Annotated in this window: 45 protein-coding genes and 1 pseudogene (1 of these 46 running past the window's edge); 30 read left to right on the top strand and 16 right to left on the bottom strand. The window is 71.2% G+C overall.

What is annotated here, in order from left to right; genetic code table 11:
- The 12 genes and pseudogenes from H488_RS28445 to H488_RS28395 form a co-directional block, all read left to right on the top strand.
- Positions 1-399: the final stretch of a lantibiotic dehydratase C-terminal domain-containing protein gene (locus tag H488_RS28445; protein WP_017833577.1), read on the top strand. It extends 540 nt beyond the left edge of the window; only the last 399 of its 939 coding nucleotides appear in the window; the start codon falls outside the window, past its left edge; the stop codon is at positions 397-399.
- 35 nt (positions 400-434) lie between these two features.
- Positions 435-1463 (top strand): lantibiotic dehydratase C-terminal domain-containing protein, encoded by a 1029-nt coding sequence (locus H488_RS28440; protein WP_190274510.1) that lies wholly within the window; start codon positions 435-437, stop codon positions 1461-1463.
- A gap of 559 nt (positions 1464-2022) precedes the next feature.
- A complete protein-coding gene (locus H488_RS37460) occupies positions 2023-2871 on the top strand; it encodes a SagB/ThcOx family dehydrogenase (protein WP_190274509.1) in 849 nt (282 codons plus the stop codon).
- Positions 2868-4544: a hypothetical protein gene (locus tag H488_RS28430; RefSeq protein ID WP_017833574.1), complete on the top strand. Its 1677-nt coding sequence runs from the start codon at positions 2868-2870 to the stop codon at positions 4542-4544. The genes H488_RS37460 and H488_RS28430 overlap by 4 nt, the downstream gene beginning before the upstream one ends.
- Before the next feature lie 3 nt (positions 4545-4547).
- Positions 4548-6452, top strand: coding sequence for a TOMM precursor leader peptide-binding protein (locus H488_RS28425; protein WP_081615771.1), 1905 nt, complete (start codon positions 4548-4550; stop codon positions 6450-6452).
- A gap of 445 nt (positions 6453-6897) precedes the next feature.
- Entirely contained in the window at positions 6898-8670 is a 1773-nt protein-coding gene (locus H488_RS28420; RefSeq protein ID WP_172604319.1) for an ABC transporter ATP-binding protein, read from the top strand.
- Positions 8671-9008: 338 nt separating this feature from the next.
- Positions 9009-9101: pseudogene (locus H488_RS37155) on the top strand (IS5/IS1182 family transposase); the annotation flags it as partial.
- Between the two features lie 212 nt (positions 9102-9313).
- Positions 9314-10099: a VOC family protein gene (locus tag H488_RS28415; protein ID WP_017833571.1), complete on the top strand. Its 786-nt coding sequence runs from the start codon at positions 9314-9316 to the stop codon at positions 10097-10099.
- A 134-nt stretch (positions 10100-10233) separates the two neighbouring features.
- Positions 10234-11940 (top strand): carbon starvation CstA family protein, encoded by a 1707-nt coding sequence (locus H488_RS28410; protein WP_017833570.1) that lies wholly within the window; start codon positions 10234-10236, stop codon positions 11938-11940.
- A 4-nt stretch (positions 11941-11944) separates the two neighbouring features.
- On the top strand, positions 11945-12220 hold the full coding sequence (locus tag H488_RS28405) for a cory-CC-star protein (RefSeq protein WP_017833569.1): 276 nt from the start codon (positions 11945-11947) through the stop codon (positions 12218-12220).
- On the top strand, positions 12211-13236 hold the full coding sequence (locus H488_RS28400) for an ArsA family ATPase (protein WP_017833568.1): 1026 nt from the start codon (positions 12211-12213) through the stop codon (positions 13234-13236). The genes H488_RS28405 and H488_RS28400 overlap by 10 nt, the downstream gene beginning before the upstream one ends.
- 13 nt (positions 13237-13249) lie before the next feature.
- A complete protein-coding gene (locus H488_RS28395; protein ID WP_017833567.1) occupies positions 13250-14812 on the top strand; it encodes a molybdopterin-dependent oxidoreductase in 1563 nt (520 codons plus the stop codon).
- A gap of 38 nt (positions 14813-14850) precedes the next feature.
- Here H488_RS28395 and H488_RS28390 read toward each other — a convergent pair whose 3' ends face one another.
- Together H488_RS28390 and H488_RS28385 are read right to left on the bottom strand one after the other, a co-directional pair.
- A complete protein-coding gene (locus H488_RS28390) occupies positions 14851-15915 on the bottom strand; it encodes a LacI family DNA-binding transcriptional regulator (RefSeq protein WP_232035203.1) in 1065 nt (354 codons plus the stop codon).
- Positions 15876-17603, bottom strand: a complete 1728-nt coding sequence (locus H488_RS28385) for a glycoside hydrolase family 13 protein (RefSeq protein ID WP_017833565.1) — start codon at positions 17601-17603, stop codon at positions 15876-15878. Before H488_RS28385 ends, H488_RS28390 begins: the two co-directional genes overlap by 40 nt.
- A 235-nt stretch (positions 17604-17838) precedes the next feature.
- Between H488_RS28385 and H488_RS28380 the strand changes: the two genes are divergently transcribed.
- From H488_RS28380 to H488_RS28365, 4 genes are all read left to right on the top strand, one after another.
- A complete protein-coding gene (locus H488_RS28380) occupies positions 17839-19068 on the top strand; it encodes a sugar ABC transporter substrate-binding protein (protein ID WP_017833564.1) in 1230 nt (409 codons plus the stop codon).
- Positions 19068-20699 (top strand): ABC transporter permease subunit, encoded by a 1632-nt coding sequence (locus H488_RS28375; protein ID WP_017833563.1) that lies wholly within the window; start codon positions 19068-19070, stop codon positions 20697-20699. Before H488_RS28380 ends, H488_RS28375 begins: the two co-directional genes overlap by 1 nt.
- 1 nt (position 20700) lies before the next feature.
- The gene (locus H488_RS28370; protein ID WP_017833562.1) at positions 20701-21723 is read left to right on the top strand and encodes a sugar ABC transporter permease; all 1023 of its coding nucleotides are present in this window, start codon (positions 20701-20703) and stop codon (positions 21721-21723) included.
- Between the two features lie 104 nt (positions 21724-21827).
- A complete protein-coding gene (locus tag H488_RS28365; protein ID WP_017833561.1) occupies positions 21828-22844 on the top strand; it encodes a magnesium and cobalt transport protein CorA in 1017 nt (338 codons plus the stop codon).
- Between the two features lie 67 nt (positions 22845-22911).
- On the opposite strand, the gene H488_RS28360 is transcribed toward H488_RS28365, so the two are convergent.
- Complete coding sequence (locus H488_RS28360; protein ID WP_017833560.1) at positions 22912-23721, bottom strand: ABC transporter permease; 810 nt, start codon at positions 23719-23721, stop codon at positions 22912-22914.
- On the bottom strand, positions 23718-24605 hold the full coding sequence (locus H488_RS28355; protein WP_441295101.1) for an ATP-binding cassette domain-containing protein: 888 nt from the start codon (positions 24603-24605) through the stop codon (positions 23718-23720). Before H488_RS28355 ends, H488_RS28360 begins: the two co-directional genes overlap by 4 nt.
- A gap of 155 nt (positions 24606-24760) precedes the next feature.
- On the opposite strand from H488_RS28355, the gene H488_RS28350 reads away from it, so the two are divergent.
- From H488_RS28350 to H488_RS28330, 5 genes are all read left to right on the top strand, one after another.
- On the top strand, positions 24761-25777 hold the full coding sequence (locus H488_RS28350; protein ID WP_017833558.1) for a helix-turn-helix transcriptional regulator: 1017 nt from the start codon (positions 24761-24763) through the stop codon (positions 25775-25777).
- 10 nt (positions 25778-25787) lie between these two features.
- A complete protein-coding gene (locus H488_RS28345) occupies positions 25788-27101 on the top strand; it encodes an MFS transporter (RefSeq protein ID WP_051063779.1) in 1314 nt (437 codons plus the stop codon).
- Positions 27102-27462: 361 nt separating this feature from the next.
- Positions 27463-29097 carry an ATP-binding cassette domain-containing protein gene (locus H488_RS28340; protein WP_017833556.1) on the top strand — a complete coding sequence of 545 codons (1635 nt, stop codon included), beginning with the start codon at positions 27463-27465 and terminating at the stop codon, positions 29095-29097.
- Positions 29098-29291: 194 nt separating this feature from the next.
- Positions 29292-29987 carry a hypothetical protein gene (locus H488_RS36100; protein WP_017833555.1) on the top strand — a complete coding sequence of 232 codons (696 nt, stop codon included), beginning with the start codon at positions 29292-29294 and terminating at the stop codon, positions 29985-29987.
- Between the two features lie 197 nt (positions 29988-30184).
- Entirely contained in the window at positions 30185-31300 is a 1116-nt protein-coding gene (locus tag H488_RS28330) for an NAD(P)-dependent alcohol dehydrogenase (protein ID WP_017833554.1), read from the top strand.
- 49 nt (positions 31301-31349) lie between these two features.
- Here the strand turns inward: H488_RS28330 and H488_RS28325 are convergent, their stop codons facing one another.
- Positions 31350-32024 (bottom strand): SDR family NAD(P)-dependent oxidoreductase, encoded by a 675-nt coding sequence (locus H488_RS28325; protein ID WP_017833553.1) that lies wholly within the window; start codon positions 32022-32024, stop codon positions 31350-31352.
- A 520-nt stretch (positions 32025-32544) separates the two neighbouring features.
- Here H488_RS28325 and H488_RS28320 point away from each other — a divergent pair.
- Positions 32545-33105 (top strand): hypothetical protein, encoded by a 561-nt coding sequence (locus tag H488_RS28320; protein ID WP_017833552.1) that lies wholly within the window; start codon positions 32545-32547, stop codon positions 33103-33105.
- Positions 33106-33172: 67 nt separating this feature from the next.
- Here H488_RS28320 and H488_RS28315 read toward each other — a convergent pair whose 3' ends face one another.
- From H488_RS28315 to H488_RS28300, 4 genes are all read right to left on the bottom strand, one after another.
- The gene (locus H488_RS28315) at positions 33173-34018 is read right to left on the bottom strand and encodes an IclR family transcriptional regulator (protein ID WP_017833551.1); all 846 of its coding nucleotides are present in this window, start codon (positions 34016-34018) and stop codon (positions 33173-33175) included.
- A 136-nt stretch (positions 34019-34154) separates the two neighbouring features.
- Positions 34155-36104: a BCCT family transporter gene (locus H488_RS28310; RefSeq protein WP_017833550.1), complete on the bottom strand. Its 1950-nt coding sequence runs from the start codon at positions 36102-36104 to the stop codon at positions 34155-34157.
- The gene (locus H488_RS28305) at positions 36094-37293 is read right to left on the bottom strand and encodes an aromatic ring-hydroxylating oxygenase subunit alpha (protein WP_017833549.1); all 1200 of its coding nucleotides are present in this window, start codon (positions 37291-37293) and stop codon (positions 36094-36096) included. Before H488_RS28305 ends, H488_RS28310 begins: the two co-directional genes overlap by 11 nt.
- 77 nt (positions 37294-37370) lie before the next feature.
- Complete coding sequence (locus H488_RS28300; protein ID WP_017833548.1) at positions 37371-38561, bottom strand: NAD(P)/FAD-dependent oxidoreductase; 1191 nt, start codon at positions 38559-38561, stop codon at positions 37371-37373.
- A 351-nt stretch (positions 38562-38912) separates the two neighbouring features.
- On the opposite strand from H488_RS28300, the gene H488_RS28295 reads away from it, so the two are divergent.
- From H488_RS28295 to H488_RS28280, 4 genes are all read left to right on the top strand, one after another.
- Positions 38913-39275, top strand: a complete 363-nt coding sequence (locus tag H488_RS28295; RefSeq protein WP_017833547.1) for a bifunctional 3-phenylpropionate/cinnamic acid dioxygenase ferredoxin subunit — start codon at positions 38913-38915, stop codon at positions 39273-39275.
- A 48-nt stretch (positions 39276-39323) separates the two neighbouring features.
- Entirely contained in the window at positions 39324-41792 is a 2469-nt protein-coding gene (locus H488_RS28290; protein ID WP_017833546.1) for a GcvT family protein, read from the top strand.
- A gap of 133 nt (positions 41793-41925) precedes the next feature.
- Entirely contained in the window at positions 41926-43089 is a 1164-nt protein-coding gene (locus tag H488_RS28285) for an S-(hydroxymethyl)mycothiol dehydrogenase (protein ID WP_017833545.1), read from the top strand.
- A complete protein-coding gene (locus tag H488_RS28280; protein WP_017833544.1) occupies positions 43086-43766 on the top strand; it encodes an MBL fold metallo-hydrolase in 681 nt (226 codons plus the stop codon). The genes H488_RS28285 and H488_RS28280 overlap by 4 nt, the downstream gene beginning before the upstream one ends.
- 112 nt (positions 43767-43878) lie before the next feature.
- Here the strand turns inward: H488_RS28280 and purU are convergent, their stop codons facing one another.
- From purU to glyA, 7 genes are read right to left on the bottom strand one after another with little or no spacing between them, the layout of a single operon-like run.
- On the bottom strand, positions 43879-44766 hold the full coding sequence (gene purU / locus H488_RS28275) for a formyltetrahydrofolate deformylase (protein WP_031283052.1): 888 nt from the start codon (positions 44764-44766) through the stop codon (positions 43879-43881).
- Between the two features lie 7 nt (positions 44767-44773).
- Positions 44774-46177 carry an L-serine ammonia-lyase gene (locus H488_RS28270; RefSeq protein WP_017833542.1) on the bottom strand — a complete coding sequence of 468 codons (1404 nt, stop codon included), beginning with the start codon at positions 46175-46177 and terminating at the stop codon, positions 44774-44776.
- Positions 46177-46854: a sarcosine oxidase subunit gamma gene (locus H488_RS28265; RefSeq protein ID WP_017833541.1), complete on the bottom strand. Its 678-nt coding sequence runs from the start codon at positions 46852-46854 to the stop codon at positions 46177-46179. Before H488_RS28265 ends, H488_RS28270 begins: the two co-directional genes overlap by 1 nt.
- Positions 46847-49762: a sarcosine oxidase subunit alpha family protein gene (locus H488_RS28260; protein WP_017833540.1), complete on the bottom strand. Its 2916-nt coding sequence runs from the start codon at positions 49760-49762 to the stop codon at positions 46847-46849. The genes H488_RS28265 and H488_RS28260 overlap by 8 nt, the downstream gene beginning before the upstream one ends.
- A complete protein-coding gene (locus H488_RS28255; RefSeq protein ID WP_017833539.1) occupies positions 49759-50046 on the bottom strand; it encodes a sarcosine oxidase subunit delta in 288 nt (95 codons plus the stop codon). Before H488_RS28255 ends, H488_RS28260 begins: the two co-directional genes overlap by 4 nt.
- Positions 50047-50060: 14 nt before the next feature.
- On the bottom strand, positions 50061-51278 hold the full coding sequence (locus tag H488_RS28250) for a sarcosine oxidase subunit beta family protein (RefSeq protein WP_017833538.1): 1218 nt from the start codon (positions 51276-51278) through the stop codon (positions 50061-50063).
- Entirely contained in the window at positions 51278-52588 is a 1311-nt protein-coding gene (gene glyA / locus H488_RS28245; protein ID WP_017833537.1) for a serine hydroxymethyltransferase, read from the bottom strand. Before glyA ends, H488_RS28250 begins: the two co-directional genes overlap by 1 nt.
- 151 nt (positions 52589-52739) lie before the next feature.
- Between glyA and H488_RS28240 the strand changes: the two genes are divergently transcribed.
- The 4 genes from H488_RS28240 (at position 52740) to H488_RS28225 (ending at position 57580) form a co-directional block, all read left to right on the top strand.
- Complete coding sequence (locus H488_RS28240) at positions 52740-53399, top strand: GntR family transcriptional regulator (RefSeq protein WP_017833536.1); 660 nt, start codon at positions 52740-52742, stop codon at positions 53397-53399.
- A gap of 272 nt (positions 53400-53671) precedes the next feature.
- Positions 53672-54931, top strand: a complete 1260-nt coding sequence (locus tag H488_RS28235; protein ID WP_017833535.1) for a M24 family metallopeptidase — start codon at positions 53672-53674, stop codon at positions 54929-54931.
- 119 nt (positions 54932-55050) lie between these two features.
- Positions 55051-55827 carry a creatininase gene (locus H488_RS28230; protein WP_017833534.1) on the top strand — a complete coding sequence of 259 codons (777 nt, stop codon included), beginning with the start codon at positions 55051-55053 and terminating at the stop codon, positions 55825-55827.
- A 7-nt stretch (positions 55828-55834) separates the two neighbouring features.
- The gene (locus tag H488_RS28225) at positions 55835-57580 is read left to right on the top strand and encodes a BCCT family transporter (RefSeq protein ID WP_017833533.1); all 1746 of its coding nucleotides are present in this window, start codon (positions 55835-55837) and stop codon (positions 57578-57580) included.
- The last annotated feature ends 91 nt before the right edge of the window (positions 57581-57671 follow it).

Here is a 57671-nt window from a genome sequence, read left to right as displayed (position 1 = left end):
CTCGCGACTTTGCTGGTGCTCACCGGGTGGGCGCGCGATGACATCGGCCCCACCATGCAGTCCCGCGCGGACCTGCTCGACCGCTGGAGCAGCGCCACGGCCCTGGACCGGCGGCCCCCCGCTATCGTGCGCCCGGATCTGATGGACAGGCTATTCCAGCGTGCCCGGACCGGTCAGGACCCCTGGTCTCGCCAGTGGTCGGCTTCCCTCGACGAGCTGCACCGGGCCAGCTCTGCAGCCGGAGTCCCCGCCGCGCGGTGGCGCAACGGGGCCGACATCTGCCACCACTTGCTGTGTAACCGTCTGGGTCTGACCCTGGAGCAGGAGCTGACCGTGCGCCGTAGCGCCTGGGCGGTCATGGACGCGGCCGCGACGGCCGGGGCAGGTATCAGCTCATGACATGGCCCACGGACCCGTGGTGGGAGCTTTACCTCATGCGCTGGGACGCCGATTACGCCCACGTCGTCGACGCGGTGGTGCGACCCCTGGCCCAGGACGGGCCCCTGCGTGACACCAAGTTCTTCCTGGACACCGATTGGTGGCGGGGCCCGCACGTGTCCGTCTGCTTCAACGCCTCACCTCAGGACAAGGACGCACTACTCGCTCGCGGATTGGTGCCCAGCACCCAGAAGTTGTTGACGGCGCTTGCCCCGGGCCGGCCCGTGAACCCCGACCACCACCAGGACCTGCACGAACGACTGGGTCGCTATGAACGTCGCCCGGCTCCGCTGTTCCCGTGGCTAACCGACGGCACAGTGGGGCTGCGTCCCCTGCTCCCGCGGGAACACGACGCGGTGGACAAGGACATGGAGCACGCCGTACGTGCTTGCCACCTGGCCTTGAAAGACCTCGAGTGCGAGCTCTTCCACTCACTGGCCACCGGACAGTTGCGGGTGCACACCTATGCGCTGGACCTGCTCACTGCCGTCGCCGCCACTTTCACCGACTCCGACCTGCGAGCCACCTACCCTTCTTTCGCTTCGCACTCCGAGGCGTACTTGGGCTCAGAGGCGCCCGAGGGCACCCGCACCCGCTGGGATCAGGCCTACCAACAACACCGGGAGAGCGTGTGCGAGCGGGTGCGCACCATCGACCACGCAGCGGCCACGTCGTCGTTGCCAGCGCCCATCGCGATCACCGTGGAGATCCTCCGCTCGGTCATTGATGCCACGGACCCTCTGGCGCTGTTCGGAGGTAGCGCGCTGCCGGGCCCGGCGCCTACCTGGCAGCATTCCGACTTCCACCGTGACCTTGGGCGCAACCAGCAGTGGCAGAGCAGCGTACGGCACAATGCCTGGTTCGCCCGCTACCGGCTCGTGCTCAACTTCGCCTATTTGCACCTCACCAAGCTGGGCCTCAGCCCTCACCACCGGTTCTACACCTGTTATCTGCTCACCCAAGCAGCCCAGGACCTGACCGGAACCACCGCAGCCGACATTCTGAAAGGCGTTGCCCGTGCCTGATCTCGCCGCTCGCCCCGCCCCGCCGACGACTAGGCGTCACACCGACTCCTGGGTGCGCTTGGCCCTGACACCAGGCGTCTACCTGGCCAATGGCGCCCAGGGAGCTGCTCTCATCCGGTGGCCCCGGAGCATCACCCTCGCGGGGTGCAACGATGCCACCGTCGAGGTTCTGAAAGAGCTCCAGCACCCGGAGGGCATCGGGATCGACGCGGACGTCCTCATCGGTGAGATCCCGGCCTCGGGCCCCCGGGAGAGCCTCCTCCTCCAACTGATGAATGACGGCTGGCTGGTGCTCTCCGTGCACGGGGAGAACGGGACCCTATTCGCCGTCCACCCCCGCCGCCGACCCCCAGCATGGCCGGACTTCCCAGAAGCTGAGTATGGACTGTCCCGGCACACGGTCCTAGCCCCCGCCGGGTCCGCCTGGTCCCTGGAAGCTCCGCATTCCTGGTGTGACCTGAGGTTCCCGGACCTGGACACGGTGCACCGCTGCACCGCTGCGCCGGCGCAGCCGACGACGGCACTTGCTCGCAGGGTCCTCGCCTGGTGCGGTGTCCTGGTGGATCCGCAGCAGGAGGCCGACCAGCTCAAGCACCGGCAGTGGGCTACCCACGAACTGTGGTTCCACGAACGCTCCCGACGTTACGGCCGTGAGCGCAGCTTCGGTGGAACATTCTGGGCCCGTGGAACCTTTCCTCCGCCGCCGTTGCGCGCCCCAACCTCCAATATGGCCACCGAGCTGTTCGAGGCGGTGGACCCCCGGGTACTGCGCTCCCAGTCGATGAGCCTGCACGAAGTAATGGAGAACCGCCGTTCCCTTCGGCGTCACAACGACTCCACCCCTTTGACTCGTGCGCAACTAGGTGAATTCCTCTATCGCACAGCACGACTGCGCCTGGCGCAGGAGGTCGACGGGGTGGAGTACGGCAGCAAACCGTATCCGTCGGGGGGATCGGTGTATGAGACGGAGATCTACTTGCTCGTGCGCCACGTCAGTGGCCTGGCAGCCGGACTGTGGCGCTACGATGCGCAGCACCACGGCTTGGCCCCCGTGCGGGAAGGTCTGCGGGATCAGCACGTGGCGGCGTTGCTGCAGGAGGCCACGCACTCCTCCACGGTGGAATCCCCTCCTCAGGTGACGGTGCTCATGGCCCCGGCCTTCGGGCGGATTCTGTGGAAATACGAGCAGATGGGCTACGCCGTGATGCTCAAACACGTCGGGGTGCTGATGCAAACCATGTATCTGGTGGCCACTGACATGGGCCTGGCCGCGTGTGCGATTGGCAGCGGCGACAGCGACCTGTTCGCCCAGGCCACGGGGCTGGATCCTTTGGAATGCACGACGGTCGGGGAATTCCTCCTCGGTACAGCTCACCCGGCGGAAATGTTCCAGGAGCGGCCCGCATGAGCGCCGCAGGCCTCGTCTGGTCTCAGACAGCCGTCGTGACCACCCATGGTTGGGGTGTGCTGATCCACAGTGAGTGCGGGGCGCAGCAGGTGCGGGGCAACGGGTTGCAGCAACCGGTGGAGTGGTTACGTGCCCAGCTAGCCGAACCGACCCCGATGGAGCAGCTACTGGCTCCTCTGCCCCCAGCCCGCAGGGCGCCGGTGGAGCGGCTGGTCCAGGCCCTCACAGACCGTGGGGCGATCACGACGTTCCCCGAGGAACCTTCCCTGGACAAGCCCGCCAGCGTTGAGCTTGTTGTGGGTGCCCATGACTTCTCCCGCGCCGCGGCCCATGAACTGGGCACGCTGTGGCAATCAAGCGATATCGCCTACCAGTGCCGTGACACCGCGGCGGAATCGGCATTGCCTATTCTGGACGGAACCGTGCAGGCGGATGGACCTGCCGGGCAGGTGACGGGTTTCCGGCTGATGTTGTGGGATGGGCAGCTGTGGTTGGGGCGGTTCGCCGGCTCGGAACAGGAACGAATGACGGCTGCGGAAGAAATGACCTTTCACCTGCTCCGTAGCGCCCCAAAGAGCGACACCGGAGAAGCTGCGGTACGGGAACATCCGTGGTTTCCCTGGCTGGCCCAAGAAGTAGTGCAGACCCACCTGCGCGGGGCCGAGGGGGTCACGGAGTGCGTGCGGCTGAGCGTCACCCCGTTCGCGAAGCACCGGCACCGGCTCATCCACGAGCAGCATGTCCCTTCTGCCGCCGCTATTACAGCATCCGCTACAGCCTTGGTCGAGGCACCCGCGCAAGACCCCACGGACCCCCTGATCGTTTCCCGCCGGTGCGCAGGGCTAGTGGACGGTGTGCTCAGCCCGGTGGCCCCCCCGGAGGAATCGGAGTTGCAACAGTTGCCTCTGCAGCTATCACGGTGCCAGGTGCGCCTTGCCACCGGGGTGCTCGAGACCGTGCTGGGTCACGGCTGGACCCTGGAACAAGCGCGGGGCCGAGCCGTGGCAGCTGCACTCATGACCCATGGCGTGTCCCGCTTGGACCCGCTCGTGCACATGCATCCGCTATTCGCCCCTACCGGGCACGACACCGGTGCCCAATCCGCTGTTGTCCTGCCCCGCGAGCAGATCGAGCGCGCGCTGGCGGAGGCTAACGCTGCCGTGTCTCTGGGCGCCACCGCCGACCACGGCGCCGAGGTGGCCGCGACCCGGCTGGCCGCCCACCTAGAGATGGCCCGCGGGCAGCGTGGGATGCTGTCCGTAGACTTCCCCCGCACGGCGCAGGGCGCTGATCTACTGGCGATCCATCAACCGTGCGAGGAACTGCTGGTAGCGGTGGGACTGCCGTTCTGGTTGGTCGCGGTTCAAGTAGCCCCGGGAGCAGTGGTGATGGGCGTGTCGGCAGCCCATGAGGAAGAAGCAGTGCACGAGGCCATCCGCCAGGCCCTCCTGCACCACCAGTCCCGGACGGCCGGCAACGAGGCTGCCGCACCCCGGCTCTACCGGAGGCCACCGCAAGCGGTCTACGCGCCGGCTACCCAACCCCCGGACACCTTGCAAAAGACTCTGCAGGAACATGGCACGGTCCTGACGGTGCCGTTATCCAACGGTCCGTCCTTCGACGCCGCCCTACCGCACAAAACCCTCGTCGTTCTCGTCCCCGGAGGTGCCTAGATTATGACCGTCGTCCTGCCTGCGCTACGGAGCTGGTCCGAGCATTGCCACACCACCGCTCAGCATCTCAACGACCTGTGGGACCTTCAAGAGGCGAGTACACGGTGGCAACTGACGGTTCACACCACCGGAACGCCCAGCCAGGACTGGACCCCTGCGCCCAACCCCGAAATCACAGTCCTATTGCGCCCCGGAGCCGCGCTCGTCGTAGCATGCGCCCCGCAGCACACGGGCTGTCCCATGTGTCTCATCACCCGCCACCAACTGGCCACACCAAACCTCCCGGAAATCCTCGAGGCCGAAGACCAATGGACCTCCCAGGACCCGACTGTCACCGGACTGGCGGACCCGGCAATGCTCGCCCGGACAATCATGGCCGTAGCGCGCCGGCTCACCGAACAACCCCAGTGCTCACCTCGACGCACCATGGTCCGGGTCGATGCCCACAGTTTGGGCCTGGCCTCGCACCAATACCTACCCGACCCGTTGTGCCAATCCTGTGGGCGGTTGCCCGCCGACAGCGCTGAGGCGGCCACCCTCACCTTGGAACACCGAGCCAAGCCGCGCCCCGACGTCTACCGCTATGAGCATCCTGCCCAGCGCTTGGAGGAGTTGAAGGATCTCTACGTGGACGAGTTCTGCGGCCTTCTCCACTCCCTCCAGCGTGACACCCAAGGTGGGCTGGCAGTGGCTGGGGCGTTGATGAAGCTGCGTCGCCACGAATGGATCGAACCCGGCTTCGGCCGCAGCCGTAACTACGAAACCAGCGAGGCCACCGCGATTCTGGAAGCCTTGGAACGCTACGGTGGGGTCCAGCCTGGCGGGAAACAGACGGTGGTGAAAGCCTCCCTGGCGCAACTGGGCGAGGACGCCGTGGATCCGCGCCGATTCGGCTTCCACCCACAAAGCACCTACCTCGACGAAAGCAATTCCTATCGGGACTTCGAACCCACCGACGAGCACCGCTGGGTGTGGGCATATTCCTTCACCCAGCAGCGACCGCTGCTAGTGCTGGAATCCCAGGCCTACTACTACGTCGCCCATGACATCGATACGGCTCCCTTCGTGTTCGAAGTCTCCAACGGGTGCGCGCTCGGTTCGGCACTCGAGGAGGCGATCTTCCATGGGCTGCTGGAGGTCGCCGAACGCGACGCGTTCCTGATGACCTGGTATCGGCGCCTGGCTCTGCCCCAGTTGCGCCCCGAGACCGCCCAACACCCAGAGGTGCAGGCGCAACTAACTCTCATCGAGCGCGAAACCGGCTACGAAATCCGCCTCTACGACCAGACCATGGAAAATGGCATTCCCTCAGTCTGGGCCACTGCCCTCCATCCAGATCCGAACGCGACCGACGCTCCCGCGCAGGTGTGCGCCGCCGGCGCGCACCCCTCCTTGGAGCAGGCCGCGCTCAATGCCCTCAGCGAGATCGGTCCTTTCCTCAACGACTTCATCACCCGGTATCCCACTCTGGCCGCTCGGTCCGAACAGATGGTGGATGATCCCGATCTGGTGCGGACTATGGAGGACCACTCCACCCTCTACGGTTCCCCCCGTATGCGCCGCCATCTGCAGTTTCTCGAACAGGGACCCTCGATTTCCTTCGCCGAGGCCCAAGGAAATTCACAACAGTTCACCCATGAGTCCATGGCCGATGACGTCTTCGAAATGGTCCAGCGCTTCCGCCGCGAGGGACAAGACGTGCTGGTGGTCGACCAGACCACCGACGAACACCGCGCCGGTGGACTGTTCTGCGTCAAGATTCTAGTGACCGGTAGTCTCACCATGACCTTTGGCCATCATCTACGGCGCACTGAGGGTATTTCCAGGCTGGCCACCGTGCCGGAAAGACTAGGGCTGCGATCGATGATCCCGGAGGCGGACACAACCCTGCCCCACCCCTTCCCTTGAGCCAGAAAGACATCGATATGCGCTTCGTAGTCATGGCCGAGTGGGACCTGGCCCGTCACCACACCACTATGGAAGATTTGCGGGCCTGGGCCCATGGACCTGGCGCTACCGCCTATCGCGGTTTGCCCGGTGTGTTCCTGAAATCCTGGTACTCCAACCCCCAAGAAGGCATCTGGGGAGCGGTCTACCTTGTGGAAGACCCCCAGGCACTGAACCCCGACCGGTTACCCCGCACCGTCGGAGACCACACAGGACCCATTGGCACTCCTCCGGACCGGGTCCGCTGGAACATCATGGAAGATACCGTCCTAGGCGGGTCAGCTCTAACCACTGCCCTGGGACACGACCCCACACACGCGGAGGCGCATCAAGCCCCCCTGCCTACAGCGGACGGGCCACGATGACTAAGGAGCGAGCACCGGAGGCCATCATGACCACACACCCCATGGACGACCACATCAACACCGGCACTCATCCTGCCTCGCATGGCCCGCCGCGGGCGCCGAAGGGAGCCTTCGGTGATTTTTTACGGGTCATTAAGTCACATCGGTCCAGCCTTATCGTGGTCGCCGTTCTTTCTATCGCTGCCACTGTTTTTGGCGTAGCCCAACCACTCATGATGCAACGGATGATCGACGCCGCCGGTCAAGGGGATGCCACTAGGTGGGTGTGGTGGCTCGTGGGCGTCACCGTTGCTGAGGCTCTTCTGCGAGGGGCGCAATCCTTCCTCCTGCAACGCACGGGCGAGGCCTTCATTGGAGGATTACGCCACTCACTCATCGCCCGAGTACTCACTCTCCCGATGCGCAGTTACACCACCACACCTAAAGGTGAGTGGATCAGCCGGCTCGGCTCCGACACCGGACAAGTGCGCAGCATTGTCACTTCTGGACTATTCGAACTAATTTCCGCCGTTCTCATGTTTGGTGCCGCAATTGTGCTCATGGTCGCACTTGACCCTCTGCTGTTTGCCCTCACCCTCACAGGGGTTCTTCTCGGTGCCATGGGCATCACCATCATGGGCGCACGCATGCGACGCACCAGCGAAATCACTCAGGCCGAAGTCGCGAATATGACCTCCGCCGCCGACCGCGCCTTGAGCTCTGTCACCCTGGTTAGAGCCAGCTCAGCTACACAGGACCAAATCGCTAAAGTCACCGACTACGCCCAGCGAGCCCAAGCTTCTGGGGTGAGGATGGCCCGCATCCAAGCCTGGGTGCAACCCATCATGTCTTTATGCATCCAAGGCGCTTTTCTCGTCGTTCTTGCCGTTGGTGGGCTCCGCGTAGCCGACGGGGCCATGACCGTTGGCGAGCTCCTGGCCTTCATCATGTACCTCTTCCTGCTTGTTATGCCCGTGACCCAAGCAATGGGGGCCTACACGCAGATCCAACTCGGCCTCGCCTCCTACGACCGAATCCGCCAGGTACTGGCCACTGACGGCGAACGCACTGGCGGCACCCAATACGTCCACCAGATCGCGAATTCCCGCGGCGCTGCAGTCATTCTGAACGGCGTCCATTTCCGCTATGACGACCAAACGGTCCTCCAAGATGTCACCTTCGCAGTGCCCACCGGTTCGACAACGGCCATCGTCGGACCTTCCGGATCCGGAAAATCCACGGTGCTCTCCATGCTCGAAGGATTTATCGAACCCGATGGCGGAACTGTCCACTGCCTCGGGCATGACTTACGTGAAGTTAATTTGGACACTTACCGACGAGCAGTCGCCTACGTCGAGCAAGGCGCTCCTGCTATGGGGGGCACCCTGGCGGATAACCTTCGGATCGTCAAACCAGACGCTACCGAACACGACATGCGCCAGGCGCTCGTAGCTGTGGGCCTAGAGGATTTAACACTGCGCCAGGACGCCGGTTTGAACATGGAGCTGGGTGACAACGGGTCGGTGCTCTCAGGTGGTGAGCGCCAGCGATTGGCTTGGGCTCGAGTGTTGCTCCAGGATCCTGAGCTGTTGCTCTTTGATGAACCGACGGCCAGCGTTGATGCGAACACCGAAGGCATGCTGGGAGAGGCGCTCGAAAAGGTCTCACGCGGTAGGACAACGATTATCGTGGCACACCGTTTGGCCACGGTGGTCCAAGCGGATCAAATCGTGGTGATGGACCGGGGTGCTGTATTGGACGTTGGCACGCACCACGAACTGGTTCAGCGGTGCACGCTTTATCGTGAATTTGCTACCCATCAATTGCTGGTCTGATGGAGTTCGAATTCTGCCAGGGTTACGCGCAGGTGACAGAACAAGAAGCTCATAAGCGCACCAAAAGTTAGAAATAAAAGTGCGGCTTTCGGCCAGCGCGAAATGAGCAGTAGACTACAGATGCTTCCCGGCCCCGTGGGGTATATGTCGATAATGCTTGAAAGCTGTACTTTGGCTTGACTTGGCCGGCTGGGGCGGATGCGCCCTAGCCGGCCAAGTGCTGGAATCACGCAGAGGTGAATGTTGATATGTTGGGGCGCCCCTCCACGGATGGGAGGGACGCCCTTGGCGTGTTGGCCGGCGGTGGTCGTGGATCTACTTAGAAGTGGTTTCAATAGTCCTTCCGACGCCTGGCCGCGCGTTACGACCGCAGCGCCACCACGATCACCGCGGTGGCCACCTTGGCGATCACCATCATCTGCGCCCGGTGACTGCCCCGGAAGGACTATTGAAACCACTTCTGAGTCGGCCCCGGCGGCGCGGAGGTCGCAGCCGACGGCCACGCAGCCGTGCGCGGTGGCCGTCGGCTGCAACCTCGCGGGGCAGGGGTGGGGCGCGGGCGCAGGTGGGTAACGATCCCCCGGGCGGCTCCTGTGGGCCCCGGGGGCGCGGCGTACCCTGGCCGTGTCGGAAGGAGCCCGTCATGACACAGCGCAACGAAGCGTGGCCCGCCGGAACCCCCTGCTGGGCCGATCTGACCGCGTCCGATCCGGTCCGCACGCAGGACTTCTACCGTGCGGTGCTCGGCTGGGAGTACGGCGAGCCGCGGCCGGAGCACGGCGGGTACCGCAACGCCCTGGTCGGCGGGAGACCCGTGGCCGGGCTCTCCCCGGCGGCCCCGGACCTGACGGGCGTCCCGCACGTGTGGCAGGTCTACCTCGCCTCGGACCGGATCGACCTCTGCGCCGAGCGGGTCCTCGCCGCCGGCGGCACCCAGCTGATGGAGCCGGTGGAGGTGGGCGGGGCCGGCCGGATGGGCGTCTGGCAGGATCCCACCGGGGCGTCCTTCGGGATGTGGCAGGCCGGGGAGCACATCGGCTTCGCCGTGCTCGACGTGCCCGGCAGCGTCGCCTGGTGCGACCTGATGACCCCCGACCACCACACCGCCCGCGACTTCTACGCCCACGTCTTCGGCTACCACTACGAGGACATCGGCGAGGACGGCGTCGCCTACGCCACGTTCACGGTGCCGCACGGGGACCGCCCGGCCGGCGGCATCGGCGGGACCGACCCCGCGGCGGAGAACGCTCCCGCGGTCTGGTCGGTCTGCTTCCAGGTCGACGACGTCGACGCGGCCGTCCAGCGGGTGCGCGACGCCGGCGGAGCGGTCATGGAGGACCCCTTCGACTTCGCCTACGGGCGGCTGGCGGTCGTGGCCGGCCCGGACCGGGAGTCCTTCGCGATCATGACCCCGGGGGAGCCGATGTAGGTCGTCGGCGCGCCCCGCTCCGCCCCCTGCGGGACCGTGGCGGAGCGTGCGCGGGCGGTCCGTGATCCCGGTCACCCGGCGGTAGCATGGTGATCCAGCGGACATCCACCCACCTCCCCAGAGATCGGAGCGACATGAACTCCATCGTCCTCGCCGTGGTCGGTGTGGCCATGATGATCCTCGGGTACATCCTGTACTCGAAGTTCGTGGCCCGCCGGATCTACCAGCTCCAGGACTCCTTCGTCACCCCCGCCCACGAGCTCAGCGACGGCGTGGACTACGTCCCCACCAACAAGTACGTGCTGTGGGGCCACCACTTCACCTCCGTGGCCGGTGCGGCGCCCATCGTGGGCCCCGCCATCGCCGTCATCTGGGGCTGGGTGCCCGCCTTCCTCTGGGTGACCCTCGGCACCGTCTTCTTCGCCGGCGTGCACGACCTCGGCGCCCTGTGGGCGTCCAACCGGCACCGTGGCAAGTCCATCGGCTCGCTCTCCGGGCAGTACATCGGCCACCGCGGCCGCAACCTGTTCCTGGTCGTGATCTTCCTCGTGCTGCTCATGGTCAACGCCGCGTTCGCCGTGGTGATCTCCAACCTGCTGGTCGGCACCCCCACCTCGGTCATCCCCACGTGGGGCGCCATCGTGGTAGCGCTGCTCATCGGCCAGGCGGTCTACCGCTACAAGTGGAACCTCGCCGTCGTGTCCGTGGTCGGCGTCGTGGCGCTCTACGCCCTCATCCTGCTCGGCGACCGCTTCCCGGTGGTCCTGCCGGAGACGGTCCTGGGCCTGCCGGCCAACGCGTTCTGGATCGTGGTGCTCTTCGTCTACGCGGGCATCGCGTCCGTGCTGCCCGTGTGGATGCTGCTGCAGCCGCGCGACTACATCAACGGCCTCCAGCTGTTCATCGCCCTGGGCATCCTCTACGGCGCCGTCCTGATCTCCGCCCCGACCGTGGTGGCGCCCGCGTTCAACACCTCCGTGCCCGAGGGCACGCCGAGCATCGTGCCGCTGCTGTTCGTGACCATCGCGTGCGGCGCGATCTCCGGGTTCCACGGGATCGTGGCCTCGGGCACGTCCTCCAAGCAGCTGGACAAGGAGACGGACGCCCGCTTCGTCGGCTACTTCGGCGCCGTGGGCGAGGGCCTGCTGGCACTCGGCGCGATCATCGCGACCACCGCCGGGTTCCGCACCCTCGCCGACTGGGAGGCCGTGTACAGCGCGTTCGGCCAGGGCGGCGTGGCCGCGTTCGTCCAGGGCGGCGCCTCGGTCGTCAACTCCGGGCTGGGCATCCCGCCGTCGCTGAGCGCGACCATCCTCGCCACGATGGCCGTGCTCTTCGCGGCCACCACGATGGACACCGGCATCCGCCTGCAGCGCTTCGTGGTGCAGGAGGCCGGGCACATCATGGGCGTCAGTATCGGCAAGGTGGTCTCCACCCTCATCGTCCTCGCGGTGGCCATGGGGCTGACCTTCAGCGCCGGCGCGGACGGCTCCGGCGGCATGCTGATCTGGCCGCTCTTCGGCACCTCCAACCAGCTGCTGGCCGGTCTGACGCTGTCGATGATCGCGGTGATCCTGCTGCGCAAGGGCCGCCCGGTCCTGCCCGTGCTGGTGCCGCTGGTGTTCCTGCTGGTGATGTCCGTCTACGCGCTGATCGTGCAGCTGGGGCAGTTCTGGGCCGCCGAGAACTGGTTCCTGCTCGTGCTCGACGTGATCATCCTGATCGCGGCCCTGTGGGTCATCGTGGAGTCCGTGGCCGCCATGAACGCGGCCCGGAAGAGCCCGCCCGAGCTGGACGAGGAGACCGTCAGCACCTCGGCCGGGGAGAACCGCTCCCTGTGAGCCGGTGAGGGCCCTCGACCGGCTGCGCTCCGTGCAGGCCCGCCTCGGTGCGGGCCTGCACGAGTTCTACGTGGCGCCCTACCGGCGCACCTTCGCCCGCGCCCAGCGCGACGAGGAGGACCTGTTCATGATGCTGGTCCTCTCCGAGGCCCTGGGCGTGCCCAACCCCGTCAGCTACTACACCGTGGAGCTGCTGCCCGTGGTCTACGACCGGTTCCACGACTGGCACCGGCGGATGGGCATGGAGCGCTCGCCCCTGGAGCACATCTCATGCTGCTAGAGCTCGCCGCCGCCCGCCGGGTCCTGTTCGTGGGCGGCAAGGGCGGCGTCGGCAAGACCGCCGTCGCCTCCGCCACCGCCCTCGCCCAGGCCCGCGCCGGCCGCCGGGTGCTCGTCGTCTCGACCGACCCCGCCCACAACCTCGGGCACCTGTGGGAGCGCCCGGTGGGTGACCGGATCACCCCGCTGGCCCGCGATCTCGGCGGCGGCGCCCTCGACGGCATCGAGGTGGACCCGGTCGCCACGACCGACGCCCACCTCGCCGCCGTGGGCGCCACCATCCGCCGGCTGATGCCCGAGCACCTCGCCGCCGAGGTCGACAAGCACATGGAGCTCGCCCGGGACTCGCCCGGCACCCACGAATCGGCGGTGCTCGAGCGGATCGCGGAGCTCGTGGACACGGGCCTGGACGACTACGACCTCATCGTCTTCGACACCGCACCCTCCGGGCACACCGCCCGGCTCATGGCCCTGCCCGAGATCATGTCCGCCTGGACCGAGGGGCTGCTGCGGCGCCGCGGGAGGGCGGAGAAGTTCGGGGCCGCCCTGCGCGGCCTCGAGGACCGGGACGCCGCGAGCGAGAGCATCTTGGGCACCGGCCGGCCCCGGGACCCCCGCGAGGAGCGGGACCTCGAGATCCGGCGGATCCTGCTGCGCCGCCGCGAGCGCTTCGAGGCCCTGCGCGAGGTGCTGGTGGACGCCGAGCGCTGCAGCTTCGTCATCGTCCTCGCGGCCGAACGGCTGCCCGTCCTCGAGACCGCGGAGCTGCACGAGCAGCTGGTCCGCGCCGGCGTGCACGTGGGGGCCCTCGTGGTCAACAAGCGCTCCCCGGCGGACGCCGGGGACTTCCTCGCCGAGCGCCGCGCGCTGGAGGAGGTGCACGTCGCCACCCTGCGCGGCGCCCTCCCGGGCGTCCCGCTGCTGCAGGTCCCCCTGCTGCCGGGGGACGTCGTGGGCCAGGAGGCGCTCGAGCGGTTCGGGGACGCGCTCGCCCAGGCTGATCTCAGGGCCACGTGACACGCTGACGCGCATGACCTCCACCGCGGACCGTCCGGACACCGGGCGACGACGACGGGCCCCCGCCGACCTCGGCCCCTGGATCCTCGCGGGCGTCGCCGCGACCGCGCTCGCCGTGGGCCTGGCCGAGCTGCTCGCCTGGGTGACCGGGCCGGTCGGCGCGCCCCTCACGGCGGTGGGCGGGGTGATCGTGGACGCGGTCCCGGCGCCGGTCAAGGACGCGGCGATCGCCCTGTTCGGCACCGCGGACAAGCTCGTGCTGCTGCTCGTCATGGCCACCGGACTCGTGGCGGTCGGCACGGGCATCGGGGCGGCCCAGCGCGCCAACCCGCCGATGGGCACGGTGCTGCTCGGCGTGCTGGGGCTCCTCGGGCTGCTGGCGGTGCTGACGCGGGCGGGGCCGACCGTGGCGGACACGGTCCCCGTCGTCGTCGGCACGGGGGCAGGGGCACTCTTCCTGACGGTGCTCACCCGCCGCACCGCTCCGTCCGCACAGCCCGGCGCCGCCCTCGACCGCCGCGGCTTCGTCCGGGTCTCCGCGGCCGCCGCCGTGCTGGGCGCCGCCGCCGGTGTCGCAGGACGCTGGGCGGCCGCGGCCGCGGCCCGGGCGCCCGCCGCCCGGGACCTGCTGCGGATCCCCGCCCCCGCCGTGCGGGACCCGGTCCCCGCCGGGGCCGACCTCGGCGTGGCGGACGTGGAGCCCTGGCTCACGCCCGCCGACGACTTCTACCGCATCGACACGGCCCTGTCCGTGCCGCGCATCGACGTGGACGCGTGGGAGCTGCGCCTCCACGGCATGGTGGAGCGCGAGCTGACGCTGCGCTTCGACGACCTCACGGCCCGGCCGCTCCTCGAGCGGATCGTGACGCTGGCGTGCGTGTCCAACCCCGTGGGCGGCGACCTCGTGGGCAACGCGGTGTGGACCGGCGTGCCGATCCGGGACCTGCTCGCCGAGGCCGGGCCCTCCGCCGAGGCGGACATGGTGCTCTCGACCTCCGAGGACGGGTTCACGGCGAGCACCCCGCTCGAGGCCCTGACCGACCCCGGCCGGGACTCCCTGCTCGCGGTGACCATGAACGGGGAGCCGCTGCCGTTCGAGCACGGGTACCCCGTGCGGATGGTCGTGCCGGGGCTCTACGGCTACGTCTCGGCGACCAAGTGGGTCGTGGACCTCGAGGTCACCCGCTTCGACCGGGCGGAGGCGTACTGGACCTCGCGCGGCTGGACGGCCCGGGGACCGATCAAGATGTCCTCCCGCATCGAGGTGCCGGCCGAGGGCGGGCGCACGGAGGCCGGGCCCGCGGTCCTCGCCGGCACGGCCTGGGCCCAGCACACCGGGATCGCCGCCGTGCAGGTCAGCGTGGACGGGGGGCCGTGGCAGGACGCCGAGCTGGGCTCCGTGGGCACGGACGACACCTGGCGGCAGTGGGTCCTGCGCGCCGACCTCCCGGGCGGCCGGCACACCGCGCGGGTGCGGGCCGTGGACCGGGACGGGACCGTCCAAACCGCCGAGCAGGCCCCGCCCGCCCCGGACGGCGCCTCCGGGTGGCACGAGCGGACCTTCACCGTGGCCTGACCGGCCCGTCCTGCGCTCCCTCCGCGCCGACCGCCGGGTCAGGGGCGGTGGTCGGAGGCCGGGGCCGGGCCGGTGGAGGAGCGGGCGACGAAGTGGGCCGGGAAGAGCTCGTTCGACGGTTCGCGGCTCCCTCCGGCCAGGTGCTCGAGGAGCCGCTCCACAGCGCGGGTGCCCTGCTGCCGGGCGTGCTGGTCCAGGGTCGTCAGGCCGAAGGCCTCCCCGATGGGGTGGGCGTCGACGCCGATGACGGACAGGTCCCCGGGCACGGTGAGCCCGAGGTCCCGCGCCGCCAGGATCGTCCCGGCCGCCATCTCGTCGGACGAGGCGAAGATGGCGGTCGGGCGGTCGGCGGGGTCCGCCAGGAGATTCTTGGCCTGCTGGTACGCGTCGGTGAACGTGTAGTCCGCGACGAGCGACCACGCGGGTTCCACGGCCAGCCCGGCGTCCGCCATCGCCTGCTCCCAGCCGTCCCGGCGGTCGCTGGACATGGGGAAGTAGCGCCTGCCCTCCTCGGCCCCGCCGAGGTGCGCGATCCGCCGGTGGCCCAGCCCGATGAGGTGCTGCGTCGCGCGGCGCCCGACGTCGAGGTCGTCGATGCTGATGGTGGGCGCCCCCACCAGCGGGCCCCCGACCCCGACGAGGGGGATGCCGGCGGCGAACATCTGCTCCGTCTCCGCCGGGTCCAGGTGCAGGGACACCGCCACGGCCGCGTCCAGGCGCTTGCGCAGCAGGAAGTCGGTCAGCACGGTCTCCCGGTAGCGGTCCCCCTCGAAGTTGTAGAGGGTCAGGTCGTACCCGGCCTCCATGAGCGCGCCGGCCACTCCTTCGAGGACGGTGGAGAAGTACCACCGGTCGACGTGGGGGAGGACCACCCCGATGTTGCGGCTCCGGCCGCTCGCCAGGCTCGAGGCGTGGTAGGACACGACGAAGCCCAGCTCCTGCGCCGCCTCGCGGACCCGGGCCCGGGCGCGGGGCGAGACGTGCCCCTTGCCGCTGAGCGCGCGGGAGACGGTCGCGGTGGACACGCCCGCCCGCGCGGCGACGTCCTGGAGCCGGGGTGGGTTCATCGTCCGGTCGTGCCGGGGTCCTCCGTCTGCAGCCATGCGCACTCCTCCGGGTCCAGGATATGCGGCGCGGAGGCCGGGGACCCGCTGCGGAGCAGGACCGGCAGGTCCGGCAGCTCGACCGGGGCGGAGCCCGTGTTCAGCAGCACCAGGACGCCGTTGTTGACGAGCCCGAGACAGTCCGGGCCCGTGAGGTCCTCCGCCCACGCGAGCGAGCCCGAGCCGAGCCCGTGCTCGCGCCGCAGCGCCAGCGCGGAGCGGTAGAGGGACAGCGTGGACGCCGGGTCGTGGCGCTGCGCCTCGCGCGAGAGCTCCGCCCAGCCCTGGGGCTGCGGGAGCCAGGCCTCGCCCGTGGCGCTGTAGCCCAGGGACGCCCCGGTGCTGGTCCAGGGCAGCGGCACCCGGCAGCCGTCACGGCCGAGCCGGCTCCCGCCGGTCCGGTGGTAGGTCGGGTCCTGGCGGACGTCGTGGGGGAGGGTCGTGTGGTCCGGCAGGCCCAGCTCCTCCCCCTGGTACAGGTACACGCCGCCCGGCAGGCCGAGCATGAGCAGGGACGCGGCACGTGCCCGCCGCGTGCCCAGCACGTGGTCCGGCTGCTCGTCCTCGGGCCCGCGGCCGTCACCCGGGCGCGGGGAGTCCGCGGTCAGCGCCAGGCGGGTCGGGTGCCGCACGACGTCGTGGTTGGACAGCACCCAGGTGGTGGGGGCCCCGACCGCGTCGAACGCCTCGAGGGAGGAGGTGATGATCCGGCGCAGCTCCGCGGCGTCCCACGGCGCCGCCAGGTAGGAGAAGTTGAACGTCTGGTGCATCTGGTCGGGGCGCACCCAGTCGGCCAGGCGGTCCAGCGGGTCCACGCTCGCCTCGGCGCAGAGGATCCGCTCGCCGTCGTACTCCGCGAGCACCTCGCGCCAGCGCCGGTAGATGTCGTGGATCTGCGGCTGCCCGAACATCGGGGCGTCGGTGAACGGGTAGCCCGGGATGCTCCCCCCGTCGGCCCGCCCGTCCCAGTCCGGGAGGCCCTCCGCCTTGATGAGCGCGTGCGCCACGTCCACCCGGAAGCCGGCGACGCCGCGGTCGAGCCAGAAGCACAGCACCCGCTCGAACTCCTGGCGGACCAGCTCGTTGTCCCAGTTGAAGTCGGGCTGCGACGAGTCGAACAGGTGGAGGTACCACTGGCCGGGCTGCCCGTCGGACTCGGTCACCCGGGTCCAGGCCGGGCCCCCGAAGTGGGACTGCCAGTTGTTGGGGGGCAGCTGCCCGGACGCGCCGCGGCCGTCCCGGAAGACGAACAGGTCGCGCTCCGGGGCGTCGGGACCCGCCGCGAGGGCCTGCCGGAACAGGACGTGCTCCTGCGAGCAGTGGTTGGGCACGAGGTCGATGATCACCCGGATCGACAGGGCGTCCGCGGCCGAGACCAGTGCGTCGAAGTCCGCGAGGGTGCCGAAGGAGGGGTCGACGTCGCAGTAGTCGCTCACGTCGTAGCCGCCGTCGAGCTGCGGGGAGGGATAGAAGGGGGAGAGCCAGATCGCGTCGATGTCCAGCTCCGCCAGCTGTCCCAGCTCGGCGGTGATGCCGGCGAGGTCGCCGACACCGTCCCCGTCGAGGTCCCGGAACGAGCGGGGATACACCTGGTAGATCACCGAGGAGCGCCACCACTTCGGCTCCTGGTCGCGGTCGTGGACGGGTGTGAGGCGCAGGGACTGCAGCGCACCGTAGGTCGTGGACATGCGGTCCATCGTAGAGCGGATCCCCACAGACTGGAAGCGCTATCACATCGAGTGCATTGGCAAGGCGGGTGCTGTATCGGGTGTGGACAGCCGTGGTGGTAACGCTTACAGTAGTGAGCCAACTCACCTCCCGGGTGAAGCCCCCGGCGGCAGCAGCCCCACCGACCCGCACCACCCCCGCAGACCGACGGCCGTCGCGACCGCGCGACCACGGAAGACATCGAGGAACCCCACCATGAAACACCTCCACCGGGCGGCCTGCGCCGTCGGTGCCGTGCTCCTGCTCGCGGGGTGCTCGTCGGCGCCCACGGCCGGGGTCGCCGGCCTGGCCGGCGGGCCGGGCAGCATCAAGATCCAGGCGGGGTCCGACGAGATCCCCGCCCTCCAGCAGATCGCCGAGGAATTCACCGCCGACACCGGGGTGGAGGTGGAGTTCGTCCAGCGGGAGATCAACGCGCAGGCGATCTCCAACTTCATCTCCCAGTCGCCCACGGGGCAGGCCCCCGACATCATCGTCTCGCCGCACGACAACCTCGGGCAGCTGGCGTCCAACGGCGTCGTCGTCCCCGTGGAGATGGGGGACCGGGCGGAGGACTTCACCGAGAACGCCCGGGAGGCCGTGGTCTACGACGGGGTGAGCTACGGGGTGCCGTACGCGATCGAGAACGTGGCGATGCTGCGCAACAACGAGCTCGCCGCCCAGGACCCCGCCACGTTCGACGAGCTGCGGGCGATCGGTCACCGGCTCATGGAGGAGCGGGGCATCGAGTACCCCTTCACGGTGAGCCAGTCGCCCGAGGCCGGCGACCCGTACCATCTCTACGCCCTGCAGACTTCGTTCGGGGCCGAGGTGTTCGAGCGCACCGCGGAGGGGGAGTACACCGGCAACCTCACCATGGGGGGCGAGGACGGCAACGAGTTCGCCCGCTACCTGCAGGAGCTCGGAGCCTCCGGGGACCTGCGCACCTCCATGACCCCGGACATCGCCAAGGAGTCCTTCCTCAACGGCGAGTCCGCCTTCCACCTGGGCGGCCCGTGGGAGCTGACCGATGTCGAGGCCGCCGGGATGGACGTGAGCGTCCTGCCCGTGCCCCCGGCCGGGGACGAGGAGGCCCGCCCGTTCGTGGGCGTCCAGGCGTTCTTCGTCAACGCCAACGCGCAGAACCCGATGGCGGCCCAGGACTTCGCCGCCAACTACCTCACCCGCCCCGAGGCGCAGACGGCCATGTACGAGAGCACGGGCCGGCCCCCCGCCAGCCAGGTGGCCGTCGACCGCATGCAGGGCGACCCGCTGCGCTCCGCCTACGCGGAGATCGCCGAGACGGGTCTGCCCATGCCGGCCATCCCCGAGATGGGCGCGGTGTGGAGCTTCTGGGGCACGACGCAGAACGCCGTCGTGGACGGCCGCGGGGACCCCGTGGAGCTGTGGAACCGCATGATCGACAATATCGAAGGACAGATCTGATGAGCACGCGCACCCCCATCCGGGGCGGGACCGCCGCCCCCGGAGCGACCGGCGGGGGCGCCGGCCTCGGCGCCCCCCTCGAGCTCCAGCACGCCCATTCCCGCGGATTCGGCGTGGGCTTCGTGGTCAAACTGGTCCTGATGGCGCTGATCAACGCGTTCGGCCTCTTCGGCATCCTGGCGGCCTGGGCCGCCGGCAGCTGGGGCATCCTGGCCTTCCTCGTCGTCGCCCTGATCGCAGCCGATCTCGTGTACTTCCTGCCGACCAGGAAGCTGCTGCCCGCGAAGTACCTGTTCCCCGGGCTGATCTTCCTGCTGGTGTTCCAGATCTTCGTGCTGATCTACACCGCCGCCACGGCGTTCACGAACTACGGCGACGGCCACAACGCCACGAAGGACGCGGCGATCACGCAGCTCACCACCACGTACGAGCAGAGGATCGAGGGCTCCGGGGCCTACCCGGTCACGGTGCTCGAGGGCGCCGACGGCCTGGCCCTGGCCACGGTGCGCGACGGCCAGGTGCTCGTGGGCACCACCGGCGAGCCGCTCGCGCCGCTCGAGGGGGCGACCGCCGCCGACGGGCGCGTCGCTGAGGCGCCCGGCTACGAGATCCTCGACTACGGGGGCGTCGTGGCGGCCGCCGGCGAGCTGGCGGACCTGCGGGTGCCCGTGGGCGAGCAGGAGGCCGAGGGCGTGCTGCGCACCGACGACGGCCGGACGGCCTACGCCTACGAGCCCACGCTCGTGCACGACGAGGCGGCCGACGCCATGGTCGCCGACGACGGCACCGTGTACGCGAACAACGGCGAGGGCGCGTTCGTCAGCGCCGACGGCGAGGCCCTGCGACCGGGCTGGCGGGTCTTCGTGGGCCTGGACAACTTCGGGGCGATCTTCGACCCGGAGGTCCTGGGCGGCCCGTTCGTCTCCGTGACCCTGTGGACCTTCGCCTTCGCGATCCTCTCGGTGGCGCTGACCTTCTTCCTGGGGCTGCTCCTGGCGATCCTGTTCAACGACGAGAAGCTGAGGTTCCGCAACGTCTACCGGGCCGTCATCTTCCTGCCGTACGCCTTCCCCGCCTTCCTGTCCATCCTGATCTGGGCCGGTCTGCTCAACGCGGACTTCGGCTTCGTCAACCAGGTCCTGCTGGGCGGCGCCGGGGTGCCCTGGCTCGAGAACCCCTGGCTGGCCAAGCTCTCGCTGCTGCTGGTCAACCTCTGGCTGGGCTTCCCGTACATGTTCCTCGTGACCACCGGCGCCCTGCAGGCCATCCCGGGAGAGCTCTACGAGTCGGCCGAGATGGACGGTGCGGGGCCGGTGCGCCAGTTCGGGGCGATCACCCTGCCCATGCTCATGGTGGCCGTGGGCCCGCTGCTCATCGCGTCCTTCGCCATGAACTTCAACAACTTCAACGTGATCTACCTGCTCACCGGCGGCGGTCCCCAGGACCTGGAGTCCACCACCGGGGTGGGCGCCACGGACATCCTCATCTCGTTCGTCTACAAGATCGCGTTCGCCGGCGGCACCAACGACTACGGTCTGGCCTCCGCCCTGTCCATCCTCATCTTCATCATGGTGGCCGTCATCTCCGCGCTGACGTTCCGCCGCAGCAAGGCTCTCGAGGAGATCAGCTGACATGTCCACTCCCACCGCACCCACCCCGGGCGACCGCCCCGGCCCCGACGGCACGGACCGCGCCCCCTGGGCCGCCGCCGCGGCCGCGCCGTCCGCCGGAACCCCGACCACCCTCCAGCCGACGGACACGCTGCGGCCTCCCGGCGCCGCACCCGGGGCTCCCCGGCCCCGCCGGCGCCGCCGCTCCGCCCGCGGCGGGTGGAAGCACCTCGCCGCGATCGCCGCGTGCGTCTTCGCCCTCTTCCCGCTGGTCTACGCCTTCTCGGCCTCGCTGTCCGCCTCGGGCTCCCTGCTCGGGTCCAACCAGCTGTTCTCGGACGTCACCGGCGCCAACTACACCAACCTGCTCAACGACCCGCAGAACCCCTACCTGACCTGGTTCGGGAACTCGCTGTTCGTCTCGGTCACCACGGCCGTGGGCACCGTGCTCATGGGTGCGGCCGCCGCCTACGCGTTCTCCCGGTTCCGCTTCCGCTCCCGCAAGGGCGGGCTGCTGGCACTGCTGGTCATCCAGATGTTCCCGCAGCTGCTGGCGTTCGTGGCGATCTTCCTGCTGCTGTTCGCGATCTCCGGGGTCTACCCGTTCATGGGCCTGAACTCCCGGCTGGGACTGGTGGCCGTCTACCTGGGCGGGGCGCTGGGCGCCAACACGTTCCTGATGTACGGCTTCTTCAACACCATCCCCAAGGACCTCGACGAGGCCGCGGAGATCGACGGCGCCTCGCACGCCCAGATCTACTGGACGATGATCCTGCCGCTGGTGACCCCCATCCTCGTGGTGGTCGGGATGCTGTCCTTCATCGCGTCCTTCTCGGACTTCCTGCTGGCCCAGATCGTGCTCCAGGACCCGGACAAGTACACGCTGGCCGTGGGGCTGTACCAGTTCGTCTCCGTGCAGTTCGGGGAGAACTGGGGCGTCTTCACCGCCGGGGCGATCCTGGCGGCGATCCCGGTGGTCGCGCTGTTCCTGTTCCTCCAGCGCTACATCGTCTCCGGGCTCACCGGCGGCGCCGTGAAGGGCTGACCACCCGCCCGCCACCTGCGCCGCACCCACCGGTCCGGCCCGGGGGACGGGCCCTGTCATGATGGGGCGGGACGGGCGACGGACAGAACGGGAGGTGGCACGCGGTGACGCTGGTGGACAACGTGGTGTACGTGGAGGGCCGGCGCACGTCGACCCCGGAGGACCTCGACGAGACCTACGCGGCGCTGCGCGGGCGCGGCGGGATGGCCTGGATCGGTCTCTACCGCCCCGAGCCGGCCGAGGTGCAGTCCGTGGCCGCGGAGTTCCGGCTGCACGACCTCGCGGTGGAGGACGCCCTGAAGGGCCACCAGCGCGCCAAGCTGGAGCGTTTCGGGGACACCCTCTTCGTGGTGCTGCGCCCGGCCCGCTACCTGGACGACGTGGAGAAGGTCGAGTTCGGGGAGCTGCACGTGTTCGTGGGCCGCGACTTCGTGGTCACGGTCCGCCACGCCGAGTCCCCCGACCTGGCGGCGGTCCGGCGCCGGCTGGAGGCCGCGCCGGAGCTGCTGGGCACGGGCCCGCAGGCGGTGCTGTACGGGATCCTGGACGAAGTGGTCGACGGCTACGCCCCCGTGGTCGCGGGACTCGAGAACGACATCGACGAGATCGAGGACGAGATCTTCGGCGCGGACCGGGACGTCTCCCGCCGCGTCTACGAGCTCTCCCGGGAGGTCATCGAGTTCCAGCGCGCCGTCCACCCGCTGGTGGCCATGCTGGAGGCCCTGCAGCACGGGGCGGAGAAGTACGGGCTCGACCTCGAGCTGCAGCAGCGGCTGCGGGACGTGCAGGACCACGCCATCCGGGTGGCCGAGCGCGCGGACGCGTTCCGGGTGCTCCTGCAGAACGCCCTCACGGTGCACGCGACCCTGGTGGGCCAGCGGCAGAACGACGAGATGCAGCGGCTCACCGAGTCGGCCCTGGCGCAGAGCGAGGAGGTCAAGCGGATCTCCTCCTGGGCCGCGATCCTCTTCGCCCCGACCCTGGTGGGCACGGTGTACGGGATGAACTTCGAGCACATGCCCGAGCTCGCGTGGACGCTGGGCTACCCGCTCGCGCTGCTGGCCATGCTGGGCATGGGGGTGGCCCTCTACGGGGTGTTCAAGTGGAAGCGGTGGCTCTGAGCGTCACCGGGCGACCTCCGCGGCGACCCTCCCGGCGACCTTCCCGGCGACCTTCCCGGTGGGCCCCTCAGATGCTGTTGCGCATCGCCCGGATCCCCACGGTCAGCCCCAGCGCGGCCAGCACGACCGCCGCGAGGGCCCCGGCGGCCACGGCCGGATCACCGAACTGGCCGTTGAACAGGGCCCGCTCGGCGTCGACCATGTAGGTGAGCGGGTTGAACCGCGAGAGCACCTGCATCCACCCCGGACCGGCCTCGAGCGGCAGGAGCATCCCGGAGAGCAGCATGAGCGGGAACAGCAGCCCCTGCTGCACGGTCCAGAACATCCAGTCCCGGTTCCGGGAGACGATGGCGAGGGCGTAGCTCAGCGCCCCGAGCCCCACCCCGAAGACCGCGAGGATCGCCAGGCCCACCACCATGCCGGGCAGGGACGGGCGGAAGCCGAAGAACGCGGCCACCCCGGAGAGCACCAGGGCCTGCAGGACCAGCGGCACCATCTCCTTGCACGCGCGCCCCACCATGAGCGCGGAGCGGGTCACCGGCGCCACGAGCATCCGCTCGTGCGCCCCGGACTGGATCTCGAACAGCAGGTTCGAGCCGGTCATCGCGGTGCCGAACAGCGCGATCATCACCACGATGCCCGGCACGAACCACTGGAACGCCTGGTCGAGGGGCCGCCCGGTCATCCCGCCCAGGAGCGGGCCGAAGAAGGCCAGGAACATCAGCGGCTGCATGAGCGAGAACACCAGGCTGAAGGGATCCCGGACCACGGGCCGGAGCTCGCGGACGAAGACGCTGACGGAGTCGTGGACGATCCCTGCCGGGCGGGCCCGGTCGGTGCCGCCGGGGGACTCGCGGGTGGTCGGAACGGCGGTCATCGGGGTGCTCCCACGCTCGTGGCCTCGGCGGCCGGGTCGGTCTCGGACGCGTCGGCCCGCTCCTCGCGCAGGCTCCGGCCGGTGAGCCGGAGGAAGACGTCGTCGAGGGTCGGGCGGGTCAGCTCGGCGGTCCGCACGGCGTGGCCGGCCCGGTCGAGCTCGCGCAGCAGGGCGGGCAGCACGCGCTCGCCGTGCTCGACCGCGACGACCACGCGGCCGCCGAGGGCTACGCCCTCGCCTCGGGCCGCGTGGGCGTCTGCATCGCGACCTCNGGCCAGGTCCGTCTTGAGCCGGGACGCGGTGTCGTCGGCGATGATCCGTCCCCGGTCCACGACCATGACCCGCTCGGCGAACTGGTCGGCCTCGTCGAGGTAGTGGGTGGTGAGGAACAGCGTGGTCCCGTAGCGGCGGCGCAGCTCGAGGATGTGCTCCCACAGGTGCGCACGGGACTGGGGGTCCAGCCCGGTCGTGGGCTCGTCGAGGAAGAGCAGCTGGGGGCCGGGGATCAGTCCCAGGGCGATGTCCACGCGGCGGCGCTGGCCGCCGGAGAGCTTCATCGTGGGCCGGCGGACGAGGTCGCCGAGGCCGAGCGCCTCCACGAGCTCGTCCACGCGGCGCCGCGTCTCCGCCCGGCTCAGCCCGTACAGGGCGCCCTGGCTGAGCAGCTCGTCGCGGACCCGCTGGTACTGCCCGGCCCCGTTCTTCTGCCCGATGTAGCCGATGCGGGCGCGCACCTCGGCCGGCTGCCGGGCGACGTCGAACCCGCACACGGTGGCGGTGCCGCCGGTGGGCCGCAGCAGCGTGGTGAGCATGCGCAGCGAGGTCGACTTGCCCGCGCCGTTGGGCCCGAGGAACGCGGTCAGCGTGCCGGGCGCCACGTCCATGGTCAGGTCGGCCACCGCTTCGACGGTCCGGCCGCCGGGCCCGCGGAAGCTCTTGCTCAGCCCGCGGGCGCTGATGATGGGTGGGGTGCTCATGGGTCCACGGTAGAGCGCATTCAGGCCACCAGCTGTCCGCAGGGGGGCATAGATTGCGGGTCATGTCCGATCCGACGTCGCGGGTGCTCCGGCTGCTGTCCCTGCTGCAGACCCACCGCTACTGGTCCGGGCCCGAGCTCGCCGAGCGGCTGACGGTCTCCGAGCGGACGCTGCGCCGGGACATCGACCGGCTGCGCGAGCTCGGCTACGAGGTCACGGCCCGCCCCGGCACGGCGGGCGGGTACCAGCTCGCCGGCGGCACCAGCATCCCGCCGCTGCTGCTCGACGACGACGAGGCCGTGGCCATCGCCGTGGGGCTGCGCACCGCCGCGGTGCACGGCGTCGGCGACGGCGAGCAGACGTCGCTGAGCGCCTTGGCCAAGGTCCAGCAGGTGCTGCCGCGGCACCTGCGCCGCCGGGTCGCCGCGCTGCAGGCGCACACCGTCCCGGTGGCCCGCACGGACGCGCACGTGGCCACCGAGGTCCTCGCCCAGCTCGCCCTGGCCTGCCGCGACCACGAGCGGGTGCGCTTCCGCTACGTCGATCGGCAGGGCCGGGAGAGCGCCCGGCTGGTCGAGCCGCACTCCCTGGTCCCGCGGGACCGGTGGTGGTACCTCGTGGCCTGGGACGCCGACCGCGCCGACTGGCGCACGTTCCGCATCGACCGGCTGCGGAGGCTGGCGGGCACCGCCGTGCGCGTCGCGCCGCGGGAGCTGCCCGCCGCGGACGCCGCCGAGTTCGTCCTGGCCGCCCACGGCGCGGACGCCGCGCGGCACGAGCTGACGGTGCGGATGACCGTGGGCCTGGACCGGGTCCGGGAGCACTTCGGGCCGTGGGCGGCCACGGCGGTGCAGGGTCCCGGGGACACCGTCGACTGGACCGTCACCGGCGGCTCCGTCCCGGAGCTGCTGATGGCGCTGCCCTGGATCCCGGCGGACGTGCCGTGGCGGCTGCTGTGCTCGGACGAGGTGGCCGAGGCCGTGCGCGGGTTCCGGGACCGCCTCGGCGACGCCCTGGACGGCCCGTCGCCCCCTGACTCCAGCGGGCCGGGGGCGGAGGCGGGGGAACCCAGCCCTTAGAGTCGTGGACGTGACCGTCCAGACCACCGCCCTCGACCCCGCGCGGGTCCGGCGCGCCCGGATCGCGGTGTCCGCGTTCTTCCTCACCAACGGCGCCCTCTACGCCAACCTGCTGCCGCGCCTGCCGGAGGTCAAGGACGCGTTCGGGCTCTCCAACACCCTCTACGGCCTGCTGGTCGTGGCGTTCCCGCTCGGGGCGATCCTCGTGGGCGCCCTCCCCGCCCGGGCGATCCGCCGCTTCGGCTCCGGCCGGGTGGCGGCCCTGGGCACCGTCCTGCTCTCCGTGTGCCTCGCGGCCGCCGGGGCCGGGGCGGGCCTGGGCGCCGGCACGGGGCTGGGCGCGGGGGTGTTCCTCGCGGCGATGTTCCTGGGCGGCGCCCTGGACGCCCACGTGGACACCGCCCAGAACGCCCAGGGGATGGAGGTCCAGCGCGCCCGCGGCCGCTCGATCATCAACTCCCTGCACGCCCTGTGGAGCCTGGGCGCCGTGGTCGGCGGGCTCATGGGCACCGCTGCGCTCGCCCTCGGCGTGCCCCTGGGGTGGCACCTGCCGGCGAGCGGGCTCGTGTGGAGCGCGGTCGCCCTCGTGGCGCTGCGCGCCGCGCTGAGCCCGGCCGAGGGGCAGGAGCTGCGCACGGTCAGCTCGGACGACCCGCCGCCGGAGGATCCGCTTCCGGACGGCACGACGACGACGGGCCTGGGCACCACCGGCTCCCGGCCGGACCCCGGCTCCGGGCCCGCCGGGACGGGGCGGCGGTCGGCGGGGCGCATCGTCGTCGTCAGCCTCCTGCCCGTGGCCGTGATCGCGATGGCCGGGGTGATGGTCGAGGACGCCGGGCAGAACTGGTCGGCCGTGTACCTGAACGCCGAGCTGGGCGCCCCACTGGCCACCGCGGGGCTCGGGCTCGTGGCGCTCATGGCGGCGCAGTTCGTGGGCCGGATGCTCGGCGACCCCATGACCGACCGCTGGGGCCGGGCCGCGGTGGTCCGCGCCGGGGCCGCCCTGAGCGCGACCGGGATGCTGCTCGTGGTCCTCGCCCCGGCGCCGGGCCCGGCCGTCGCGGGCTTCGCGCTGGCCGGCTTCGGCTGCGCCACGCTCGTGCCCGCGGCCTTCCACGCCGCCGACGACATCCCCGGGCTGCGGACCGGGACGGGCCTGGCCCTGGTCAGCTGGCTGATGCGGATCAGCTTCCTCGGCCTGTCCCCGGCCGTCGGGGTGCTCTCCGACGCCGTGGGGCTGCGGGCGGCGCTGCTCGTGGTCCCGGTCTTCGCGCTCGTCGCGGCCCTGATGGCCGGCGTCCTGCGGGAGCGCCGGACCCCCTGACCTGGGGCCCGCTGCTCTCCCGGCCGCCCCGCCCGCCGAGTCCCCACCTCGCAGCCACCCACTCTGCCGAGCCCCCACGTTGTGCGCCGGGTCCCCAACAAAGTCCTGGGGATCCGGCGAGCGACGGGGGACTCGGCGCTCGGGGTGAGCGGAGGGTGGGGACTCAGCGGAGCGGACCGGGGCTCTCCCGAGCCGACGGTCCCCGGCTATCCTGGAGCGACCATGTTCCACCACTTCTTCCTCTGACGGGTTCCGGATCCCGCCGCGCGTCCGCCGCGGCGGTCCGTCGTCCTGCCCACCCGTCCCCTCGTCAGGAGCCCCGGCCGTCCGGCCGCGCGCGGCTCCGCATCCCGGAGGAAGCATGTCCGCCGTTCCCGTCCACCGTCCCGCCGTGCCCGCGGGCGAGCACGCCCAGCTGACCGCCACCGGGATCCGCCTGGTCCGCGGCTCCCGCACCGTCCTGGACGGGCTCGACCTCACGATCACCCCCACCACCCGCCTCGGCGTGGTGGGGGAGAACGGCCGCGGCAAGACCTCGCTGCTGGAGGTGCTCTCGGGCGCCCTCCTCCCGGACGCCGGCACCGTCCGCCGCACCGGCACGCTCGCCGTGGTCGACCAGGAGCTGCCCGTGCCGCCCGAGGGCACCGTGGGGGACCTCCTGGACCTCGAGCTCACCGCCGAGCACACCGCGGTGGCGCAGGTCGAGGCCGCCGCCCGCGCCCTCGCCGCGGACCGGCCGGGCGCCCCGGAGCAGTACGCACAGGCGCTGGCGGTCGCCCAGGCCCTCGACGCCTGGGACGCCGACCGGCGGGTGGACCTCGCCCTGCAGGCCCTGCACGCCGTGACCGACCGCTCCCGGGTGCTCGGCACCCTCTCGGTGGGCCAGCGCTACCGGGTGCGCCTGGCCTGCCTGCTCGGCACCGTCCACGACCTCCTGCTGCTGGACGAGCCCACCAACCACCTCGACGCCGCGGGGCTGGCCCACCTGGGGGCGGCGCTGCGCGAGTTCCGCGGCGGCGTGGTCCTGGTCAGCCACGACCGGCGGCTGCTGGGCCAGGTCGTGGACACCGTCCTGGACCTGGACCCCAGCCGGGACGGCCGCCCGCGGTGGTACGGGGGCGGGGTGGCGGGCTGGCGCGCCGGCCGGACCGCCGAGCGCTCGCGGTGGATCCACGACCACCGGGAGCAGCAGGCCGAGCACGCCCGGCTGGCCGGGAACCTCCAGCGCGCCCGCTCCCGCCTGGTCGACGGATGGCGCCCGGACAAGGGCACCGGCAAGCACACCCGCGCCACCCGCGCCCCGGGGCTCGTCCGCTCGGTGCACCGCCGGCAGGAGGACCTCGAGCGGCACCGCGTGGACGTCCCCGAGCCCCCGCTGGAGCTGTCGGTGCCGGAGCTGCCGGCGCTGCCCGGCGTCGAGCTGGTGCGCGCCGAGGGCGTCGCGGTCACGGGCCGGCTGCTCCGGCCCGTCGACGTGCTGCTGGAGTCCGGGGACCGGCTGGTCGTCGCAGGCCCCAACGGGGCGGGCAAGTCCACCCTGCTGCAGGTGCTCGCCGGTGCGCTGGCTCCCGACGCGGGGCGGCGCACCGCCGCCCCCGGGGCGCGGATCGGCCACCTGCTGCAGGACGGGGTCCGGCACGGGGCGCGCTCGGCCCAGGAGGTCTACGAGCAGGAGCTCGTCCGGCTCGTGCTCGCGGACCGGCTGGCCGAGCACGAGGTGGCCCCCCTGGAGTCCCTGGGGCTGCTGGCGGCGCGGGACCGCGGACGGCCCGTGGCGGAGCTGTCGGCCGGGCAGCGGCGGCGCCTCGAGCTGGCCGTGGTGCTGGCGTCCCGGCCGCACGTGCTGCTGCTGGACGAACCGACCAACCACCTCTCGATCGCCCTCGTGGACGAGCTCACCGAGGCCCTCGCCGCCACGGCCGCGGCCGTGGTGCTGACCACCCACGACCGGCAGCTCCTGCGGGACACGAAGGGCTGGTCGCGGCTGACGCTGTGACGGTCCCGCCGTGGGCAAGAGTCGGCCCCGGACCGCGGAGCAGAGGGTCGGTCGGACGTCGTCACAGAGGGGCGCGGAGGCGTCACACCTCTTGCTCCCGCATACCCCCTGGGGTGTGTTGTGATCGGCGTCACCGCAGACCGTCGAGCCGAGCGACCCCGCCGGGCCGCTCCTCCCAGGATGGAGAACGGATCATGCACCAGAGACTGATCGTCCCGGCCGCCGCGGTGCTCCTCGTGACGGCCGTCAGCGCCTGCGGTCCGCAGGCTTCCCCGCCGACCGGGGACGGCACCGTCCCGACGTCGAGCCCGTCGAGCTCGGCGACGACGAGCCCCGCGTCGCCGGGCCCGACCGCGACGGGCCCGGCGACGCAGCCCGGAACGGCGCCCGCCCCGGGCGCTGCCGGGGCGGTCCCCTCGGTGTCGACTCCTCCGGCCCCGGCCGACCCCGTGGCCGCGGCCGCGTGGGAGGCCCTGATGTCCCCCGAGGGCGAGTACGCCGCCTCGGCGCAGTACCGGGCGGTCGTCGACGAGTTCGGACCCGTCGAGCCGTACGCGAGCATCCAGGCCGCCGAGGAGCAGCACGTCGACGCCCTGACCCGCCAGCTGGAGCGGCTCGGCGTCACGGTCCCGCCGAACCCCTACACCGGGCGGATTTCCGCGCCCACCGACCTCGAGGCCGCCGCCACCGCCTGGGCGGCTTGGGAGACCCACAACATCGCGCTCTACGACCGGCTGCTGGAGGAGGTCCGCGGGGACGAACCCCTGACCCGCGTCTTCACCAACCTGCGCAGCGCCTCCCAGGAGATCCACCTGCCGACGTTCGAGGCCGCGGCGGCCAACGGGGGCCGGCTCACCCCGGAGCAGATGCGGGACCTGGGCCACGGCTGACCCGTCGCTCCTCCTGCGGGAGGAGTGCGCCGCGGCCGCCCGCGGGCCGTCCGCCGCCTCCCGCGCGGATCGGCTCCGGGCGGACTCGTCCCGTCCGGTCGGGACTGACCTCCCCCGGAGACCGTGCCCGCCCCTAGACTGCCGAGCAGGGGGCGCGTGAGCCGCGTCACCGCACCGGGAGTGCCGAGGAGGACACCATGAGGATCCGCGCCGCAGTCGTCGAGGGCATCGGGGCCCCGTTCGAGCTGGAGGACGTCGAGCTCGCCGAGCCCGGCCGCGGGGAGGTGCTGGTCCGGATCGTCGCGACCGGGGTCTGCCACACCGACGCCATCACCCGTGCGGGCGACATGCCGCTGCCGCTGCCGGGGATCCTGGGCCACGAGGGCGCGGGGATCGTGGAACGGGTCGGCGAGGGCGTCGGCGCCGTCGTGCCCGGCGACCGGGTGGTCATCGGGTGGCCCTCGTGCGGAGCGTGCCGCAACTGCCTGGACGGGCAGCCCCGCTACTGCGCCCGGACCGGGGAGGCTCTCGTCTCGGGCCGCCGCTTCCGGGGTGAGGACGCAGGGACCTCGGCCTACACACGGGCGGACGGCTCGGAGGTCTCCGGGCACTTCTTCGGCCAGTCGTCCTTCGCGACCCACTCGATCGTCCTCGCCGACGCCCTCGTGAAGGCGCCCGACGACGTGCCGCTCGAGCTGCTCGGACCCCTGGCCTGCGGGCTGGGCACGGGCGCCGGCGCGGTGCTCAACGAGGCCCGACCGGAGCCGGGCTCGTCCCTGGTGGTCTTCGGCGTCGGGGCCGTGGGACTGGCCGCGATCATGGCCGCCCGCTGCACCGCCGCCACCACGGTCGTCGCCGTGGACCTGCACGACTCCCGGCTCGAGCTGGCCACCCGCTACGGGGCCACCCACGTCATCAACTCCCGGGACACGGACGTGGTCGCGGAGGTCGCCCGGATCACGGGCGGCTCCGCCGACTACGCCTTCGAGTGCACCGGGGTGGTCCCCGTCGTGGAGCAGGCCGCGGACTGCGTGGGCATGCTGGGCACGCTCGTGCTCATCGGCGGCGCGCCCGCCCAGGCGCGCTTCAGCCTCGACCACATGCACGCGCTGTGGGGCAAGCGGATCGTCGGGGTCCTGGGCGGCGGCAGCCGCAGCGGGAAATTCATCCCCGCCCTGATCGACCTCCACCGGCAGGGGCGGTTCCCGTTCGACGAGCTGGTGCGCTTCTACGAGCTCGACGAGATCGAACAGGCCCTCGCCGACAGCGGGTCCGGCGACGTGGTCAAGCCCGTCATCCGCATGCCCCGGTGACGCGGCGCCTCCACCGCCGCGGCGGGTCCGGCGGGCACGGGCACCCGGTTCAGTCGATCCGCAGCTCGTGGACGCCGCGCTCGAGGCCGCGCTCCACCGCGGCGATGACGTCGTCCACGTTGTGCCCCGGCGGCAGCCGGGGCGGCAGGCCGGTGAGCGCCCGGTCCACGAGCCCGGTGTCCATGTGCGGCAGCCGGGCGTCCATCACCGCGATCCGACGACGGCGCAGCTCCCGCCGCAGCGACCCCAGCCACGAGGCCATGGCCGCCTTGCTGGCGGCGTAGCCGGCCATCCCGGCCAGCGGCAGCTCCGCGACCACACCGGTGAGGACCGCGATCGCGCCGCCGTCCGCGACGTGGGGCAGGGCCGCCCGGATGACGGCCATGGGGCCGAGGGCGTTGACCTCGAACAGCTCCTCCACGACGGCCTCGTCCTCGTCGGCCGCGGGGCCGAACGCGGCGACCCCGGTGGCGATCACCACGGCGTCGAGCCCGCCGAGCTCCTCGGCCGCGCGGCGCACCACCTCCGCCGCCTCGTCGTGGTCCACGAGGTCGAGGGCGTGGGCCGCGCGCAGGCCGAGACCGCGCCGCAGCTCCTCCGCGGCGGAGGCGGAGCGGCCCGTTACCACGATGTCGGTGGTGCGCTCGCTCAGCCGTTCGCACAGCCGCCGTCCGAGGACGCCGGTCGCCCCCACCACGAGGATCCTCGCGCCGTTCAGGTCCATGGCCCCACTCCTGTCCCCGGTGCGACCCCGGAGCGGGCCGTGCCCCGAGCGTACCCAGGCTCTCCGACAGCGCCCAGCAATTTGCGATCCCACAACGATCGCCGGGCACCCGCCGCCCGCCGTTGCCGACCGCGAACCGGGCGGCGTAGCCTGCAGTCCTCGGAGCCGGGCCGGGCGCACGCCCGGGGCGCTGGTGCTCCGCGATCGGGGGGCCGTCCACATGTCACCGACCACGTCACGACCGACCCGGGCGCTGGGCGCGGCCGCCGCGGCCCTGCTCATCCTGGCCTCCTGCGGCACCCCGTCCGGAGGGGACCCCTCCGCCGAGGGCACGAGCCCGGCCGCGTCGCCGGCCGCCACGGCGGCGGAGTCCCCGACGGCCACGGAACCAGCCACAGAACCAGCCACGGAGAGGCCGTCGCCGACCGCCGAGAACCCGACGGCCGGTCCGACGGAGGCCCCGACCAGCACGCCCACCGCGAGCCCGACGGCGAGTCCGACTGGGGCTCCCGCGGAGCTCGTGACCTACTCCGGCACGGCCGCGGACGCCGCCTTCGCCTTCGAGCTGCCCGCGACGTGGAGCGTGGACGGGGACTTCTCGGACGTCGGCGGCACGGTGACGGTGCTCGGGCCGGACGGTGCTCCCGTCGGCCACCTGTCGGTCCTCATCGCCTGGGGCGCCGAGTGCGGCCCCGACTGCTCGATGCCGCCGGTGGCCCACCTCGGGGACGTCCCGGGGAGCGTGCCGCTGTCCAGCAGCGGGGAGTTCGTGGTGCGCTCCGTGGCCATGGACCTGACGTCCTCGCCGGAGCTGCGCAACGCGTACGGCTGGCCGGACGCCGTGCGGCTCGTGACCTCGCTGACCGATGCGGACGCCCCTCCGCCCACCACGATGCTGCCGCACGTCCTGTACGGCCTGGGGCTGGTCGAGACCGGGGTGGTCGCGCCCAACGGCATCACCTACCGGACGGTGATCTTCAGCTCGGTCCACGACTTCCCCACGCTCGAGGCCGCCCGGGAGTACGCCGGATCGGAGCAGCACCGGCAGGTCGAGGCGATGATCGCCTCCTTCCGCGCCTGAGTGCTCGAGAGGCCGTCCCGGGCGCCGTGGACCACGTCGTGCCAGGGGCGAGGCGGCGCGGATGCTGCTACGCGGAGTCGTCGAGGGGGGCGTACCCCATGCGCCGGCTGACCCGCAGGCCGGCCTCCTTGAGGTCCTCGACCAGGTCGGCCATGTGCTGCTCCGTGAACCGGAACGCCGGTCCCGAGACGCTGATCGAGGCGATGACCGTGCCGAGATGGTCCCGCACGGGCACGGCGACGGAGTTCAGCCCGATCTCGAACTCCTCGCACACGGTGGCGTAGCCCCGGGCGACCACGTCGATCAGCTGTCGCTCCAGCTGCTCCCTCGACGTGATCGTGCGCGCGGTGAGGGCCGGCATGCCCTGGTCGCGGAGGACGTGGGCCCTCTCGTCGGACGGCAGCCCCGACAGCAGCACCTTCCCGCTGGCGGTGGCGTGCAGGGGGGTCAGGCTCCCGATCCAGTCGTGGGTCGCGACCGAGGAGGGGCCCATCTCCTGGTCCACGTTGACGGCGTGGCCCTCCCGCAGGACCGCCAGGTTGACCGTCTCGGAGTGGGTCCGGGCCAGGCCGCGGACCTCGTCGCGCGCCTCGGCCACCACGCTCAGCCGGCCGGGGATCGCGTGCGCCAGCCGAAGGATGCCGAACCCGAGCTGATACGGGCTGCCGTCGCTCGGGTGGTGCACCAGGCCCCGGGACTCCAGGGCGCCGAGCAGCCTCGACGCGGTGGACTTGTGCACGCCCAGCTCCGCGGCCACCTCGGTCACCGTCGAACCGCCGGTCCGGGCGAGGACCTCGAGCACCGTGATGGCCCGGTCCACGGACTGCACGCCCCCCGGGGTGACCCCGTCCGTGCCGGGCTGCTCCTTGGCGGCGTCGGGGGCGGTCGGGGGTCTGGGGCCGGGGGAGGACATGACTCCATGGTAGTCAATCGTCATTGTCGCCCTCCGTCCGCTCCGCCCGCTCCACCCCGGCCCGCCGGGGTGGAGCGGCCCGGGCGCCCGGTAACGTGCCGTGCGGGCCGGGCGCGTCCCGGACCGTCCCGCGGCGTCATGGGCGGGCCGCCTTCTTCTTCCGGACCTGGCCGTTCTCCTGGCCCTTCACCCGGGCGTAGATCGGCTGACCGGCGGCCGTGGCGTCCACGGCCTGGATCTGGCCCGTGGGCGGATCCGTGCTCTCCTGGGTGACCAGGGTGAACTTCTGGTGCCCGTACTCGTCCACAGCGGTGCGGATGGCGCGGCGCACCACGGAGTCGGACAGCCGCTGGCGCAGCCACATCGGGTCGGCGCGCAGGTCGCGGGTCAGGGCGATGCACAGGACGCACATCACGAGGACGAACGGCAGCGCGGCGACGATGGTGAGCCGCTGCAGACCCCCCAGCGCCTCCGCGGGGGTGTCACCGCCGGCCAGGAGCATGACGGCCGCGACCCCGCCCATCAGCACGCCCCAGAAGATCACGACGGGCTTCGACGGCTCGAGACTGCCCCGGGAGCTGAGGGAGCCCATCACGATGGACGCCGAGTCGGCACCGGTGACGAAGAAGATGGCGGTGAGCACCATGGCCAGCACCGCCAGGCCGATGGTCAGCGCCTGCGGCGTGCCGAGGCTGTTGAACATGTCGTAGATCGCGCCGTCGAAGGAGATGGTGGGGACGCCGTCGACGACCGTGGCGATCCCGTCGCCGGGGTCGGGGGTCGCGTTCGCCGTCCGCTGGATGTGGATGGCGCTGCCGCCGAAGACGGCGAACCACAGCAGGGACACCAGGGAGGGCACCAGCAGCACGCCGGTGACGAACTGGCGGATGGTGCGACCGCGGCTGATGCGAGCGATGAACATGCCCACGAACGGCGTCCAGGAGATCCACCAGGCCCAGTAGAAGATCGTCCAGCTGGACAGCCACGCGCGCATGTCCTCGCCGCCGGAGGCCTCGGTGCGGGCGGCCATCTCCGGCAGCTGCTGGAGGTAGGAGCCGATCGCGTTGGGGATGAGGTTGAGGATGAACAGGGTGGGCCCCACGACGAAGACGATGAGGGCCATGACCACCGCGAGCACCATGTTGGTGTTGGCCAGGAACTGGATGCCGCGCTCGATGCCCGACACCGCCGAGGCCACGAAGCAGAACGTGAGCACCGCGATGATCAGCACGAGCATCGGGGTGGCCACCTCGCCCACCACGCCGTTGAACTGCAGGCCGCTGCCGATCTGGAGGGCGCCCAGCCCGAGCGAGGCCGCGGAGCCGAAGAGCGTGGCGAAGATGGCCAGGATGTTGATGATCTTGCCGCCGGCGCCGTCGACCGCCCGCCGCCCGAAGAGGGACACGAACGCCTCGGAGAGCAGGTTCTTGCGGCCCAGCCGGAAGGTGCCGTAGGCGATGGCGATGCCGAGCACCGCGTACATGGCCCAGGGGTGCAGCGTCCAGTGGAACAGCGACGTGGCCATGGCCGTCTCGACGGCTTCGGCCGTGCCGGCGTCGACCGTGGCCGGCGGCGGGGAGATGTAGTAGTAGAGGGGCTCGGCGACGCCGTAGAACATCAGGCCGATGCCCATGCCGCAGGCGAACATCATGGAGATCCACGAGACGGTCCTGAACTCGGGCCGTTCGCCGTCCTTGCCCAGCGGGATGTTGCCGAACCGGCCCAGGGCCAGCCACAGGACGTAGGCGACGAACAGGGAGGACAGCAGCACGAAGATCCACCCGGTGTTCTCCAGGACCCACCCGAGCGCCGCGGTCGAGACGGTGGACAGGTTCTCCGTGCCGACGAAGCCCCAGACCACGAAGGCGACGACCAGGGCGCCGGTCACACCGAAGATCACCTTGTCCAGGCCCCGGGGCTCTCCCTGGAGCGCGCTGCGCCGTTCCTGGACCCCCTCCCTGAGCTCGCCGAGGATCTGGGTCTCCTCGGCCTCCGCCTCGTGGAGGTGCGTCGTGTCGTCGACGGGACAGGCCGGCGGGGCCTCCGCGTCCGACGACGGAACCAGTGGTGGATTCTCAGTGCTCATCGTGATCCCCTCCCGGGAACAGGTGCTGCGGCCCGGTCCCGGAGGACCGGGGTGGCGCCGTCCCGACGACGTCGCCGACCTTGTCGGTGATCCAGTCGTGGAAGGCGCCGATGTGGTGCTCGGAGGGGACGAGGACCCCGCCCTTGGCGTAGATCTTGGAGTTCATGGCGGGCTGGCAGCGTTCGCAGGCGTCGAAGTCCTGCTGGTTGACGCGGTGGAAGAGCTCCACGGAGGTGGAGACGTCCTTGCCGGAGTCCACGACCGAGGGGAGGTAGAGCCAGTCGCACTCCACGACGGTGTGGTCCGGAGCCAGCGGGAACATGCGGTGGATGATGACGTGGTCGGGGACGAGGTTGACGAACACGGTGGGCTTGACGGTGATGGCGTAGTAGCGGCGGTCGTGGTCGTCGTCGACGCCGGGGAGCTTGTCGAGGCCCTCGGAGCCGTCGATGGTGAAGCCGCGCACGTCGTCGCCGAACTCGGCGCCGTGGCCGACGAAGTACTGGGCGGCGAGGCCGTCGGCGAACTCGGGCAGCACCTCCGTGAGCTCGGGGTGGATGGTGGCGCAGTGGTAGCACTCCATGAAGTTCTCGATGATGAGCTTCCAGTTGGCCTTCACGTCGTAGGTGATCCGCCGGCCCAGGGAGAGGTTGGCGATGTCGTAGCCCTCGATGGCCTGGGTGTCCCCGAGGCGCTCCTGGATGTCGCCCATGACGTCCTCCTCGAAGGACGGAGGGTTCTCGGCCAGGCAGACCCAGACGTAGCCGAGGTACTCGCGGACCGGGATGGTGACCAGGCCGTACTCCTGGCGGTCGATGTCGGGCATCTTGGTGAGGTTGGGGGCGGCGATGAGCTTGCCGTCGAAGTCGTAGGTCCAGGCGTGGTACGGGCACTGGAAGGAGCGCGCGGCTTCGCCGGCGTCCTCCATGCACAGCTTCACGCCGCGGTGGCGGCAGATGTTGTAGAACGCCCGGATGCCGTGCTTCCGGTTGCGGGTGATGATGATGGACTCCCGCCCGACCTGGACGGTGCGGAAGGCTCCGGGCTTGTCCAGGTCGGCGGCGCGCACGGCGCAGAACCACATCTGCTCGAAGATGCGCTCCTGCTCGGCGCGGAAGACTGCCTCGTCCACGTAGGTGGAGCCGGGCAGGGTGGAGATCAGGGACTCCGAGACAACGTTGATCGACAACACGAACTCCTGGGTTCGGACAGTGCGCAGAGCGCGGGGTGGGAGAGGGAGGAGGAGTGGCAGGGCTGCGTGGGCGGTCAGGCCGCGAGCGACTGGACCGCGGCGACGGCGAGCTTCTCGAGGGTCTTGCGCCAGCGGCAGAAGAGCCTCGTCTGGTTCCAGGCGAGCACGGCGACCGGCTCGTCCCCGGCGTAGTAGACGGCGAGCAGGGAGTCCTGGTCCGGGCCGCCGTGCTCGTAGGCCACGCGGTCGGCGCGGGAGGCGTCGCCGGCGAACTGCAGGCGGGTGCCGTACTGGTCGGACCAGAAGTAGGGGGGCTTGACGGCGGGCAGCCCGGCCGGGTCGGCGCCCAGCAGGGCGCCCACGGCCACCGCCGGGCGCTCGGCGGCCCCGGTCCAGTGCTCCACCCGGTGGTGGCGGCCGGTGCCCGGCTCCCACCACGCGGCGCAGTCGCCCACGGCGACGACCCCGGGGATGCTGGTGGCCCCGACGGCGTCGCACAGCACGCCGTTGCACAGCTCGATCCCGGAGCCCTCCAGCCAGGCGGTGTTCGGCGCCGCGCCGATGCCCACGACCACCACGTCGGCGGGCAGCACCCGGCCGCCGGCCAGGCGCACCGCGCTGACCGACCCGCCGGTGAACTCGAACTCCTCGATGTCGACGCCGCAGATCAGCTCCACGCCGGCGCGTTCGTGCAGCCCGGCGACCACCCCGCCCAGCTCGGTGCCCAGCGGGCCGCACAGGGGGGTGGGGGACTTCTCCAGCACCGTGACGTCCAGACCGAGGGCGTGGGCGGTGGAGGCGACCTCCGCGCCGATGAAGCCGGCGCCCACGACCACGAGCCGCCGCCCGGCAGCCAGCAGCCCGCGGAGCCTCTGCGCGTCGGCGACGGTGCGCAGGCTCACCACGTTCGCGCTCCCGGCGAGCTGCGGCAGCGACCGGGGCGAGGCCCCGGTGGCGATCACCAGGCCGTCGGCGCGCACCGACCGCCCGTCCTCCAGGTGCACCAGGCGGGTGGTCGCGTCGAAGGACACCGCCCGGGTCCCGAGGATCCACTCGGCCTCCAGGGCCTCGTCGTCGGTCTCCAGGGCCAGGTCCTCGAGCTCGATCCGGCCGGCGAGGAAGTCCTTGGACAGCGGTGGGCGGTCGTAGGGGCGCTGGGGATCATCACCGATGATCACCAGTCGTCCGGCGAACCCGAGGTTCCGGGCGGCCCGGGCGGCGGACAGGCCCGCCAGCGACGCTCCGACAATGACGAGGGACTCCATGAGGGACCCCTTTCAGATCTTCGTCCTGAATGACCCGGAGCAAGGGCGGGGAGGTCCGAGGTCCGGACGTCCTGTGCGCTTCGTGCAACACGGCTCACAATGTGAGAATCAGCGTGAACCTCGTCACCGGCCCCGTCAAGGGGTCCGGCGAATTCGACCCGGGGAATTTACATTGCGTCCCCGTGCGGCCCCGCGCGGGTTCCGGGTGGGCCCCGGCTCTTGACAGGGTTCGGTGGAAGTCCTCACGATGTTGCACATTGCAACACTTGTTGCTCATCGTGAGGCAGTGCGGTCGAGGTGGCAACGCTCGGCACAGCAGGCCCGAGCCACCTCAGGAAAGGATCCGCTCCGATGCACCAGGCCTGCCCCCTCAAGGACCTCGCCCCCGGTGACGCCCTGCGCCTCGACACCGTCCCGCCCATCGCCGTCTTCCACACGGAGGAGGGCGAGCTGTTCGCCATCGACGACACCTGCACCCACCAGGACGCCTCGCTCGCCGACGGCTGGGTGGAGAGGTGCGAGGTGGAGTGCCCGCTGCACGCGTCCAAGTTCGACCTGCGCACCGGCGCGGTGGACGCCCCTCCGGCCAAGCTGCCGGTGCGGGCCCACGAGGTGAGCGTCGTGGACGGCATCATCATGGTCGAGGAGTCGTCCGAGGCACCGAACCTGCCGCCCGGTCTCACCGTCAACGGCCACGAGTCCCGGCCGAGCTGAACCCGGCCGAGCCCCCGCACGACATCCGCAGGTCAGGAGAACCGCCCCATGAGCACCACCCCTCGCGTCGTCATCATCGGCGCCGGCATCGTCGGCACGAACCTCGCCGACGAGCTCGTCCAGCGCGGCTGGACGGACGTCACCGTCCTCGAGCAGGGTCCGCTGCCCCTTCCCGGGGGCTCGACGTCGCACGCGCCCGGACTCGTCTACCAGACGAACCCGTCACGGACGATGACCCACTTCGCGCGGTACACCGTCGAGAAGCTCGTCTCCCTGGGCTGCTTCAACCAGGTCGGCGGTCTCGAGGTGGCCACCACGCCGGCGCGGCTGGAGGAGCTCAAGCGCAAGGTGGGCTACGCGGCCTCCTGGGGGATCGAGGGCCGGCTGCTCACCCCCGAGGAGGTGCTCGCGCAGCATCCCCTGGTCAATCCCGAGATGGTGCTGGGCGGCTACCACGTGCCGACGGACGGGCTCGCCCTGGCGGCCAAGGCGGTGCAGGTGCTCATCGAGCGCACCACGCGCGCCGGCGTGACCTACTGCGCCGAGACGATCGTCACCGGCATCGAGCGCTCGAACGGCCGCGTGACCGGCGTGACCACGTCCGACGGAACCGTGCCGGCGGACATCGTCGTCTCCTGCGCCGGATTCTGGGGACCCGCGATCGGCGAGATGGCCGGCATGCCGTGCCCCCTCCAGCCGCTGGCCCACCAGTACGTCTTCACCTCCGCGGTCCCGGAGCTGGTCGGCAAGCACGACGCCCCGAACGGCGCGACCCTGCCGATCCTCCGGCACCAGGACGCGGACCTCTACTACCGGGAGTGGGGGGACCGGATCGGCATCGGCTCCTACGCCCACCGCCCGATCCCGGTGGACCTCGCCGACCTGCCGCACTACGCGCCCCGCGACATCGCCCACGACCGGATGCCCTCCCGCCTGGACTTCACGCCCGAGGACTTCACCGAGCAGTGGGCCGAGAGCCGGCGCTTCCTGCCGAGCCTGCGCGGCAGCGAGGTGGCCGAGGGCTTCAACGGCATCTTCTCCTTCACCCCGGACGGGGGCCCGCTCATCGGTGAGTCCCCGGACCTCGCCGGGTTCTGGGTGGCGGAGGCCGTGTGGGTCACGCACTCCTCGGGTGTGGCCAAGGCCATGGCCGAACTGCTGGTGGACGGCGCTCCGGAGACGGACCTGCACGGCTGCGAGGCCACCCGGTTCGACGACGTGCAGCTCTCCCCGGAGTACGTCGAGGAGACGGGCAAGCAGAACTTCGTGGAGATCTACGACGTCCTCCACCCCCTCCAGCCCCGGGAGTCGCCGCGCAACCTGCGGGTCAGCCCCTTCTATCCCCGGGAGCTGGAGCTCGGCGCGTTCTTCCTGGAGAGCCACGGGTGGGAGCGCCCGCACTGGTACGAGTCCAACGCCGCGCTCCTGGAGCAGCTGCCCGAGGAGTGGCGCGAGCCGGAGCGCGAGCCGTGGGCGGCCCGGTTCCACTCGCCGATCGCGGCGGTCGAGGCCTGGAAGACCCGCACCGCCGTGGCGATGTACGACATGACCCCGCTCAAGCGCGTGACCGTCGAAGGTCCCGGGGCCGCCGCTCTGCTGCAGCGGCTCACCACCGGCAACGTCCTGCGCAAGCCGGGCGCCGTGACGTACTGCCTCCTGCTGGACGAGAAGGCCGGGATCCGCAGCGACATCACCGTGGCCCGGCTCGGCGAGAACCTGTTCCAGGCCGGCATCAACAGCAGCGTGGACGTGGCGTACCTGTCCGCCGAGGCCACCCGGCAGAGCGCCGCGGACCCCACGGCCTGGGCCCTGGTCCGGGACACCACCGCCGAGACCTGCTGCATCGGGCTGTGGGGGCCGAAGGCCCGGAAGGTCATGGCGAAGGTCTCCCGCGACGACCTGTCCAACGACGGCCTGAAGTACTTCCGCACCAAGCAGATCCGGGTGGGCGGCCTGCGGGTCACCGCGATGCGCCTCTCCTACGTGGGCGAGCTCGGCTGGGAGCTGTACACCACCGCGGACCAGGGACTGCGGCTGTGGGACCTGCTGCACGAGGCGGGCCAGGAGTTCGGCATCGTCCCCGCGGGGCGCGCCGCCTTCAACAGCCTGCGCGTGGAGAAGGGCTACCGGTCCTGGGGCACCGACATGACCACGGAGCACACCGCCCTGGAGGCGGGACTGGACTTCGCCGTCAAGAAGGACAAGGGCGAGTTCGTGGGGTCGGCGGCCGTGGCCTCCGACGGCCAGGTGCGGCGCCGGCTGCGCTGCCTGACGGTCGACGACGGCCGCTCCGTGGTGATGGGCAAGGAGCCCGTGTACGTGGACGGCGCCGCCGCCGGCTACGTCACCAGCGCCGTCTTCGGCCACACCGTGGGCCGCCCGGTCGCCTATGCCTGGCTCCCGCCGGAGCTCTCCGAGGGGGACGGCGTCGAGATCGAGTACCTCGGCGAGCGCGTCCCCGCCACGGTCAGCGCCGAGCCGCTCGTGGACCCCGGCATGGAGCGCATCCGCGGCTGAGGCCCCTGCCGTCGCGGCCGGGGCGTGCGCCGCTCCGGCCGCGGCTCTTCGTCCCGACCTCGGGACTTCCCAGTACGACTTCTGCGATCGAGCACCGTTACCGGTGCCGACGACGACGAAAGGCAGTTCCAGCATGCACAAGGTCAAGGGCGTGGTGTCCAAGGGCAAGAACCAGCCGGTCAGTGTGGAGACCATCCTGGTGCCGGACCCCGGACCGGGAGAGGTACTGGTGGACGTGCTCACCTGCGGGGTGTGCCAGACCGACCACCACTACGTCCAGGGCGGGGTGGGCGACGACTACCCGTTCCTGCTGGGCCACGAGTCCTCGGGCGTGGTGTCGGCGATCGGGGAGGGGGTGACGGAGGTCGCCGTGGGCGACCACGTGATCCTGAACTGGCGAGCGGTGTGCGGCGAGTGCCGGGCCTGCCGCAGGGGCGAGCCCTGGTACTGCTTCGCCACCCACAACGCCACCCAGAGGATGACGCTCGAGGACGGCACCCCGCTGACCCCGGCCCTGGGCATCGGGTCGTTCGCCGAGAAGACCCTCGTCGCCGCCGGGCAGTGCACGAGGATCGAGGCCGACCTCGAACCGCACCAGTACGCGGCCGTCGGGCTGCTCGGGTGCGGCGTGATGGCCGGCATCGGCGCGGTGCTCAACACCGGCGCCGTGAAGCGCGGGGAGTCCGTGGCCGTGATCGGCTGCGGTGGGGTCGGGGCGGCCGCGGTCGCCGGTGCCGCACTGGCCGGGGCCACCACGATCGTGGCCGTGGACCTCGACGACGAGAAGCTGGCCACCGCGGAGCATTTCGGCGCCACCCACGTGGTCAACTCGAAGGAGCAGGACCCCGTGGCGGCGATCCGGGCGCTCACGGGCGGCAACGGCGCCGACCTGGTGATCGACGCCGTGGGCATCGCCCCCACCTTCCAGCAGGCGTTCGAGGCCCGTGACCTGGCCGGCCGGATGGTGCTGGTCGGGGTGCCCGCCCCCGGCACCACGTGGGAGATCCCGCTGGACGAGGTCTTCGGCCGCGGCGGGTCCATCAAGTCCGCCTGGTACGGCGACACCCTCCCCTCCAGGGACTTCCCGATGCTGGTGGACCAGTACCGGCTCGGCCGGCTGGACCTCGACGGGTTCGTCACCGAGCGCATCGGCCTGGACGACGTCGAGGAGGCCTTCGCGAAGATGAAGGCCGGCACCGTCCTGCGCTCCGTCGTGGAGCTGGACCGCTCGGCGACCGGCGCGGAGGAGCGTGGCCTGGAGACCGGCGCGGCCGCCCCGGCCGGAGCGGCCCGATGACCGGGCGGCAGGATGTGGGGCGGCGCACGGACGCCACGGGCCGGGTCCGGGTGGAGCACCTGGTGACCTCGGGGACGTTCTCCCTGGACGGGGGCACCTGGGAGGTCGAGAACAACGTGTGGATCGTGGGCGACGACGAGCAGTGCGTGGTCATCGACCCGGCCCACGCCCCGCAGCAGGTCGTGAACGCCGTCGGCGGCCGGGCAGTGGTGGCCATCCTGCTCACCCACGGCCACGACGACCACATCCGCGCCGTCGTCGAGGTCGCCGAGCAGCTGCGGGCACCGGTGCACCTGCACCCGGACGACACGATGCTCTGGGAGCAGGTCCACCCCGCCCGCCGCTTCGACCGCATCATCCGCGACGGTGACGTCTACTCGGTGGGCGGGGTGCGCCTCACCGCGCTGCACACCCCGGGCCACTCGCCGGGCTCGGTGTGCTTCTGGGCGCCGGACCTGGGCGAGGGCGGAGTGCTGTTCTCCGGGGACACCCTCTTCCAGGGCGGTCCCGGCGCCACCGGCCGCTCGTACTCGGACTTCCCCACGATCGTCGACTCCATCCGGGACCGGCTGCTCACGCTGCCGGGGACCACGGAGGTGCTCACCGGCCACGGGGACACCACCACGATCGGCGCGGAGGCCCCCCACCTGCAGGAGTGGATCGACCGCGGCCACTGAGCCGGCAGGAGGCCGGCCCGGGTGACGTTCCGGAGCACGCACGACGTCCCGGAGCACCCACGACGGAGCGCCGCCCCCGGGATCCCCGGGGGCGGCGCTCCGTCGTGCGTGCTCAGCGCAGGACGACCGTGCGGTTGCCGTGCAGGATGACCCGGCCCTCGCAGTGCCACTTCACGGCGTTGGACAGGGCCTTGCACTCGGTGTCCCGCCCCGCGGCCACGAGGTCCTCCGGGCCGTAGGTGTGGTCCACGTCCACGAGCTGCTGCGCGATGATCGGGCCCTCGTCCAGCTCGGCGTTGACGTAGTGCGCCGTGGCGCCCACGGTCTTCACCCCGCGCTCGTAGGCCTGGTGGTACGGCTTGGCGCCCTTGAAGGACGGCAGGAACGAGTGGTGGATGTTGATCACCCGTCCCTCCATCCGGGTGGCCAGCGAGTCGCTGAGCACCTGCATGTAGCGGGCCAGGACCACGAGGTCCACCTCGAAGCGGTCCACGAGCTCCAGCAGCCGGGCCTCGGCCTCGGGCTTGGTGTCCCGGGTGACGGGCACGTGGAAGAACGGGATGCCGTGCCACTCGACGAGGCGCTGGTGGTCGCGGTGGTTGGAGACCACCGCGACGATGTCCACGGGCAGGTCCCCGGTCCGGGCGCGGAAGAGCAGGTCGTTGAGGCAGTGGCCGAACTTGGAGACCATCACCAGCACCCGCCGCTTCGCCCCGTGCTCGCTGAGCTCCCAGCGCATGTCGAACCGCTCGGCCACCGGGGCCAGGTCCGCCCGGAGGGCCTCGGGGTCGAGGCCGTCCTCCGTGGCGGAGGCGACGTGCACGCGCATGAAGAAGTGGCCCAGCCGCCGGTCGTCGAACTGGGTGAGCTCCACGATGTTGCACCCGTGCTCCAGGAGCACCCCGCTGACGGCGTGCACGATCCCCGGTCTCTCCGGGCAGTCGAGGGTCAGCACCAGCTCCGTCGTGGGTGGAGCGGTGGTGACGGCCTGCGGCTGCAGGCGCTGCTCAGCATTCGATGACGTTGACGGCCAGTCCACCACGGGAGGTCTCCTTGTACTTGATCTTCATGTCGTTGCCGGTCTCGCGCATGGTCTTGATGACCTGGTCGAGCGAGACCGTGTGCTCGCCGTCGCCCTGGAGGGCCAGGCGTGCGGCGTTGATGGCCTTGACGGAGGCGATCGCGTTGCGCTCGATGCACGGGATCTGCACGAGCCCGCCCACGGGGTCGCAGGTCAGCCCGAGGTTGTGCTCCATGCCGACCTCGGCGGCGTTCTCGACCTGCTCCGGCGTGCCGCCGAGGACCGCGCACAGGCCCGCGGCGGCCATGGAGCAGGCCGAGCCCACCTCGCCCTGGCAGCCCATCTCCGCGCCGGAGATGGAGGCGTTCTCCTTGATCAGGATGCCGACGGCCGCCGCCGTCAGCAGGAACTCCACCACGCCGTCCTCGTCCGCCCCGGCGACGAACCGGTCGTAGTAGTGCAGCACGGCGGGGATGATGCCCGCCGCCCCGTTGGTCGGGGCGGTGACGATCCGCCCGCCGGAGGCGTTCTCCTCGTTGACCGCCAGGGCGTAGAGGTTGATCCACTCCATGGCCTGCAGCGGATCGGACGCCGGCCGGACGGCGCACGCGTCGGCGGCCGCCTCGGCCTCGCGCAGCCGCGCCCGCAGGCCCGGCGCCCGGCGGCGGACCTTCAGCCCGCCGGGCAGCCGGGCCTCCGTGCGCGTGCACCCGTTCTCCACGCACTCCTGCATGACGGCCCAGAGGCGCAGCAGGCTCGAGCGGAGCTGCTCCTCGCTGCGCCAGGACAGCTCGTTGGCGAGCATGATCCCGGCGATCGAGGTCCCCTCCCGCCGGCAGTGCTCCAGGAGCTGCCGGCCGGTGGTGAACGGGTACGGCACCTCCGTGGTGTCCTGGACGATGCGGTCCGCCCCGGACACGTCCCCGTCCACCACGAACCCGCCGCCCACCGAGTAGTAGGTCCGCTCCCGCACCGGCTCGCCGTCCGCCCCGAAGGCTGCGAACGTCATGCCGTTGGGGTGCGCGGGCAGCGACCTGCGCCGGTGCATGACGACGTCCTCGGCGCGGTCGAAGGGGATCGGCCGGACCCCCGCCAGGCACAGCTGCCCGCGCTCCGTGCTCATCCGCACCTGGTCGTCCGCCGTGTCGGTGTCCACGGTCTCCGGATCCTCGCCCTGCAGCCCCAGGATCACGGCCTTGTCCGAGCCGTGCCCGTGACCGGTGGCGCCGAGCGAGCCGAACAGCTCGGCCCGGACCCTGGCGACTCCCTCGAGGAGGCCGGCCCCGGCCAGCCCGTCCGCGAACAGCCGGGCGGCCCGCATGGGGCCCACCGTGTGGGACGAGGAGGGGCCGATGCCGACGGAGAACAGGTCCAGGGCGGACAGCGCCATCAGGGCACCTCGGGAGAGGCGAACTCCGTCATGCCGTCCAGCAGCCACCGGGCGGTGTACTCGGCGAAGGAGGCCCGCGGCATGATCCGCCACGTCAGCTCCTCCGTGCGCCACAGCAGCACCTGCACCGGGCCCAGGGTCGTGGCCACGGCGGTGCCGACCGCGAAGGCCCGCGGGTGCAGGTCCAGGTGGCAGCTCTTCTCGAGCACCGCGCGGGCCGAGGGCCCGGACAGCTCGAGGGTGGTGCGGTTGGCGGACAGGTCCACGGCCTGCCCGGGCTCGGTGCCCAGGGCCCCGGCCAGCCCGGCTGCGGTGCCGGCGTCGTCGGTGCCCGCCGCTCGGAGGTCGCTCCCCGCAGGGCCGATCTCCGCGGGCCCCACGCCCTCGGGGCCGACGAGCAGGAACTCGTCGGGCCCGATCCACAGGATCGCCGTGGCCCCGGCGGTGCCGGTGACCCGGCCGTGGCCGGTCGGCAGGGGCATCCCGGCCGCGGCGGCGACCGCCTCGGCGGCCGGAGTGCCGGGCGCCACCCGGATCCCGACCATGGTCAGGAACGGGATCTCGCGCAGGGCCACGCCCCGCTCGCCCGTCACGGTCTGCTCGTGCATCTGCTGCGCGAGGTGGGCGAGGGGACTGCGGCGCAGGGCGGTGGTGTCGGTCAGGAGCTGCTCAGCCATCACGGCGGTTCCCTTCGGGGTCGTAGAGCACGGGTTCTGCGATGACGACGTCCACGAGCCGCCCGTCGAGCGGGGCCTGGAGCGTCTCACCGATGCGGTTGCGGCCGTTCTCCACCAGGGCGAGCCCGAAGGTCCGGTCCAGGGCGGCGCTGCGGTAGCTGGAGGTGACGTGGCCGACCATGGGCACGGGGGCGACCTCCGGGGTGATGGGCGTGCCGTGGTCCACCAGCTGGGCGCCCTCCGGCAGCCGGAACGTCCGGTCCACCGGCAGGACCGCGACCAGCTGCTTGCGGTCCGGGCTGGTGGCGGACGGGCGGTCGTAGGAGCGCCTGCCGATGAAGTCCTTGGTCTTGGACACCACCCACTCCATCCCCAGGTCCTGCGGGGTGACCGTGCCGTCGGTGTCCTGGCCCACGATGGGGAAGGCCTTCTCCGCGCGCAGCACGTGCATGGTCTCGGTGCCGTAGGGGGTGATGCCGTACTCGGCGCCGGCCTCCGCGACGGACTCCCAGACCGACAGGCCGTACCAGGAGGAGACGTTGATCTCGAAGGCCAGCTCCCCGGAGAAGGAGATCCGGCAGATCCGTGCGGGCACCCCGGAGGCCAGGACGGTCTCGCGGAAGGCCATGAACGGGAACGCCTCGTTGGACAGGTCCAGCTCGGGGGCGAGCTTCTCGACGACGGCCCGGGACTTCGGGCCCACGACGGCGACGGTGGTGTACTGCTCCGTGACCGAGGTGAAGGTGACGTCGAGCTCCGGCCACTCGGTCTGGGACCACTCCTCGAGCCAGTCCAGGACCTTGGCCGCGCCACCGGTGGTGGTGGTCATGAAGTACCGGTCCTCGTCCAGGCGCAGGGTCACGCCGTCGTCGAAGACCATCCCGTCGGGGGTGCACATGACCCCGTACCGGCCCATGCCGGGCTTGAGCTTCTTGAAGGCGTTGGTGTAGACGCGGTTGAGGAACTCCCCGGCGTCCTTGCCCCGGATCTCGATCTTGCCCAGGGTGGTGGCGTCCATGAACCCCACGGACCCGCGCACGGCCGCGCACTCGCGCAGCACCGCCGTGTCCATGTCCTCCCCGGCCTGCGGGTAGTACCAGGGCCGCTTCCACTGCCCGACGTCCTCGAACAGGGCCCCGTGGGCCACGTGCCAGGGGTGGACCGAGGTCAGCCGCGCCGGGTCGAACAGGTGGCCGAGCCGTCGTCCGGCCAGGGCCGTGAAGGCCACCGGGGTGTAGGGGGCGCGGTAGGTGGTGGTGCCGATCCCGCCGACGTCGGTGCTGTTCAGCGCCGCGGCGATGACGCCGATGGCGTTGACCCCGGAGGTCTTGCCCTGGTCGTTGGCGGTCGAGATGGAGGTGTAGCGCTTGACGTGCTCCACGGACCGCATGCCGGCGCCGGTGGAGCGCAGCACGTCCGCGACCGTCTGGTCGCGCTGGAAGTCGACGAAGTGGCGGCTCCAGCCGGCGGACGCGCCCTCGGGCCCGGGCACCAGCCACAGCGGGCGGACGGGCGAGGACTCGACGCTCTCCGCGTGCGGGGTCTCGGGCTGGGTCTCGAAGCCGGCCCGGCCGGCGGCCTCGGCCCCGGCGAGGGCCCCCTCGGTGAGGCACCACGCCAGGTCGGTGGTGCCGTTGACCGAGCCCGCGGTGTGCTGGTCCCGCACGGGGGCGCCCGGCACGAACGCCGCGAGGCGCTCGTCCCAGGTCAGCTTGCCCTGCCGCTGGCTGTGCAGGTGGACCACCGGGGTCCACCCGCCCGAGACGGCGAGCAGATCCGTGTCCACGGTGGTGGTGGGGCCGGTCAGCGCGCCGGAGCCGTCGATCCCGCCGATCGTCACGGCGCTGATCCGCCCGTGCTCGCCGTCGCCGGCGGTGTCCACCACGGCGCTGCCGGTGATCAGGCGAACCCCGGTGGCGGCGGCGATGTCGGCGGCCCGGCCGTGGAGCTCCGGGCGGGAGTCGACCACGGCCGCGACACGGACCCCGGCGGCGGCGAGGTCGGCCACGAGGTCGTAGGCGGAGTCGTTCGTGGTGGCCACGACCACCGACGTGCCGGCGGCGACGGCGTAGCGGTTGAGGTAGGTGCGCACCGATCCGGCGAGCATGATGCCGGGGCGGTCGTTGTTGGCGAAGACGACCGGCCGCTCGTGCGCGCCGGTGGCGAGCACGATCTGCTGCGCCCGCACGTGCCAGATCCGCTCCCGCGACACGCCGGGACCCGGGGCCTCGGCGAGGTGGCCGGTGCGCCGCTGGACGGCGACGACGTAGTTGGCGTCGTAGTTGCCGAACGCCGTGGTGCGGTGCAGGACAGTGACCTCGGGCTCGGCCTCCAGGGCGGTGAGGGTGCGGGCGACCCAGTCGCGGGCGGGCAGGCCGTCGACGACGTCGTCGCGGCCCGACAGCAGGGAGCCTCCGGCCTCCGGCTGCTCGTCCATGAGGATGACCCGGGCCCCTGACTTCGCGGCCTCCCGGGCCGCGGCCAGCCCGGCGGGGCCGGCGCCGACGACGAGGACGTCGGTGTGCACGTGCTTGTGGTCGTAGACGGCCTCGTCCTTGCGGGGGTCGAGCTGTCCGAGACCGCGCAGGTAGGACGCCTGCAGACCGTCGGTCAGCTCGACCGTGGTGGCCGGGAGCATGGACTCGTCGACGTCGGCCTCCGTGCGCGCGGCGACCTTGACCAGCGCGTTGGGCTCCTCCACCCCGGCGGACACGATCCCGCGCGGACGGCCCAGGTACATCGAGTCGCCGCAGTGGATGCGCCCGGCGGCGAGCAGGGCCGAGGCCAGGGTGTCGCCGGCGTACCCGGTGTGCTCCTGCCCGTCGACGGTGAAGCGCACCGGCGTGGTGCGGTCGATGCTGCCGGGCGCACTCTGCTGCGCCGGCAGGCGGTGGGTCTGCGCGCTCACTTGACGCCTCCGATCTCGGGCTTGGGCTCGTCGATCCTGTAGACGGCCTTGATGTCGTAGGTCACGGTGTCGCGGACGACGTTGAACCAGCGGCGGCAGCCGACGGCGTGGGCCCACCGTTCCGCGATCAGACCCTTGGGGTTGTTGCGGTAGAAGAGGTACTCCGCCCACTCCTTGTCGGAGAGCCGGCTGGGGTCCTCGGGGTAGGGCACGTGCGCCTCCCCGCCGTACTGGTACTCGGTCTCGTCGCGCGGCCCGCAGTTGGGGCACTCGATCAGCAGCATGGTGTTCCGGCCTCCTAGTGGGCCACGGCGGCGGCGCCGTGCTCGTCGATGAGGACCCCGGTCTCGAACCGCTCCAGGGCGAAGGGCTCGTTGAGGGGGTGGGGCTCGTCGTGGGCGATGGTGTGGGCGAAGGAGTAGCCGGCGCCGGGGGTTCCCTTGAACCCGCCGGTCCCCCAGCCGCAGTTGACGTACATCTGGTCCACGGGCGTCTTGGAGACGATCGGGGAGGCGTCCAGGGTGACGTCGACGATGCCGCCCCACGTGCGCAGGACGTGGGCGCGGGCGAAGATCGGGAAGAGCTCCACCGCTGCCGCCATCTGCTCCTCGATGACGTGGAAGGCGCCGCGCTGGCCGTAGCCGTTGTAGGCGTCCACGCCGGCGCCCATGACCAGCTCGCCCTTGTGGGCCTGGGAGACGTAGACGTGCACGTGGTTGGACATCACCACGGTCGGGTGCACGGGCTCGTGCAGCTCCGAGACCAGGGCCTGCAGCGGGTGGGACTGGATCGGCAGCCGGAACCCGGCGAGCTCCGCCAGGACCGAGGAGTGCCCGGCCCCGCAGAGCCCGACCTTGCCGGCGTTGATCCGCCCGCGGGACGTCTCCACGGCCACCACCCGGTCGCCGTCCTTGACGAAGCCGGTGACCTCGCAGTTCTGGATGATGTCCACGCCCATCTCGTCGCACTTGCGGGCGAAGGCCCAGGCCACGTGGTCGTGCTTGGCGATGCCCGCGCGCGGCTGGTAGGTCGCCCCCATCACCGGGTAGCGGATGTCGTCCCCGATGTTGATGATCGGGCACAGCTCCTTGACCTGCTCCGGGCTGATCCACTCCGCGTCGATGCCGTTGAGCTTGTTCGCGTTGACCCGGCGCACCGACTCGCGGACGTCCCCCAGGGTGTGCGCCAGGTTCATCACGCCGCGCTGGGAGAACAGGAAGTCGTACTCCAGCTCCTCGGGCAGGATCTCCCAGAGCTTCAGGGAGTGCTCGTACATCGCCGCGGACTCGTCCCACAGGTAGTTGGAGCGGATGATCGTGGTGTTGCGGGCCATGTTCCCGCCGGCCAGCCAGCCCCGCTCCAGCACGGCGATGTTGGTCATGCCGTGGTTCTTGGCCAGGTAGTAGGCGGTCGCCAGCCCGTGTCCGCCGCCGCCGACGATCACGGCGTCGTAGGAGGACTTCGGGTCCGGGTTGCGCCACAGGAAGTCCGGGTGCTCCGGCAGCAGGTCGGCCATCAGAAGGCTCCGTTCAGGGCGGGGGCGGACAGGTTCGGGTAGAGCGGGAACCGCTCGGCCAGGGCGGTCACGCGATCGCGCAGCTGCTCGACGAGCTCGTCGGTCAGCTCCTGGATCAGCGCCTGGGCGATGATGTCGGCCACCTCCGTGAACTCCTCGGCCCCGAAGCCGCGGGTGGCCAGGGCCGGGGTGCCGATCCGCAGACCGGAGGAGACCATCGGCGGGCGGGGGTCGAAGGGCACGGCGTTGCGGTTGACCGTGATCCCGATGCGGTGCAGCCGGTCCTCGCCCTGCTGTCCGTCGAGCTCGGAGTTCCGCAGGTCCACCAGCACCAGGTGCACGTCGGTGCCGCCGCTGACCAGGTTGATCCCGGTGGCCATGACGTCCGGGGACAGCAGCCGGGTGGCCAGGATCTTCGCGCCCTCCAGGGTGCGCACCTGGCGGTCGGTGAACTCCTCGGCCGCGGCGTGCTTGAAGGCCACGGCCTTGGCGGCGATCACGTGCTCCAAGGGGCCGCCCTGCTGACCGGGGAAGACCGCGGAGTTGATCTTCTTCGCGTGCTCCTGCTTGCACAGGATCACCCCGCCGCGCGGGCCGCCGAGCGTCTTGTGCGTCGTGGAGGTCACCACGTCGGCGTGGGGCACCGGGTTGGGGTGCAGCCCGGCGGCGACGAGCCCGGCGAAGTGCGCCATGTCGACCATCAGGTACGCCCCGACCTCGTCGGCGATCGCGCGGAACGCGGCGAAGTCCAGCTGCCTCGTGTAGGCGGACCAGCCGGCGATGATGAGCTGCGGGCGGTGCTCGCGGGCGAGCCGGGCGACCTCGTCCATGTCGACCCGGTGGTCGTCCTCGGAGACCCCGTAGGCGGCGACCTGGTAGAGCTTGCCGGAGAAGTTGAGCTTCATCCCGTGCGTCAGGTGCCCGCCGTGGGCGAGGTCCAGACCCAGGATGGTGTCGCCGGGCTGGAGCAGCGCGGACATGGCCGCGGCGTTGGCCTGCGCCCCGGAGTGCGGCTGGACGTTGGCGTGCTCGGCGCCGAACAGGGCCTTGAGGCGGTCGATCGCCAGCTGCTCGATCACGTCCACGTGCTCGCAGCCGCCGTAGTAGCGCCGGCCGGGGTAGCCCTCGGCGTACTTGTTCGTGAGCACCGAGCCCTGGGCCTCCATGACCGCCGAGGGCGCGAAGTTCTCGGAGGCGATCATCTCCAGCGTGGACTGCTGGCGCCGCAGCTCGGCGTCGACGGCCGCGGCGACCTCGGGGTCGCTCTCGGCCAGCGGCTGGTACAGGGAGTGGTCCTCGTGCACGGTCATGTGCCCTCCTGGGAAGTTTTCTGTGTGCAACTGATATATCAGTTGTTCAGGCCTAGTATGTGACGAGGGGCACGGCGGGTCAAGCATGACGTCCCGCCCCGTCGTCATCCGGCGCTCGGGCCCCGTCACACACGCCGCAGGAAGGGCCCGCATGCTGCAGCACACCGACGAGACCGCGGCGGGCGGCCGGTCCCTGGCCGACCAGGCCTTCCTCCGGCTGCAGGACCGGTTGATCCTGCTCGACATCCCGCCCGGCAGCCCGCTCAACGAGGCCCGCCTGAGCGAGGACCTGGGCGTGGGGCGCACTCCGCTGCGCGAGGCGCTCAAGCGGCTGGAGTCCGAGCACCTCGTGGTGACCTATCCGCGCCGGGGGACGTTCGCGACCACGGTGGACATCACGGCCCTGTCCGAGATCTCCCAGGTGCGCGAGGTGCTGGAGCCGCTGGCGGCCCGTCTGGCCGCCGCGCGGCGCGGGGGTGCCGCCCGCGAACGGCTGGAGCGGCTGCGGGAGCAGCTCGAGGAGCCGGCCGCCGAGGACCGCGAGGACACCCTCCGCTGGGACGTGGCCATCCACCGGGCCGTGTACGCCGCCGCCGGCAACGCGCACCTGGAGACGACCCTGACGCGCTACGGCAACCTCGCCACCCGCATCTGGTGCGTGGCCGCCGACCGGATCCCGCAGCTGCAGGAGCACATCTCCGTGCACACGGCCCTGCTCACCGCGGTGCTGGAGGGCAGGGGTGACGAGGCCGCCACGATCATGCTCGAGCACATCCGCGACTTCGAGGAGCAGGTGCGGCGGGTCCTCTGAGCGGCCAATTGTTGCGCTGATCACAACTTCGATGCGTCGCCGCCGCACCACGGGCGGCTGAATGTCTCCCGGTGTGACCGGGTTTAACCTCGCAGTAACACGAATTAACGTCACGGCCATTGACGGTGAGCTGGATCACTCCCTACATTGAGGCAACGCTGTTGCATTGACAGCAACGCACTTGCGCCAAGAGGCACTCCTCTTCCCCGGCTCCCAGGCCGTTCGGCACGGATCCGCTCCGTGCCACCAGGAGCACCCACGAAAGGACGACCATGACCACCTCGCCCATCACCGCCCCCGCTGCCTCCGTCGCCGAGCTCGAGCGCCTGAAGACCCTGCACAACGGGCAGAAGGAGCAGCTGACCTTCTCCGACGCCGAGTTCGAGCGCCGGCTGGACGGCCTGCGGCGGATCATGGCGGAGCAGCAGCTCGACGCCGTCATCCTCACCAGCTACCACGGCATCAAGTACTACTCGGACTTCCTCTACACCACGTTCGGGCGCAACTACGCCCTCGTCGTCACCGCCGACGACTCCGTCACGGTCACCGCCAACATCGACGCCGGCATGCCGTGGCGCACCAGCTACGGCGACAACATCGTCTACACCGACTGGCGGCGCGACAACTTCTACTACGGCCTCCAGGAGGCCCTGCGCCGGCGCGGTGTGCAGGCCCGGCGGATCGGCGTCGAGGACGACGCCCTGCCGCTGCTGACCCGCCGGCGCATCCAGGCCGCGTTCGAGGGCGCGGAGCTCACCGACGTCTCCCAGGACGCCATGCGCCAGCGCATGCTCAAGTCCGCCGAGGAGATCGAGGTCATCAAGCACGGCGCGCGCATCGGCGACCTGGGCGGGGAGGCCATCCGCGCGGCGATCCGCGAGGGCATCACCGAGTACGAGGTCGCACTGGCCGGCACCGAGGCCATGGTCCACGAGATCGCCCGCACCTTCCCGCACCGGGAGGTCCGCGACACCTGGGTGTGGTTCCAGTCCGGGATCAACACCGACGGCGCCCACAACTGGGCCACCACCCGCAAGCTGCAGCGCGGAGACATCCTGTCCCTGAACTGCTTCCCGATGACGTCGGGCTACTACACCGCCCTGGAGCGCACCCTGTTCCTCGGCGAGCCGGACGCCCGCTCGCGCGAGCTGTGGGAGATCAACGTCGAGGTCCACGAGCGCGGCCTCGAGCTGATCAAGCCGGGCGCGGTGTGCAAGGACATCGCCGCGGAGCTCAACGAGATCTTCATCTCCCACGGCCTGCTCGCCAACCGCACCTTCGGCTACGGCCACTCCTTCGGCGTGCTCTCCCACTACTACGGCCGCGAGGCCGGCCTGGAGCTGCGCGAGGACATCGACACCGTGCTGGAGCCGGGCATGGTCGTGTCCATGGAGCCGATGATCACGGTCCCGGAAGGCGAGCCGGGCGCCGGGGGCTACCGCGAGCACGACATCCTCGTCGTCGGCGAGGACGGCGCGGAGAACATCACCAAGTTCCCGTACGGCCCCGAGCACAACATCGTGTCCGCCTAGGCGCGGAACGACGACGACGGCGGCGGCGCCCCGGTGCGCCGCCGCCGTCCTCCCCGGCAGCTCCTCTGCCGCAGCCGCACCCCGCGGCACCGCCACATCCACTGCACGGAAGGACCACGGTGGTCACCACCCGTTCGCTCGAAGACCTCGACGCCCACAGCTACCAGGAGTACGTGGCCACCGGTCAGGGGCTGGTGCTCATCCCCACCGGGGCCACGGAGCAGCACGGTCCGCACATGCCGCTGGGCGTGGACGCCATGCTCTCCCGCGCCATCTGCGCCGCCGCGGCGGAGGACCTCGACGCCCTGGTGGCGCCGGCCTTCTGCTACGGCTACAAGTCCCAGCCCCGCTCCGGGGGCGGCAACCACCGCGCCGGCACCACCAGTCTCTCGGCCCAGGCCCTCATCGCACAGACGAAGGACGTGGTGCTGGAGTTCTTCCGCCACGGCGTCCGCCGGATCGCGGTGGTCAACGGCCACTTCGAGAACTACCAGTTCCTCTACGAAGGACTCGACCTCGCGGTGCGCGAGGCCCGGGCCGGCGGCCTCGACGACAGCCGGGCCCTGCTGCTCTCGTACTGGGACTTCGTCGACGAGCAGACCCTGGCGGCCGTCTTCCCCGACGGCTTCCTCGGCTGGGACATCGAGCACGGAGGCGTCCTCGAGACCTCGCTGATGCTCCACCTGCACCCCGAGAAGGTCGACATGTCCCGGGCCCCCGACCATCCCCCCGCTGACCTGGCCCCCTACGACGTTTTCCCCGAGGACCCCGCTCGCACCCCGAGCTCCGGGTGCCTCTCCTCTCCAGCAGGCGCGACCGCCCAGCGCGGCGAACTGCTGCTCTCCACCGTCCGCACCGGCATCGTCCGGGCGGTCACCAGCGAGTTCGGGAAGTGAGAAACACATGAAGAAGTCACACGCCTCCGCGGCGGCCGCCACCGAGGCCGTGACCGTGCCGCGGTTCCGGGGGCGGCACCTGCCCGCCCTGGACCGGCTCGTCATCACGGTCCTCCCGCCCCTGCTCATCATCGCCGTGCTGGTGGTGGTGACCATGGACCCGGGCGGCGCCGCCGAGGCCATCTCCACGGCGCGCACCTTCGTGACCGGGAACTTCACGTGGCTGTTCATCCTGTACTCGCTCGTGGCGGTCGCCGTGTGCGTGTGGCTGGTCGTCAGCCGCGTCGGCTCGATCCGCCTCGGCGGCCCGGACGCCCGCCCGGAGCACGGCAAGTTCGCCTGGTACTCGATGCTCTTCGCCTGCGGACAGGGCATCGGCCTCATCTTCTGGTCGGTCGCCGAGCCCATCCTGCTCCGGGACGACAACCCCGTCGTGCCCGCGGGACAGGACGGCGCGGCCGAGGGCGCCATGGTGTGGTCCTACTTCCACTGGGGCCTGACGGCCTGGGCCATGTACTGCGTGGTGGCCGTCTGCCTCGCCTACTCCCACCACAACCTCGGCAAGACCCTCACCTTCCGCGAGGCCACGGTCGACATCCTGCCGAAGTGGTCGCAGCGCGGGGCCGGCGTGGTCGTGGAGCTGCTGGCCATCATCGCCACCGTCCTGGGCCTGGCCACGTCCTTCGGCTTCGCCGCCATGCAGTTCAGCTCGGGACTCGCGTCCTTCACGGGGCTCTCGCCGAGCTCGGGCGTCTGGCTGCTGGTCATCCTGGGCCTGGGCGGGCTCACCGCCGTCTCCGCGTTCTTCGGCATCAACAAGGGCATGAAGCGGATCAGCGAGCTCAACTCGGTGCTGAGCATCGTGCTGCTCGTGGCCGTGTTCGTCTTCGGCCCCACGATCTTCCTCATCTCCAACATCACGCAGACCTTCGGCTCCTTCTTCACCAACTTCCTCCCGATGAGCTTCTGGACCGACGCGGGGACCGCGGGTCAGGACATCGCCACCTGGCAGGACAGCTGGAACGGCTGGTGGACCGTGTTCATCTGGTGCTGGGTCATCGCCTTCAGCCCGTTCGTCGCCGGCTTCATCGCCCGCATCTCCCGGGGGCGCACCATCCGTGAGTTCGTCATCGGTGTCACGGTGGTCCCCTCCCTGATCGTGATGGCGTGGATCGGCGTGATCGGCTCTGCGGCGCTGCACTACGACGACCGCAGCGACCGCGGCATCTCCGCGGCGGTCGCGGCGGACACGTCCAGCGGACTGTTCGTCATGCTGGAGTCCGTGCCCGTCGTCGGCTCGCTGCTGCTCGTGGTCGCCACCGTGCTCGTCGCCACCTACTACGTCACCTCCCTGGACTCCGGCGCCCACGCCCTGGCCGAGTTCGTCTCCGCGCCGCGGAGGGCCGGGCCCCTCTTCCGCGTGGTGCTCGTGGCCAGCATCGCCGCCGTGGCGGTCACGCTGCTCACGCTCGGCGGCACCGCGGTGGTGGACACGGTGCAGACCGGCACCATCATCGGGGCCTTCCCGTTCTCCTTCGTCATCCTGTTGATGATCGCGAACCTGGTCCGGCGGCTGCTCACCCGCACCCCGGAGACCGAGCGCCTGGAGCGCGAGGTCAACGACCCCTCGCCGGACGCGCCCGGCGGCGAGGACGCCACGGTGGTGGAGCGGGCGGTCCCGCAGCCCCCGGCCCGGCCGGCCGCGGTGCCCGCCGGACGGGAGCCGGTCCCGGACGCGCTCGCGCGGCCGTGATCCCCGCCCGCGGGACGGTGGCCCTGACCGCGGTCGCGGCGTGCCCACCGTCCCGCGGTGCGATTTTCGAAAAATTTTTCTGAAACAAATG

Origin of the sequence: Kocuria sp. UCD-OTCP (genome assembly GCF_000349605.1) — a bacterium.
Classification (GTDB): domain Bacteria; phylum Actinomycetota; class Actinomycetes; order Actinomycetales; family Micrococcaceae; genus Kocuria; species Kocuria rosea.
Note: the sequence above shows the minus strand (reverse complement) of the source record. Positions and strands in the feature narration are given on the sequence as shown.

Excerpts from the sequence above, each read along its gene's own strand:
- H488_RS28440 (WP_190274510.1), top strand. The coding sequence starts at position 435 with ATGCGCTGGGACGCCGATTACGCCCACGTCGTCGACGCGGTGGTGCGA.
- H488_RS28430 (WP_017833574.1), top strand. The coding sequence starts at position 2,868 with ATGAGCGCCGCAGGCCTCGTCTGGTCTCAGACAGCCGTCGTGACCACC.
- H488_RS28425 (WP_081615771.1), top strand. The coding sequence starts at position 4,548 with ATGACCGTCGTCCTGCCTGCGCTACGGAGCTGGTCCGAGCATTGCCAC.
- H488_RS28420 (WP_172604319.1), top strand. The coding sequence starts at position 6,898 with ATGGACGACCACATCAACACCGGCACTCATCCTGCCTCGCATGGCCCG.
- H488_RS28415 (WP_017833571.1), top strand. The coding sequence starts at position 9,314 with ATGACACAGCGCAACGAAGCGTGGCCCGCCGGAACCCCCTGCTGGGCC.
- H488_RS28410 (WP_017833570.1), top strand. The coding sequence starts at position 10,234 with ATGAACTCCATCGTCCTCGCCGTGGTCGGTGTGGCCATGATGATCCTC.
- H488_RS28400 (WP_017833568.1), top strand. The coding sequence starts at position 12,211 with ATGCTGCTAGAGCTCGCCGCCGCCCGCCGGGTCCTGTTCGTGGGCGGC.
- H488_RS28395 (WP_017833567.1), top strand. The coding sequence starts at position 13,250 with ATGACCTCCACCGCGGACCGTCCGGACACCGGGCGACGACGACGGGCC.
- H488_RS28390 (WP_232035203.1), bottom strand. The coding sequence starts at position 15,915 with ATGGCTGCAGACGGAGGACCCCGGCACGACCGGACGATGAACCCACCC.
- H488_RS28385 (WP_017833565.1), bottom strand. The coding sequence starts at position 17,603 with ATGTCCACGACCTACGGTGCGCTGCAGTCCCTGCGCCTCACACCCGTC.
- H488_RS28380 (WP_017833564.1), top strand. The coding sequence starts at position 17,839 with ATGAAACACCTCCACCGGGCGGCCTGCGCCGTCGGTGCCGTGCTCCTG.
- H488_RS28375 (WP_017833563.1), top strand. The coding sequence starts at position 19,068 with ATGAGCACGCGCACCCCCATCCGGGGCGGGACCGCCGCCCCCGGAGCG.
- H488_RS28370 (WP_017833562.1), top strand. The coding sequence starts at position 20,701 with ATGTCCACTCCCACCGCACCCACCCCGGGCGACCGCCCCGGCCCCGAC.
- H488_RS28360 (WP_017833560.1), bottom strand. The coding sequence starts at position 23,721 with ATGACCGCCGTTCCGACCACCCGCGAGTCCCCCGGCGGCACCGACCGG.
- H488_RS28350 (WP_017833558.1), top strand. The coding sequence starts at position 24,761 with ATGTCCGATCCGACGTCGCGGGTGCTCCGGCTGCTGTCCCTGCTGCAG.
- H488_RS28340 (WP_017833556.1), top strand. The coding sequence starts at position 27,463 with ATGTCCGCCGTTCCCGTCCACCGTCCCGCCGTGCCCGCGGGCGAGCAC.
- H488_RS36100 (WP_017833555.1), top strand. The coding sequence starts at position 29,292 with ATGCACCAGAGACTGATCGTCCCGGCCGCCGCGGTGCTCCTCGTGACG.
- H488_RS28330 (WP_017833554.1), top strand. The coding sequence starts at position 30,185 with ATGAGGATCCGCGCCGCAGTCGTCGAGGGCATCGGGGCCCCGTTCGAG.
- H488_RS28325 (WP_017833553.1), bottom strand. The coding sequence starts at position 32,024 with ATGGACCTGAACGGCGCGAGGATCCTCGTGGTGGGGGCGACCGGCGTC.
- H488_RS28315 (WP_017833551.1), bottom strand. The coding sequence starts at position 34,018 with ATGTCCTCCCCCGGCCCCAGACCCCCGACCGCCCCCGACGCCGCCAAG.
- H488_RS28310 (WP_017833550.1), bottom strand. The coding sequence starts at position 36,104 with ATGAGCACTGAGAATCCACCACTGGTTCCGTCGTCGGACGCGGAGGCC.
- H488_RS28300 (WP_017833548.1), bottom strand. The coding sequence starts at position 38,561 with ATGGAGTCCCTCGTCATTGTCGGAGCGTCGCTGGCGGGCCTGTCCGCC.
- H488_RS28295 (WP_017833547.1), top strand. The coding sequence starts at position 38,913 with ATGCACCAGGCCTGCCCCCTCAAGGACCTCGCCCCCGGTGACGCCCTG.
- H488_RS28290 (WP_017833546.1), top strand. The coding sequence starts at position 39,324 with ATGAGCACCACCCCTCGCGTCGTCATCATCGGCGCCGGCATCGTCGGC.
- H488_RS28285 (WP_017833545.1), top strand. The coding sequence starts at position 41,926 with ATGCACAAGGTCAAGGGCGTGGTGTCCAAGGGCAAGAACCAGCCGGTC.
- H488_RS28280 (WP_017833544.1), top strand. The coding sequence starts at position 43,086 with ATGACCGGGCGGCAGGATGTGGGGCGGCGCACGGACGCCACGGGCCGG.
- H488_RS28270 (WP_017833542.1), bottom strand. The coding sequence starts at position 46,177 with ATGGCGCTGTCCGCCCTGGACCTGTTCTCCGTCGGCATCGGCCCCTCC.
- H488_RS28265 (WP_017833541.1), bottom strand. The coding sequence starts at position 46,854 with ATGGCTGAGCAGCTCCTGACCGACACCACCGCCCTGCGCCGCAGTCCC.
- H488_RS28255 (WP_017833539.1), bottom strand. The coding sequence starts at position 50,046 with ATGCTGCTGATCGAGTGCCCCAACTGCGGGCCGCGCGACGAGACCGAG.
- H488_RS28250 (WP_017833538.1), bottom strand. The coding sequence starts at position 51,278 with ATGGCCGACCTGCTGCCGGAGCACCCGGACTTCCTGTGGCGCAACCCG.
- glyA (WP_017833537.1), bottom strand. The coding sequence starts at position 52,588 with ATGACCGTGCACGAGGACCACTCCCTGTACCAGCCGCTGGCCGAGAGC.
- H488_RS28240 (WP_017833536.1), top strand. The coding sequence starts at position 52,740 with ATGCTGCAGCACACCGACGAGACCGCGGCGGGCGGCCGGTCCCTGGCC.
- H488_RS28235 (WP_017833535.1), top strand. The coding sequence starts at position 53,672 with ATGACCACCTCGCCCATCACCGCCCCCGCTGCCTCCGTCGCCGAGCTC.
- H488_RS28225 (WP_017833533.1), top strand. The coding sequence starts at position 55,835 with ATGAAGAAGTCACACGCCTCCGCGGCGGCCGCCACCGAGGCCGTGACC.